Origin of the sequence: Arenimonas sp., from assembly GCF_041913985.1 — a bacterium.
GTDB lineage: Bacteria > Pseudomonadota > Gammaproteobacteria > Xanthomonadales > Xanthomonadaceae > Arenimonas.
The window spans coordinates 1-55,352 of the sequence record NZ_JAYSEG010000013.1 but is presented as its reverse complement, the minus strand read 5'-3'; the positions used below and the strand labels follow the sequence as shown (position 1 = coordinate 55,352).

The following is a 55,352-nucleotide window of genomic DNA, read 5'->3' as shown; positions in this document are numbered from 1 at the left end:
GGTGGTGGGCGCCACGCCGTGGCCGCCGAAGGCCTGGGCCAGCCACAGCCCCTCGTCCACCCGGCCGATCTGCGGCATCTGGTGGCGGGCATAGCTCATCAGGCCCGACCACGCGTGTTCGATGCGCACGTCGGCCAGCTGCGGGAACACCTTGAGCAGGTCGCGCCGCAGCAGCCGCTGCACGGCGGCCGGCGAGCGGTCGAGCACCGAGATGCGGCCGCCCCAGAGGACGCGGGTATCGGGCAGCGGCCGGTAATAATCGAAGGCGAAGCGGGTGTCGTAGATGGCGGCGCGCGTGCGCAGTACCTCGTCCAGCCGCGGTCCCAGCGGCTCGGTCACCATGACGTAGGTGGCAATGGGCATCACGCCGGCATCCACCTCGCGGCGCAGGCCGGCCAGGTAACCGCCGCAGCCCAGCACCACGTGCCGCGCATGCACTTCGCCCTCGGGCGTGCGCACGCGCCAGCCGTGGCCCTCGCGGTCGAGCGCCAGCGCCGGCGTGGCTTCGTGCAGCGCCACGCCCTGCCCCGCCGCCACCCGCGCCAGGCCGCGCGCATAGGCCAGCGGGTCGAAATGCAGGGCATTGGCCTCGAACAGGCCCTCGGTGTAGCGCTCGCTGTGGACCAGCCCGGCCATGCGGGCACGGTCGAGCCATTCCCATTCCACGCCGTAATGGCGAGCCAGCAGCGCCTGCCGCGCCTTGAGCACCGACGGGTCGCGGAACCAGTTCGCCCAGATGACGCCGGCGTCGGTGGCCTGGCAGTCGATGCCGTGGCGGGCGATGCGCTGGCGGATCAGCCCGACGGCGTCCTGGGTGCCCGAGTAGAGCGCCTGCGCGCGCTGCTCGCCCAGGTCGGCCAGCAGCGCGTCCTCGCCGCGGGAAAAACCACCGAACACGAAGCCGCCGTTGCGGCCCGAGGCGCCGTGGCCCAGCGTCTTCGCCTCCAGCAGCACCACGTCGCGCATGCCGCGCTCGGCCAGGGCCAGCGCGGTATTCAGCCCGGCGAAACCACCGCCGACGATGCACACTTCGGCCTCGCGGCGACCGGACAGCGCCGGGCGCGGCGCCGGCGCGGGCGACGAGGCGCGGTAATAGGTCGCGGCCTCCATGCGGCGGGCCCCGGGTTCAGCGCGCCAGCGCGGCGCGCATGTATTCGCGGGCTGGCTCGGCCAGGTCCTCGTGGTCGAGCGCGAATTCGATGGTGGCCTCGACCAGGCCGATGCGGCTGCCGCAGTCGAAGCGCCGGCCCTGGAAGCGATAGGCCAGAACGCGCTGCTCCGCCATCAGCGCGGCGATGCCGTCGGTGAGCTGGATCTCGCCGCCCGCACCTGGCTTCGTGCGCTTGAGCAGCTCGAAGATGCGGCCGCTGAGCACGTAGCGGCCGACCACGGCCAGGTTGCTGGGCGCGACTTCCGGCCGGGGCTTCTCGACGATGGCGGTGATCTCGCCGTGGCGACCGGAGAAGTCGCGGGTGGCGACGATGCCGTAGCTGCCGGTCTGCTCGCGCGGCACGTCCTGCACCGCCACCACGCTGGCCGACTCCTGCTCGGCCAGGTCGGCCATCTGGCGCAGCGCGCCGGGGCCCTTGTTCCAGATCAGGTCGTCGGGCAGCAGCACGGCGAAGGGTTCGTCGCCGACCACCGGCTGCGCGCACAGCACGGCGTGGCCCAGGCCCAGCGCCTCGGCCTGGGTGACGAACACGGCGCGCACGTGCCGCGGCAGCACGTCGCGGATGAGCGACAGCAGCTCGGACTTGCCCGCCTTCTCCAGCTTCTGCTCGAGCTCGTAGGCCTTGTCGAAGTAGTCGGCCACCGAGTGCTTGTAGCGGTTGGTGACGAACACCAGGGTGTCGCAGCCGGCCTCGATGGCCTCGTCCACCGCGTACTGGATCAGCGGCTTGTCCACCACCGGCAGCATTTCCTTGGGCACGGTCTTGGTGGCCGGCAGGAAGCGCGTACCCAGGCCGGCGACGGGAAAGACGGCTTTGCGGATGCGTTGGCTCATGGGGCTCTCGTCGGGGTCTTTCGTCAGACAGGATTGAGGTCTTCGGGGTACGGGTCGTCGCCCTGCGCGGCGCCGGGCCGGTATTCCGGCACCGCCTCGCGCAGCAGGGCCGCCAGCGCCGCCTCCGCGCCCGGGTCGCGCAGCAGCGCGTCCATCCGTTCGAGCAGGCTGCGCAACGCGGCCGCGTCGGCCTCGCGCGGCTGCGCCTGCAGGATGCGCGGGTGGCGCGTGCGCTGGTAGCGCTCGTCGGGGTGGAACAGGATCTCGTGCAGCTTCTCGCCGGGGCGCAGGCCAGTGTAGCTGACGCTGATGTCGATCCCGGGACGCTTGCCGCTGAGCCGGATCATCTGCTCGGCCAGTTCGCGGATGGCCACCGGGCGGCCCATGTCCAGCGCATACACCGCGCCGCTTTCATGGCCCAGGCTCACCGAGTGCAGGATCAGCTGGCAGGCCTCGGGGATGGTCATGAAGTAGCGCGTCACCTCCGGGTGCGTCACCGTCACCGGGCCGCCGGCGGCGATCTGCTTGCGGAACAGGGGCACCACGCTGCCGGCCGAGTCGAGCACGTTGCCGAAGCGCACGATCGACAGCCGCACCGGGCTGCCGCCCAGTTCCACCTGGCAGGCGAGCTCGGCGAAACGCTTGCTGGCGCCCAGCACGTTGGCCGGGTGGATGGCCTTGTCGGTGGAGATCAGCACGAAGTGGCCCACGCCGGCCTCGCGGCAGGCGCGCGCCACCACGGCGGTGCCGCCGACGTTGTTGCGCAGGGCTTCGCGCACCTGCCCTTCCAGCATCGGCACCTGCTTGCAGGCGGCGGCGTGGAAGACGTAGTCGATGCCGCCGGCCAGGGCGATGCGGCAGGCGGTGGCGTCGCCGCAGTCGGCCAGCATGGGCCGGACATCCACCTGCGGGAATTCACGCTGCAGCTCGGTGGTGATCTCGTCGAGCGGCAGTTCGGCGCGCTCGAACAGCAGCACCGAGGCGGCGCCCGCGGCCGCGCACTGGCGCGCCAGCTCGGAGCCGATGGAGCCGCCCGCGCCGGTCACCATCACCCGGCGCCCGGCCACCGTGCCGGCGCCCAGGCGCGCGTCGAACTGCACCGGCTGGCGGCCCAGCAGGTCCTCGATGCGCACCTCGCTCAGCTCCAGGCGCTGTGGCTTGCCGGCCAGCATGTCGGACAGGCGCGGCACGGTTCGGAACGGCAGCCCGGTTTCGTCGCACAGCGCCACCACGCGCTGCATCTCGGCGGCGCTGGCCGAGGGCATGGCGATGACGATCAGGTTCGGCGCGGTTTCCTGCGCCAGGTAGGGCAGCTCGTCGAGCGTGCCCAGCACCGGCACGCTCTGCACCTTGGCGCCTTTGAGCGCCACGTTGTCGTCGAGCAGGCCCACCGGCTGGTAGCGGCCGTCGCTGCGCAGGTCGCGCAGCAGGGTCTCGGCGGTGCGGCCGGCGCCCAGCACCAGCACGCGCTTGGCGTCGGCGCGGTGCGAGGCCTGGCGGTAGTCCTTCCACAGCCGGTACAGCAGGCGCGGCAGGCCGAGCATGAAGACCAGCGCGATCGGGTACGGGAACAGCACGCGGCGCGGCACGTCGGGCAGCACGCCCAGCAGGAACAGCAGCGCCACGATCAGCAGCACGCCGGCCAGGGCGCCGCGGACCAGGTTGGCCAGGTCGGGCAGGCTCGCGAAGCGCCACAGGCCCTGGTACAGGCCCACCGCGCGCAGCACCAGGCCCTGGGTGCCCACGGCCACCAGCAGTTCGATGCCCAGCGACGGCGCCGGCGGCGCGCCGGCCACGCCGGCCAGCCAGCGCAGGCCCAGCCAAACCAGCGCGACCATCACCAGGTCGTGCAGCACGATCAACAGGCGCGGCACCCGGCTCGACAGGGCACCCAGGTTCAACTTCATCCAGCGGACTCCAGGGGTTCACCCGGGCGCGGCCAGCGGCGGCCCAGGGCGGCATGCAGAATCATTCCCGCGACGTAGGCCAGCGCGCACGCGGCCAGCGGCCACGGCGGCGTTTGGCCCGCGACTGCCAGCGCGAGGGCGCAGGCGGCCACCGTCCAGGCGGCGTAGAGCGCACAGACGCCGGCGTGGCTCCAGCCACGGGCGACGGCGCGCTGGTAGAGGTGTTCGCGGTGCGCCTGCCACAGCACCTGCCGGCGGCGCGCACGCGCCAGCAGGGTGAGGCCGGCGTCGATCAGCATCACCGAGGGCGGCAGCAGCAGCAGCCAGGCCTGCGCGGGTTCGAGCTTCGATGCGGCCACCAGGCCCAGCGCGGCCACGCCGTAACCCAGGGCATGGCTGCCCACGTCGCCCAGGAACAGGCGCGCCCGCGGGAAATTCAGCGGCAGGAAGCCAAGGCTAGCCGCGGCCAGCGCCACCGCCAGCCAGGCGAGCCCAGGCGCCGCCGGTGCCAGCAGCGCCAGCCCCAGCGCCGAGAGCAGCGCCTGGGTGGCGGCCATGCCGTTGCTGCCGTCGAGGAAATTCCAGACGTTCACCAGGCCAACCACGAAAAACGCGGCGGCGGCCACGCCCAGCGGCTCGCCCAGCAGCGCGGGCAGCAGCGGAAAGGCCCAGGCCAGGCAGAGCGCGCCGGCCACCTGCAGCGCCAGCTTCAGCGCCGGCGGCAGCGGCCGCAGGTCGTCGACCAGGCCGGCGCCGGCGCACAGCGCCAGTCCCATCGCGAAGGCCGCCCTGCCCTCGCCCAGCCAGGCCGAGGCCAGCAGCAGCACCAGCGCGATGCCGATACCGCCGCCGCGCGGCGTGGCCACCTGGTGCAGGCGGCGCTCACCCGGATGGTCGACGTGGCCGCGGCGCAGCGCGAAGGCGCGCCAAGCCAGCGAAAGCAGGAAGGACGCCGCCAGCGAGGCGATCGCCAGCATCCACAGGGGCGGCATCGAATTCACTCGCTGACCGCGCCGTGCACCGGCTTGATGCTGCCCCAGGACTTGCAGCCCGGGCACTGCCAGTGGTGCGCCCGCGCGCCGAAGCCGCAGCGCTGGCAGCGGTAGCCCGGCGTGCGCACGACCAGTTGCTCGGTGATCTGCTTGAGCGTCTTGAGCGCGACGGCCGGGTCGGTGTCGGCATCGCGCAGGCTCAGCTCGATGAAGGCCGCCTCGCCGCGCACCGACGGCCGCTCCTTGAGCTGGCGCGAGAGGAAGGCCAGCGCCGCGGTCTTGCCCTCCTCGCGCTCGATCATGCGGGCGATTGCCAGCACCGGCGACACGCCCGGGTAGTGCTCGATCATCTCCATCAGGAAACCGCGGGCGCGGGCGCCCTCGCCGCGCCGCTCGTAGCAGCCGAGCAGCGGTTCGAGGATTTCCGGCAGGAATTCGATGTCATGCCGCGCCACGCGCTCGAAGGCGCGGATGGCGGCGGCGTCGTTGCCGGCGGCCAGCTCCAGCCGGCCTTCCACCAGGCCGGCGCGCACCGAATGGCTGTCGGCGGCGTAGGCATCAGCCACGTGCTGGCGCGCCTGGTCGATGTCGCCGGCCAGCCGCGCCTTTTCGGCCAGTTCGCAGTGGAACTGGGCCACCAGCTTGCCCATCGGCTCGCCGCCGGCGTTCTCGAGCTGGCGCGCGTGGGCGATGGCCTTGCCCCAGTCGCGTTCGGCCTGGTAGATCGAGATCAGGTGGCGCAGCGCCTGCGGCGCCAGCACGCCCATGCGCACCAGGTCGGTGAACAGGGTTTCGGCGCGGTCGAGCAGGCCGGCGCGCATGTAGTCCTCGCCCAGCGCCAGCACGGCGCGGGTCTTCTGTTCGTCGCTGAGGCCCGGCCGGGCCACCAGGCTCTGGTGCAGGCGGATGGCGCGGTCCACTTCGCCGCGGCGGCGGAACAGGTGGCCGAGCGCGAACTGCGTCTCCACCGTGTCCTTGTCCACGGCGGCGATCTGCAGGAAGACTTCGATGGCCTTGTCCTGCTGCTCGTTGAGCAGGTAGTTCAGGCCGCGGAAATAGGTGTTCGACAGGCGCGAGACACGCGCGCCGCCGCGGCGCTCGCCGCCACGGCGGCCGGCCAGCCAGCCGCCACCCGCCGCGACGGGCAGCAGGAGCAGCAGCCAGGCCAGTTCAGTCATGGCCTTCCGTGCCGGTGGCCGGCGCCGCGGGCGCGGGCTGGCCGCGCCGCAGGCGGTGGCGCAGCGGCCAGATGACGGTGGCGGTGAGCACGAAGCCAGCCAGCAGGGCGCCGGCCAGCAGGGCCAGCAGCAGGCTGGTCCCGAGCGAAAGGGTGTCGACGCTGAGGAAACCCAGGTCGATGCGGACGGGGTCGCGGTTGAGCGCGCCGAACAGCACGCCGAAGGCAACGAAGAGCAGCGCGAGAATGGCCTTGATCAGTCGCATCCGCGAGGAGTCCGGTTCCGGGCACCGGCAAGCTTAGCCCATTGCGGGCCGCAAGCTCAGCCTTCGGAGGCCACCGGAGCGCCGTTGACCCGGTCGCGCAGTTCCTTGCCGGGCTTGAAATGCGGGACGTACTTTCCGGGCAGGGCCACGGAATCGCCGGTCTTGGGGTTGCGGCCCAGGCGCGGCGGACGGAAATGCAGGGAGAAGCTGCCGAAGCCGCGGATCTCGATGCGCTCCCCCTGGGTCAGGGCACCGCTCATCATCTCGAGCAGGGTCTTGACGGCCAGGTCCACGTCGTCGGCCTTGAGATGGGCCTGGCGACGCGACAGCACCTCGATCAGTTCGGACTTGGTCATCTCCGGGCGGTCCCTCGGTCGGTTCTGGGGTGGCGGGGGGGGGGGGGGGGGGGGCCGGGGGCCCCCCCCCCCCCCGCGCCGGTACAGCGGGCTTACTCGCCCTTGTTCAGCTGCTCGCGCAGCAGGGCGCCCAGCTTGGTGGTGCCGGAGGACGCGTCGAAGGACTTGTTGACCTCCGCCATCGTCTCCTGCAGCTCGGCCTCGTCCTTGGCGCGGATCGAGAGCTGCATGGTGCGGCCCTTGCGGTCCATGCCCATGTACTTGGCTTCGACCTTGTCGCCGACCTTCAGGTACTGGGTGGCGTCCTCGACGCGCTCCTTGGCGATGTCGTTGGCGCGGATGTAGCCCTCGACGCCGCCCTCGAGCTCGATGGTGGCGCCACGGGCGTCGACTTCCTTGACCACGCCGTTGACGATCGCGCCCTTCTGGGTGCCGGCCATGTACTGGCCCACCGGATCCTGCTCGAGCTGCTTGACGCCCAGCGAGATGCGCTCGCGCTCGGGGTCCACGGCCAGCACGACGGCTTCCAGGTTGTCGCCCTTCTTGAAGTTGCGGACGACGTCCTCGCCGGTGGTGTTCCAGGAGATGTCGGACAGGTGCACCAGGCCGTCGATGCCGCCGTCCAGGCCGATGAAGATGCCGAAGTCGGTGATCGACTTGATCTGGCCTTCGACCTTGTCGCCCTTCTTGTGGATGGCGGCGAAGGTTTCCCACGGGTTGCTGGTGACCTGCTTGATGCCCAGCGAGATGCGGCGACGCTCTTCGTCCACGTCCAGCACCATGACCTCGACCTCGTCGCCGACCTGCACGACCTTGGCCGGGTTGACGTTCTTGTTGGTCCAGTCCATTTCGGAGACGTGCACCAGGCCTTCCACGCCCGGCTCGATCTCGACGAACGCGCCGTAATCGGTGACGTTGGAGACCTTGCCGAACAGGCGGGCGCCGGTCGGGTAACGACGGGCGATGTTGTCCCACGGATCGTCGCCCAGCTGCTTCAGGCCCAGCGAGACGCGGTTGCGCTCGCGGTCGAACTTCAGCACGCGCACGTCGAGCTCGTCGCCCACGTTGACCACCTCGGACGGGTGGCGCACGCGCTTCCAGGCCATGTCGGTGATGTGCAGCAGGCCGTCGATGCCGCCCAGGTCCACGAACGCGCCGTAGTCGGTGAGGTTCTTGACCACGCCCTTGATGACGGCGCCTTCCTGCAGGCGCTCCATCAGCTGCTCGCGCTCGACGCTCGACTCGGACTCGACCACCGCGCGGCGGGAGACGACGACGTTGTTGCGCTTGCGGTCGAGCTTGATGATCTTGAACTCGAGTTCCTTGCCCTCGAGGTAGCCCGGGTCGCGGACCGGGCGCACGTCGACCAGCGAACCCGGCAGGAACGCGCGGACGTCGCGGATGTCGACGGTGAAGCCGCCCTTGACCTTGCCGGAGATGCGGCCGGTGACGATCTCGCCGGCTTCCATGGAAGCCTCGAGCTCGTCCCACACCATGGCGCGCTTGGCCTTCTCGCGCGACAGCACGGTCTCGCCGAAGCCGTTCTCGAGGTACTCGAGGGCGACCTTGACGGTCTCGCCGACGGCGACTTCGAGCTCGCCGGCTTCGTTACGGAACTGCTCGATGGGGATGATGCCCTCGGACTTCAGGCCGGCATTGATGACGACCACGTCCGAACGCACCTCGACCACGGTGCCGGAGACGATGGCGCCCGGCTTGAGCTTGGAGAGGGCGTTCTGGCTCTGCTCGAACAGTTCAGCGAAAGATTCAGTCATTGTTGGATACTCGGTTGGACACACGGGCCGGCGGCTCCGCCGCGACCCACCTGTTGGCGCCAAATGCGCGTGGGAATACCCCGCGCCATCGGGCGCGGGACCGTTTTCTGCCTGGGAAGTCGCCCCCGTGGGGACGGGATGCGCCGGGGGATCAGTCCTGGCGGGGCTGGCGGAGTTTTTCCGGCAGCACCGACAGCACGCGCTCGATCACCTCGGTGATGGGCGTGCCGGTGGAGTCCACGACCACCGCGTCGTCCGCGGGTTTCAGGGGCGCCACCGCACGACCGGCATCGCGCTCGTCGCGAGCGGCGATTTCGTGCAGCAGACTGTCAAGATTAACCGAAACCCCTTTTTCCTTCAACTGCTTATGACGCCTTTTGGCCCTTTCCTCGGCGCTGGCCGTCAGGAAGACCTTGTAGGGGGCGTCCGGGAAGATCACGGTGCCCATGTCCCGGCCGTCGGCCACCAGGCCAGGGGCGCGCCGGAACTTGTGCTGCAGGTCCACCAGGGCGGCCCGGACCGGGGGGTGGGCGGCAATGGCCGAGGCGGCCGCGCCGGCGGTTTCCATGCGCAGCTGGCGGGTGGCGTCCTTGCCGTTGACGATCACGTGGGGCTCGCCCGCCCCTTCGGTTTCGAAGCGGATCTCGGTGCGGGCGGCGCACTGGGCCACCGCCTCGGCGTCGCTCAGGTCCACGCCCTCCCAGGCCGCGGCCAGGCCCACGGCCCGGTACAGGGCCCCGGAGTCGAGGTAATGCCAGCCGAGGCGTTCGGCCACGGCGCGACTGATGGTGCCCTTGCCGGAACCGGAGGGGCCATCGATGGTGAGCACGGGGATGCGGGGCATGGCCGGGATTCTAGAGGATGGGCGGGGCCGCCCGCAGGCCGAAGCCGGCCGAGCGGGCCAATTCGAGGAAACCGGGGAAGGACGTGGCCACGTTGGCGCAGTCGCCGATGCGCACTTCGCCCGAAGCCAGCTGGGCGGCGATGGCCAGGCTCATGGCGATGCGGTGGTCGCCATGGCTGTCGGCCTGCCCGCCGGCCAGGCGGCCGCCGCGGATATGGGCCCCGTCCGGGGTTTCGGTGATGTCGGCGCCCAGGGCGCGCAGGGCCGTGGCCATGACGGCGATGCGGTCGGACTCCTTCACGCGCAGCTCGGCGGCACCGCTGACCCGGGTCTCGCCCTCGGCCAGGGCGGCGGCCACGAACAGGGCCGGGAACTCGTCGATCATGTCCGGCACCAGGGCTTCGGGCACGGCGATGCCGCGCAGGCGGGCGTGGCGCACCCGCAGGTCGGCCACCGGTTCGCCGCCCTGCTCGCCCGCGCTGGTTTCGGTGATGTCGGCGCCCATCAGTCGCAGCGCGGCCAGCAGGCCGGTGCGGCGCGGGTTCATGCCGACGCGGCGCAGCAGCAGGTCGGAGCCGGGCACCAGCGAGGCGGCGACCAGGAAAAAAGCCGCCGAGGAGAAATCGGCCGGCACGCGCACGTCGGTGGCGCGCAGGCGGTGGCCGCCCTCGAGGCGCGCCAGCCCGGGCGAAAAGCGCACCGGCCAGCCGAAGGCCGCGAGCATGCGCTCGGTGTAGTCGCGGGTCGGATGTGGTTCGTGCACCACCGTTTCGCCGCGGGCATACAGGCCCGCCAGCAGGACCGCGGATTTCACCTGCGCACTGGCTACGGGAAGTTCATAATCAATGGCTTGCAAGCCATAGCTTGCGTGGATTCTAAGTGGCGGCAGCCCGCCCTCGCGGGCCTCGATGCGGGCGCCCATCCGGCGCAACGGGTCGATCACGCGGCCCATGGGCCGGCGCGAGAGCGAGGCGTCGCCCACCAGTTCGCTGTCGAAGGCCTGGCCCGCGAGCAGGCCGGCGAGCAGGCGCATGCCGGTGCCGGCATTGCCGCAGTCGAGCGGGCCGGCGGCGGCGCGCAGGCCGTGCAGGCCGACGCCGGCCACTTGGCGCCGGCTCGGGCTGGGAGCTTCGATGCGCACCCCCAGCTGGCCGAAGATGGCGGCGGTGGCGCGGGTGTCCTCGCCCTCGAGGAAGCCCTCGATGCTCGACTCACCCTCGGCCAGGGCCGCCAGCATGACGGCGCGGTGCGACACCGACTTGTCGCCCGGCACGGTGAGTTCGCCGGTGAGCGGGCCGCCCTGCCCGGCCAGCCAGTCGAGGCGCGGGACGCTCATGCCAGCACCTCGTCGAGCGCCTGCAGCAGGCGGCGGTTCTCTTCGCGCGTGCCCACGGTGAGGCGCAGGCAGGTGGGCAGGCCGTAGCCCGCCATGGGCCGCGGCACCACGCCGCGCGCCACCAGCCCGGCTTCGATGGGCGCGGCCTCGCGGCCGAAGTCCACGAGCAGGAAGTTCGTCTGCGACGGCGACACGGCCAGTTCGCGCGCCAGCAGCGCGTCGGCCAGGGCCTCGCGCTCGGCGGCGTTGGCGCGGCGCACGTGTTCGACGTGGGCGCGGTCGGCCAGCGCGGCCTCGCAGGCGGCCAGCGCCGGGCCGTTGACGTTGAAGGATTCGCGCAGCCGCTCCATCACCGCCACCAGGCCCGGGGCGGCCAGCAGGTAGCCGGCGCGCAGCCCGGCCAGGCCGTGCGCCTTCGAGAAGGTGCGCGTGACCACCAGGTTCGGGAAGCGCGCCAGCAGGCGCACGGCCGAGGGCAGCGCGGGGTCGGTGACGTATTCGAGGTAGGCCTCGTCCACCACCACCAGGGTCGTGCGCGGCACGCGGGCCAGGAAGGCCTCGAAGGCCGCGCCGCTGAACCAGGTGCCGGTGGGATTGTTCGGGTTGGCGAGGTAGACCAGCCGGGCTTGCGGGGTGAGCGCGGCGGCAAGCGCATCAAGGTCGTGGCCGCGGGCCATGGCGTGGCCGGCCGGCAGCGCCTCGGCCAGCACCAGGCGCGCGCCCGCGGCCTGGGCGGCCAGCGCATACACGGCGAAGCCGTAGCGCGAGGCCACCACGTCCAGGCCGGGGCCGGCGAAGGCCTGGGCCAGCATCATCAGCAGTTCGTGCGAACCGTTGCCCAGCAGCACGCGCGCGGGCTCGAGCCCGTGGTGCGTGGCGATGGCGCGCCGGAGGTCGCCACCCAGCGGATCCGGGTAGCGGTGCACCTCGGCCAGCGCGGCGGCGGCCGCGGCGCGGGCCGCGGGGCTGGGGCCCAGGCTGTTTTCGTTCGAACCCAGTTCGACCAGGCCGGCGTGGGCGCGGCGCAGGGCCACGAGGTCCAGGCCCGGGTCGTAGGCCCGCAGGCGCTGGATGCCCGGCTGGGCCAGGGCGGCGAAAGCGGCCTCGTCCATGCTCAGAGCAGCGCCACCGGGTAGGACCCGAGGACCTTGATGTCGGTGGCGTACTCGCCCAGTTCGGCCAGCGCGTCGGCTACCGGGCCATCCTGCACGTGGCCACCGACGTCGATGAAGAAGGCGTACTGCCAGCGCCCGGTGTGCGCCGGGCGCGATTCGATGCGGTTCATGCTCACGCCGTGGCGCGCGAACGGGCTGAGCACGTTGTAGAGCGCGCCGGGCTGGTCACGCACGTAGACCAGCAGCGAGCTGCGGTCGTGGCCGCTGGGCGGGAACAGTTCGCGGCCCAGCACCAGGAAGCGCGTGGTGTTGTCCGGCCGGTCCTCGATGGGCCCGGCGATGGTCCTGAGGCCATACACGTGGCCGGCGTTCTCGCCGGCGATGGCAGCCGAGTCGTCGGCGCTGCGGGCGCGGCGCGCCGCCTCGGCGTTGCTTGAAACCGCGATCTTCTCGGCCTTCGGCAGGTGCTGGCGCAGCCAGGCCTTGGCCTGGGCCAGGGACATCGGGTGCGAATACACCCGCTCGATGTCCTCGAGCCGGCCGGTGCGCGACATCAGGTACTGGTGCACGGCCAGCTCGACTTCGCCGCAGATCTTCAGCGATGAGGTCAGGAACATGTCCAGCGTGGACTGGATGGTGCCCTGCCCCGAGTTCTCCACCGGCACCACGCCGAAATCGGCGTGCCCGGCCTCGACCTCCTGGAACACCTCCTCGATGCTGCCCAGCGGCAGGCCCTTGGCCGAATGGCCGAAGTGCTTGTGCAGGGCCTGCTGCGAGAAGGTGCCCTCGGGCCCGAGGTAGCCGACCTTCAGGGGCTCCTGCTGGGCCAGGCAGGCCGACATGATTTCCCGGAACAGCCGCAGCAGCACTTCGTCGCTGAGCGGGCCGTCGTTGCGGTCGAGCACCTGGCGCAGCACCTGCGCCTCGCGCTCGGGACGGTAGTAATCGACCGCGGCCTTGAGCGAGCCCTTGGCCTTGCCCACCTGGTGCGCCCAGCGGGCGCGCTCGGCGATCAGGGCCTGGATCTGGCGGTCGATGCCGTCGATGCGCTCGCGCACCTCCGACAGCACCGGCGGCGCCTTCGGGGCGGCCAGCTTGCGAGGTTTCCCCGGCGGCCTGGCGGGCGGCGGCTTGCGGCTGGGCATGGCTCAGCCGTGGCGCCGGGCGAAATCGGCCATGAAGTCCACCAGCGCCTGCACGCCCGCCTCGGGCATGGCGTTGTAGATCGAGGCGCGGATGCCGCCGACCGCGCGGTGGCCCTTCAGGCCCAGCAGGCCGGCCGCCTCGGCTTCCTTCAGGAAGGCCTTCTCGCGGGTTTCGTCGGGCAGGAAGAAGGGCACGTTCATCCACGAGCGCGCGGAGGGCTGCACGGTGTTGCGGTAGAAGCCGCCGGACCCGTCGATGGCCGAATACAGCAGCGCCGCCTTGCGGCCGTTGCGCTCGCCCATCGCGGTCGCGCCGCCCTGGGCCTTCACCCACTGCAGCACCAGGCCCAGCACGTACCAGGCGAAGGTGGGCGGGGTGTTGAACATCGAGTCGTTCCTGGCCTGGTTGAGCAGCTCGAAGATCGGCGGCAGCTCGCGGCCGTGCTTGCCCAGCAGGTCCTTGCGCACGATGGCGATGGCCAGGCCCGAGGGCCCCAGGTTCTTCTGGGCGCCGCCGTAGAGCACGCCGAAGCGCGACACGTCCATGGGCCGCGACAGGAAGTTCGAGGAGACGTCGGCCACCAGCGGCACGCCGCCGGCGTCGGGGATGTCGTGGAATTCGACGCCGTGGATGGTTTCGTTCGGGGTGTAGTGCAGGAAGGCGGCGTTTGGGTCCAGCTGCCAGCTTTCACGGGCCGGGATGCCGGTGTAGCCGCCGTCCTTGGCGCTGGCGGCCACCCGGGCCTTGAGCGAGGGCTTCATGTTCTCCAGCGCCTTCTCGCCCCAGTGGCCGGTGAGCACGAAGTCGGCGCCCTGCCCCGGGCCGGCCAGGTTCAGCGCCAGCAGCGCCGACAACGTGGTGGCGCCGCCCTGCAGGAACAGCACGTAGTAGTCGTCCGGGATGGCCATCAGCTCGCGCAGGTCGCGCTCGGCGGCGGCGGCGCAGTCGATGAAGGCCTTGCCGCGGTGGCTGACCTCCATGACCGAGGCGCGCTCGCCCTGCCATTCCAGCAGTTCGGCCTGGACCTGGCGGAGCACGGGTTCGGGCAGCGCGGCCGGGCCGGCGCTGAAATTGAAGGCGCGTGACATGGGGAACACCTCGGGCAAGTCGTTGGGAAATTAGCACGGCGTCGCCGCGCCCCGGAAGACGATCACCCGACGATGCGCGCGGTCCCGGAGAGCAATTGCTCGAACTCTTCCGCCGGCAGCGCCGGCGAGAACAGGTAGCCCTGCCCGTACTGGCAGCCGATGGCCTGCAGGCGTTCGCGCTGGGCCGGGGTTTCGATGCCTTCCGCGGTCAGGGCCAGCCCCAGTTCCTCGGCGAAGCTGGTGATGGTGCGCACGATGGCGCGGTGGCGCGGGTTGGTCTCGATGTCGCGGATGAACACCTGGTCCATCTTCAGCGCATCGAAGGGCGAGGCCGCGAACGACTCCAGCGACGAATAGCCGGTGCCGAAGTCGTCCACCACCAGGCCCACGCCCAGGGCCTTGAGCGACAGCAGCCGCTGCTCGGCCTGGCCGCGGCCGGCGCGGAAGGCGGTTTCGGTCACCTCCAGGCGCAGCCGGTCGGGCGGGATGCGGTGCGCCTGCAGCAGGCCAAACACCTCCTCGACGATCTCGGGGGAGACCATCTGGCCCTCGTCGACGTTGACGTTCATGGCCAGGCCGGCGAAATCGGGCACGCGCCCGCGCCACTCGCCGAGCTGCCGGCAGGCCTCGCGCAGCACCCAGGCGTCGAGGTCGACGATCAGGCCGGTTTCCTCGGCCAGCGGCAGGAAGTCGGCGGGCGTGAGCAGGCCGCGGCGCGGGTGCCACCAGCGCACCAGGGCCTCGGCGCCCACCAGTCGCCCGGTCGCGAGCTCGACGATGGGCTGGTAGTGCAGCCGGAACTCGGCGCGCTCGAAGGCCAGGCGGAAGTCGGTTTCCAGCTGCAGCCGGCTCAGCGCCTCCTGGTGCATGCCCTCGTCGAACACCACGAAGCCCGACTTGCCGCCGGCCTTGGCCCGGTACATGGCGGTGTCGGCGTCGCGCAGCACCTGGTCGGGCGATTCGTACTCGCGCCGCCCCACCACGATGCCCACGCTGGCCGAGGAGAACACCTGCTGCCCGCCCACGTCGAAGGGCTGCTCGAACAGGCTGATCACGGCCCGGGCGATGCCGATGGCGCGGTCGCGGTCGCAGTATCCGTCCGGCAGCAGGGTGAACTCGTCGCCGCCGTAGCGCGCGATCAGCACGTCCTTGAGCAGCGAGTCCTCGAGCCGGCGGGCGATCTGCACCAGCAGGCGGTCGCCGGCGCCGTGGCCGAGGCTGTCGTTGACCCACTTGAAGCCGTCCAGGTCGAGGAACAGCACGGCATAGGACGGGTCGCCGGCCCGGCTGGCCTCGAGCATGGCCCCCGCCAGCCGCTGGTTGAACAGCATGCGGTTGGGCAGGCCGGTGAGCGGGTCGTGGGTGGCGTGGTAGCGCAGGCGCTCCTCGGCCTCGCGCTGGCGGGTGATGTCGAGCACGGTGCCGGTAAGGTGCTCCACCCCGTCCAGCTCCACCGGGCCGATGCTCACCTTCACGTGCACGCGCCGGCCTTCCCGGTGCAGCAGCACCGAGTCGAAGTCGGGGGCCACGGGGCGGCCGGCTCGGCGGTCCTGGTCGCGCCGCTCGGACTGGCCCACGGCGTCGGGCGCCATGATCTCGCGGTAGTCGCGCCCCACCAGTTCCGCCTCGTGGTAACCCAGCATCTGGGCGAAGGCCTGGTTGGCGTAGGTGTACCGGTCGCCGGCCATGATGAACACGCCCACCTGGCTGTGTTCGACCAGGGTGCGGTACTTGCTCTCCGAGCGCAGCAGCGCCTGCTGCATGGCGTGGCGCTGGTCCACGTCGAGCACCGAGCCGGTGAAATGCAGCGGCCGTCCGGCCTCGTCGCGCACCACCAGCACGCTGGCGCTGACCCATTTCTCGCGCCCGTCCCGGCAGCGCACCTTGGTTTCGTGGTTGCTGAAGGCGCCCTCGCGCAGCGCCGTGGCCACCAGGTGCTGGCGCTCCGTTGGGTCGACGTACACCTCGAGCATGTCGCCCACGGCGGCCTTCATCTGCTCCACGCTGTCGTAGCCCAAGATGGCCGCCAGCACCGGGTTGACCTCCATGATCCGGCCGTCGAGCCCGGTGCGGAACAGGCCGGCCGGCGAGTGTTCGAACAGCTCGCGGTAGCGCTGCTCGGCCTCGGCGACGGCGCGCTGGCGGGCGCGGTCCTCGGTGACGTCGCGCAGCGTGCCGGTGGAGGCGATGTCGCCCTGGTATTCCACCGCGTCGGCGCGCACCTCGCACAGGATCACCTCGCCGCCCTTGCGCCGCAGCCGGATCTCGTACACCTGCGGTTCGCGCGAGCCGGCCTCGCGCTCGGCGCGCCGGGCGGCCTGCGCGGGCAGGTCGGTCGGGTCCACCAGGGCCATGTACTCCATGCCGGTGAGCTCGCCCACCGGGTAGCCCAGGATGCGGCCCATGGCCTCGTTGGCGAACAGCACGCGCCCGTGCTGGATCAGGAACACGCCCTCGCGGCTGGTTTCCACCAGTACCTGGTAGAGCGCCTGCGACTGCCGCAGCGCCTGCTCGGCCCCGACCTGGGCGGTGATGTCCACCAGCGAACCTTCGAAGAACAGCACCTGGCCGGACTCGCCGAGGATGGCGCGGCTGTTCTCGCTGACCCAGATCACCGTGCCGTCGCGGCGCCGCACCTGGGCGCGCTCGCGCTCCAGGCGCTCGCCCGCCAGCAGGCGCGCATGCACGCGGGCGCCGTGCGCGGGGTCGACGTAGATCGCGGCCGCGTCCCGGCCGCGTTCCGACAGCAGTTCGGCCGGCGAGGCGAAACCCAGGATGCGCGCCATCGCCGGGTTCACGTCCAGGAAGCCGCCGCCCGGCAGGCTGCGGTAGATGCCCTCGGAAGCGGCCAGGTAGAGCGAGCGGTAGAAGCCGTCCGGCACCACGGCCTCGGGCCGGGGCGCCGCCGCTTCGTCGGGGTCGAGGTGGACCAGGCAGAACACCACGGTCTCGTCGCCGTCGCGCGCGAATTCCACGCTCAGGTGGCCCGGGCGCAGGCGGCCGTCGGCGCAGGCCAGGGTCATGGGCAGGGCCACGGCACGCTGCTCGGCGCGCAGCACGCTCCAGATGCGGGCTCGGAAAGCCGGGTCGGGCCACAGGCCGATCTCGATCGGCAGCCGGCCTGTCACCTGTTCGCGACGGTAGCCGGTGCTACGCTCGAACGCCGCGTTGACGCCGAGGAACACGCCGTCGCTGGCACGCATCACCGCCACCACGCTGGTGGATGATTCGAACGCCTCGGCCAGGCGCATCCTTTTTCCCCCAGGACCCCTCTGTCCGGAGTATAGCCACCCCCACTGCCCCGACCACGGGGCCCCGGAGCCCGCCATGCGCCGATTCGACTACCCCGCCCCGCCGCCGTCCGAGATCACGCCCGAGCCCGTGTACCGGGCCCGCCGCCAGTTGCTCGGCCTGGGCCTGGCCAGCCCGCTGCTGGCGCTGGCCGGCTGCGCCGGGGCCGAGGACGCCGCGCCCGCCGCGGCCCCCGCCGCCGCCACCGACAGCCCCGACGGTTTCCGCACCGCCGAAGCCCTGACGCGCTGGGAAGACGTGACCAGCTACAACAACTTCTACGAATTCGGCACCGGCAAGGCCGACCCGGGCCGCAACGCCCACACGCTCAAGCCCGCGCCCTGGGCGGTGGTGGTGGGCGGCGAGGCCGAGGTCACCGGCACCTTCGGGCTGGAGGACTTCCTGCGCCCGCACGCCGTGCAGGAGCGCATCTACCGGCTGCGCTGCGTCGAGGGCTGGTCGATGGTGGTGCCCTGGCAGGGCGTGCCGCTGGGCGAGCTGCTCAGGCGCTTCAAGCCCACCTCGCGGGCCAAGTACGTGGCCTTCACCACGCTGGCCGACCCGGTGCAGATGCCGGGCATCCGCTTCCCGGCGCTGGACTGGCCCTACCGCGAGGGCCTGCGCATGGACGAGGCCATGAACCCGCTCACGCTGCTGGCCACCGGCCTGTACGGCAAGCCGCTGCCGAACCAGAACGGCGCGCCGCTGCGGCTGGTGGTGCCGTGGAAATACGGCTTCAAGAGCATCAAGTCGATCGTGCGCATCGACTTCACCGAACAGATGCCCGACACCAGCTGGAACCTGGCCCAGCCCTCCGAGTACGGCTTCTATTCGAACGTGAACCCGGACGTGGACCACCCGCGCTGGAGCCAGCGCAGCGAACGCCGCATCGCCGGCGAGGGCAACCGCGTGTTCGCCGAGCGCATCGCCACCCTGCCCTTCAACGGCTACGCCGAACAGGTGGCCGCGATGTATTCGGGCATGGACCTGCGCAAGTGGTTTTAGCCGCCCGCCGCACCGACTGGCGCTGGGTCGGGCTCAAGGCGCTGGCGCATGCGCTGGCGCTGTGGCCCCTGGCCTGGCTGGTGAAGGCGGTGGCGGAAGACGGCCTGGGCGCCGACCCGGTGGCCGCCATCACCCACTTCACCGGCGACTGGGCCCTGCGCCTGCTGCTGCTGGGCCTGGCGCTGACGCCGCTGCGGCGCCTGCTCGGCCAGCCCTGGCCGCTGCGGTTCCGGCGGCTGGTGGGACTGTATGCCTTCTTCTACGCCTGCCTGCACCTGGCCACCTACCTGGTGCTCGACCTGGGCGGGTTCTGGGCGCAGGTCTTCGACGACATCGTGAAGCGGCCCTACATCACCGTGGGTTTCACCGCCTGGCTGCTGCTGGTGCCGCTGGCGCTCACTTCGACCCGCGGCTGGATGCGCCGCCTGGGCCGGCGCTGGGGCCAACTGCACAAGGCCGTGTATGCCGCCGGCGTGCTGGCGGTGCTGCATTTCCTGTGGCTGGTGAAGTCGGACCTGCGCGAACCGGCGATCTACGCCGCCGTCCTGGTCGTCCTGCTCGGGCTTCGCCTTTGGTGGCGGCTGCGCCGCCCGGTGCCTCAGGGCGCGTAGACCAGCAGCGCCGTCATGGCCGCCGCCAGCACGGTGGCGGCGGCAATCAGCCACCACAGCGCGCCCGGGTCGCGCGCCGGCGCTTCCGGCGCCGCCGGCTCGGGGCCGGGCGCCGGGTCGCGGGCGACGGGCACGTTCACCGCCGCCAGGGTTTGCGTGTGGGTGGACGCCGCGGGTTTGCCGGCGCCGCCCTGGCCGCGCAGCGGCAGGCCCGGGGCTTCGAGCACGAAGCGGTGCTGCTCCACCACCAGCTGGTCGCCCGGCGACAGCACCGCGTCGCGCACCGGCACGCCGTTCACCAACGTGGATTCGCCGCCATTGCCGACGGCGCGCAGCACCACCCGGTCGCCGTGCAGTTCCACCACGGCGTGGCGGTCGGCGATGGCCGGGTCGTCCAGGCGGATGTCGGCCGAGGGCGCGCGGCCCAGCGTGCGCGGCTCGGTGAGGGTGTAGCTGCGGCCGAAGTGCTGGCCGCTCAGGCCGCGCAGCACCACGCGGGCGGCGGCCACGCGCTGGGCTTCGTTCATGGCGGCCGGTGCCGAGGCCGGGATGCGTCGGTCGATGGCCGGCTCGTCGTCGGCCCGCACCACCACCCGCAGCTTGTCCAGGCAGACCAGGTCGCCGGGGCGCAGCTGCGCCAGGCGCTGCACCGGCCGCGCATTGAGGTGCACGCCGGGTGCGCCGCCCGGCACGCGCAGCCACAGGCCGCGGCGGTCGCTGGTGAAACTGGCGTGGTGGGCGGCCAGGCCGCTGCCCGGCAGGCTCACCCGCAGGCCGGCGCGGCTGCCCACGGCGACTTCGCCCTGCAGGGGCACGTTCGGGTGTTCGCCGTTGGGAAACGTCAGTTGCATCCGGGGTCCTCCGGCCGCGAATCTAGCATGGCTGCCATCGCACGCACCCTTGGTGGATACGGCAAAGCCAAGCAGAATAGGCCGTCCAGGAGGACCCCATGTCCCACATCGACATCCGCCGCAAGCACACCCGCACGCTCAAGGACGCCCGCGCCGCCATCGAACGCGTCGCCGAGCACCTCGCCGAGAAGTTCGACGTCGAATACGGCTGGGACGGCAACACCATGGAATTCTCGCGCGGCGGCGTCGACGGCCACATCGCCGTGTCGGCCAAGGAAGTGCACGTGACGGCGCAGCTGGGCTTCCTGCTGGGCGCGATCAAGGGCCCGATCGAGCGCGAGATCCACCTGTCCCTCGCCCGCGTGTTGGGCTCGGCCCCGCGCCGCTGGGATGGGGTTCGCCGGCGAACAGCCGGCGCGACACCTCGCGCTCGCGGTGGCCGATCGCTTCCAGGAACTCCCCCGCCCCGCCCAGCGCGTCGAAGGCGGAAAAACCGCGCTCCAGGAAACCCTGCAGCTCCGACAGCCCGGCCGCCTTCGCGGGCAGGCGCGAAGCGCGGAGGAGCTTGTAGACGCCATGCTTCTTCACCACCGCGTCCAGCGTCCAACCCACGCCCAGGATCAGTTCGATCTGGTGCCGGCGCAGCCGAGGGCAGCCCGCCGCGCGGTAGGCCGCGGCGTAGTCCTCCACCGTGATCGCCGCGGCAGGACGGGGCCGGGCCGCCAGCGCCCCGGCCATGCGCAGGTCGAAGGCGTGGCTGAGCACCGCCAGTTCGATCGCGTCGGTCGCCGCCACCAGCAGCGTGTCGGGCAGCAGGCGGGCCATGAGCGGCAGCACGCGCGCCACGTCGCGATCGCGGCCGGAGAAGTCGCGCTCGCCGTAGAGGTCGGTCAGGAAGAACTCCGCGGCCGGGCGCATGCGCGGGTTGGCCAGGAAGTCGCGGAAGCTGTCGGCCAGCCGCCGCGCCTGCCAGGCACGAAGCAGCGGCAGCGTGGCCAGGCGGTTGCGCGGCTCGCGCACCGGGTCGTTCACCGCCTGCTGCCAGGCCAGCCGCAGGCCCAGACGGTGGCGCTGCAGTGCGTGGCTCATGGCCGCGGCACCGGGGAAAGCAGGGCGTGGAAAGCGCTGGAAAGGTTCACACTTGGGGAAGGGCCGGAGCGGCTACAATCGCCGCAGTTTCGCAGGAGTTCCCCCTAGCATGCTCGTTCTGCAGCCCGCCCGGAAGCGCCAACCGCCCAGCCAGGGCCGCATCGGCCTGGCCATCGCCGGCGGCGGGCCCATCGGCGGCATGTACGAGCTGGGCGCCCTGCGCGCGCTGGACGTGGCGCTCGAAGGCCTCGACCTGACCCGGCTCGAGGTCTACGTCGGCGTGAGCTCGGGCGCCTTCCTGGCGGCGGGCCTGGCCAACCGGCTCGACACCGCCGAGATGTGCCGCATCTTCATCACCGGCGACAGCGACCAGGTGAAGTTCCAGCCGCAGATGTTCCTGCGCCCGGCCTTCATGGAATACGTGCGCCGCGCCGCCGCCGTGCCGCGCCTGGCCTTCGACTGGTGGAAGGACCTGCTCACCGACCCCACCGGTTCGCACCTGAGCGAGCTGGTGGGCCGCTTCGGCGGCGTCATCCCGACGGGCCTGTTCGACAACCGCGGCATCGAACGCTTCCTGCGCCAGGTGTTCACCATCCGCGGCCGCAGCAACGACTTCCGAGAGCTGGCCGCCAAGCTCTACGTGGTGGCGGTGGACCTCGACAGCGGCGAGGCCGTGCGCTTCGGCAGCGAGGGCTGGGACGACGTACCCATCTCGCGCGCCGTGCAGGCCAGCTCGGCCCTGCCCGGCCTGTACCCGCCGGTGGACATCCGCGGCCACCATTTCGTCGACGGCGCCCTGCGCCGGACCATGCACGCCTCGGTGGTGCTCGACCATGGCATCGACCTGATGCTGGGCGTGAACCCGTTCGTGCCCTTCAACGCCAAGACCGCCGGGCGCCCGCCCGAGGGCATGGCCAAGCTGTCCGAGGGCGGCCTGCCGGTGGTGCTGTCGCAGACCTTCCGCACCTTGCTGCAGTCGCGCATGCGCGTGGGCCTGGAGAAGTACGCGGAACGCTACCCCGACGTCGACCAGGTCGTGTTCGAACCCAACGAGGACGACGGCGAGATGTTCTTCACCAACGTCTTCAGTTACTCCTCGCGCCAGCGCGTCTGCGAGCATGCCTTCCGCTCCACGCTCAACGACCTGCGCCGGCGCCGCGCCGAGCTGGCGCCGGTGCTGGCCAGGCACGGGCTGCGCCTGCGCGACGAAGTGCTCGACAACCCCGCCGCCTCGATCATGGACGGCCTGGGCCTGGCCCCGGCGCCCACCGAAACCACCGCCCGCCTGCGCCGTGCGCTCGACGACGTGGAGGTGCTGGTGCGCACCCGCCGGCCCAACCGCCGCCGCGCCGCCACGCCGCGCCCGCGCTGAACCAGGAACCGCCGCGCAATGGTGTGAAAACTCTAGACACGCCGCGCAGATTGGCGCCACCTGGGCGCCTTCGCCCACCCCAGACACCCCGGAGTCGAGACACCATGGCCAAGCTGAAGAAGACCGCCCGCGCCAAGGCCGCCAGCGCCAAGCGCCCGAAGTCCGCCAAGCCCGCCGACCTGCAGGCCAAGGCCGAGCAGATGTCGCGTTCGATCGTCGGCTCCGCGCAGCAGATCTGGATGGCCGGCATGGGCGCCTTCCACCGCGCCCAGGGCGAGGGTTCGAAGATGTTCGAGGCCCTGGTCAAGGAAGGCATGAGCATCGAGCAGACCACCCGCAAGCTGGCCACCGGCAAGGTCGACGCCGTGCGCGACGCCGTCGAGGACCGCGTGGGCGTGGTGCGCGAGCGCGCCGTGGACACCTGGGACCGCCTCGAGAACGTGTTCGAGAGCCGCGTGCAGCGCGCCCTCAACCGCCTCGGCGTGCCGGGCCGCGAGGACCTGGCCGAGCTCACCAAGCGCGTGAACGAACTCAACGCCGAACTGCGCAAGCTGTCCAAGCCCGCGGCGGCGCGCCCCGCCAAGGCCGCGGCCAAGCCGGCCCGCAAGCCGGCGGCCAAGAAGCCCGCCGCGAAGAAGCCGGCCGCCCGCAAGCCGGCCAAGTCGCCGCGCAAGGCCGCGCTGCCCAAGGCCCCCAAGCCGGTGGCGCCGCAGGGCGAGTGATCCCCCTCTTGTCCGCCAGCCGCTGACGGAACCCGTTCGCTCCCTCCCCTTGCGGTTTCCTGCTGGCGGACATCTTCTCCAGGCAAAGGCCCGGCTCACGCCGGGCCTTTTGCTTTCCGGGCCTTGGCGGGCGGGTTTCCGCGTTATCCTCTGCACCCCCTTGTCCCCCAGCAGAGTGTCCGGATGTTCGGTTCCAGCCCCCTGATCGCCGCCGTCGTCGCCACCGCGGCCGCCCTGCTCGCCAGCAGCTGGTGGTTCGGCGTCCATCGCCGCCGCCTGGCGGAAACGCGGGCCGGCGTGCAGGCCCTGGCCGGCATGAAGTGGCGCGAATGCGCCGGCCTGGTGCTGCAGGCCATGGCCGAGAAGGGTTACGCCGAACTGCCCTCCAGCCGCCAGCCGGGTGACGGCGGCGCCGAGTTCCTGCTGGTCAAGGACGACGAGCGCTGCCTGCTTGGCTACAAGCATGGCACCGCCTACCGCCTGGGCGAGGCGAACGTGCGCGATTTCGCCAACGCGGTGCAGCTGCAGGGCGCCGGCAGCGGCATCCTGGTGACGCTCGGCAGCGCCGAGGGTTTCGCCCGCGACCTGGCCCGCCGCTACGGCGTGGACCTGATGGACGGCCGCAGCCTGTGGCCGCAGGTCGAACCCTTCGCGCCGCCGGGCATGGTGGCGGCCATCCGCGACCAGGCCGCGCGCGAGATCCGCAAGGGCCAGCGCCTCGGCATGGCCGGCAGCGTGGTGCTGGGCCTGCTGGTGTTCGCGGGCGGTTACCTGGCCTCCCGGCCCGCGGCCGTCGAGCCGGCGCCATCCGCCGTGGCCGCGCCTGCCGCCAGCCCCCCCGACGCCGAAGCCGGCGTGGAAGCTCCGGCGGATGCCGAAGCCGCCGCCGACGCCGCGCCGCGTTTCGCCGACGAAGCCTCGCAGCAGGCCGACGCGGCCCTGCGCGAACTCGAGGAAGTGGCCAAGCTGACCGAACAGGAGCGCATGCAGCGACGCCTTGCCGCCGCCACCGAAGTCTCGGAGCTCGAGCAGGCCGAGAACGCGATCTGGTCGACCCAGTCGACCCTGGTGATCCGCATGGTCGACGCCGACGGCATCGACACCGGCCTGGTGAACGAGGCCTGCGCCATCCTCGTCAAGTACGAGGAACTGCGCTACACCCGCCTGCAGCTCGAGCCGCCCAGCGACTCCACCGCACCGGTGCGGTGGAGGCAGTGCCAGTAAGCCTTACCAGTGCACGCCGCGCATCAGCGCGGCGAACGCCACCTGCTCGTTGGTCGGCTTTTCGTCCTTGAGCGCCTTGCGGTCGCCCTTGGCGGCGGCCGAATCCGGGAACATCTCGAACGCGGTGTTCATGATCACCTCGTAGGCCTTCGGCACCAGCGCGTTGAGCGTGGCGGCGAAGATGCCCATGCGGGTGGCCACGCGGCTCGGGCGCTCGATGATGGCCTTCACCACCAGGTCGGCGGCCTCCTCGGGCGTGAGCGTGGGCACCGAGTCGTACATCTTGGTGGGCGCGATCATCGGCGTCTTCACCAGCGGCATGTTGATGGTGGTGAAGGCGATGTTCTTGCCGCTGAACTCGGCCTGGGCGCAGCGGCTGAAGGCGTCGAGCGCGGCCTTGGAGGCCACGTAGGCCGAGAAGCGCGGCGAGCTGGCCAGCACGCCGATCGAGCTGATGTTGATGACGTGGCCGCGGCGGCGGTGGGTCATGGCCGGCAGGAAGCCCATGATCAGGCGCAGGCAGCCGAAGTAGTTCAGCTGCATCGTGCGCTCGAAGTCGTGGAAGCGGTCGTAGCTGAGCTCGATGGAGCGGCGGATCGAGCGGCCGGCGTTGTTGACCAGGATGTCCACCGCCTTGTGCTCGGCCAGCACCGTGGCCACCAGCTGGTCGCAGCTGGCCATGTCGGTGAGGTCGCAGGTGTAGGCCCAGCACTTGCCACCGGCGGCGATGATCTCGTCGCGGGTCTTGAACAGCTCCTCCTCGCCGCGGGCGACGATGATGACCTTGGCGCCGGCTTCGGCCACCTTGAGCGCGCTGGCCTTGCCGATGCCCGAGGAGCCGCCGGTGATCAGCACCACCTTGTTGGCCACGTGGCCGCGCAGGGTGCGGTCGACGAACAGGTCCGGGTCGAGGTGGCGCTCCCAGTAGTCCCAGATGCGCCAGGCGTAGCTGTCGAGCGCCGGCACCGAGATCTTGCTGCCCTTGAGGGCGCGCTCGACCACGCGGGTGTCGAAGCGCGTCGGGTAGGTGATGAAGGCCAGCGTGGCCGGCGGCAGCTTCAGGTCGCGCAGCATCATGTTGGTGAAGCGCTTGACCGGCGGCAGGTTGGTGACCGCGCTGCGCACCGCGCCCGGCACCACGGCCAGCATGCGGGCGTCCAGGCGCATGGTCATCTCGGGCGCATGGGCGGCGCGGCAGAAGGTGTTCATCAGCTCGCCGAAGCGCATCGGCTCCGGGTCCACCAGGTGGAAGCACTGGCCATCCAGGCCCTTCTTGTGGGCGATGTGGTCCATGGCGTCGGCCACGAAATCCACCGGCACCACGTTGATGCGGCCACCCTCGATGCCCAGCGTGGGCACCCACTGCGGCAGCGCCTGGCGCATCTTCTTGATGAGCGTGAACAGGTAGTAGGGGCCGTCGATCTTGTCCATCTCGCCGGTCTTCGAGTGACCGATGACCATGGACGGGCGGTAGATGCGGAACGGCACCTTGCACTCCTTGCGCACGATGCCCTCGGACTCGTGCTTGGTGCGCAGGTAGGGGTCCTTGAGCCCCTCGGCCTCCTCGAACATGTCCTCGCGGAACACGCCCGGATACAGGCCGGCGGCGGCGATGGAACTGGTGTGGTGGAAGCAGCCGGCCTTGAGCGCCGCGGCGAGTTCGACGGCGTTGCGGGTGCCGTCGATGTTGGCCACCTGCTGCGAGGCCGCGTCGGCCGACAGGTCGTAGATGGCGGCCAGGTGGAAGAAGTGCTGGATCTTGCCGTGCAGCGCCTTGATCTTCGCCGGCGCCAGGCCGAGCTTCGGCTTGGACAGGTCGCCGGTGACCACCACGATGCGCTTGCGGTCCCAGCCCATGGAGGTGGCGATGGCGTCGAGCTTCTTCTCCGAGCCCTTGCGCACCAGCACGTGCACGGTGCCCCTGCGCTTGAGCAGGTTGCTGACCAGGAAACGCCCGATGAAACCCGTGGCGCCGGTGACGAAATATGCCATGACAACTCCCCTGCCCTTGGATGAGCGCCGGCCTGGGCGGCCGGGCGAATGCGACTAACTTGCCAGAGCGCCGTTGCGCCGGCAAACACCGCGTTGACCGCCCCCGGGGGCCGTGCTATCACCTCGGCTTCAACTTCGGGGAAACACCAGATGGCCGACCTGAAAGCCCAGTTCCAGAAAGCCGCCCAGGACGTGATGAGCCTGCCGGACCGGCCCGACAACGACACCATGCTGCGCCTGTATGCCCTCTACAAGCAGGGCTCCGAGGGCGACGTCAGCGGCCCCAAGCCGGGCTTCTTCGACTTCGTCGGCACCGCCAAGTACGAGGCCTGGGAAAAGCTGGCCGGCACCAAGCCCGAGGACGCGATGAAGAAGTACGTCGACCTCGTGAAGAAACTGCGCGGCTGACGCCGCCGATGGCCAGGCAGACCCGCCAGCGCATCCTCGACGCCTCCCTCGCCATGTTCAACGAACAGGGCGAGCCGAACGTCACGACCAACCACATCGCCGACGAGCTGGAGATCAGCCCGGGCAACCTGTACTACCACTTCCGCAACAAGGACGACATCATCGAGCAGCTGTTCGCGCGCTACGAGGAGCGCATGGACACGGCCCTGGTGGCGCCCGAGGGCCGGCTGCGGGACCTGGAGGACATCTGGCTGCAGCTGCACCTGGTGTTCGAGGCCATCTGGGACTACCGGTTCCTGTACCGCGACCTGGTGGACATCCTCAGCCGCAACCGGCGCCTGCGCCTGCGCTTCGCCCGCATCCTCAAGCGGGCCGCCGACAACGCCACCTCCGGCATGCGCGGCCTGGTCCAGGCCGGGGTCATGCGCGCCTCGGCCGCCGAGGTCGAGGCCACGGCCACCAACATCCTGGTGCTGGCCACCTTCTGGCTCAACTACGCCAGCGTGCGCGGCGACCGGGACGAGCACGAGGCCATCCGCCGGGGCATCGTGCAGGTGATGATGCTGCTCTCGCCCCTGCTGCGGGACGCCGAGCGGCTGCACCTCAATAACCTCACCCAGGCCTACCTGGACTGAGGCCCGGGGCCCCGGCCCGACCCAAACGCTTGTATTGCAAGCCGTTTTGGACTCGGCTATACTTCCGCTTCTTTATCGCCCCAACCCCTTTAAGGAATTGCCATGAAAGTGCTTTCGTCCCTGAAGTCGGCGAAGACCCGCCATCGCGACTGCAAGGTCGTGCGCCGCCGCGGCAAGGTCTTCGTGATCTGCAAGTCCAACCCGCGTTTCAAGGCCCGCCAGCGCTGAGCGCAGGCCGCCACCGGGTTACCGCGAAGACGCCGGCGAAAGCCGGCGTTTTCCGTTCCAGGCCCCGGAAAACCGCCATGGCGCGCCCCCGCCGGTTTTGCGATGATTCCGGGCCCGGCCGTCATCCCGACGGCCTTCGCGGAGGTGCACCATGAAGGCCCTGACCCTTTCCCTGGCGCTCGCTGCCGGCCTGCTGCTGCAGGCGCCGGCATCCGCCGACACCCTGCTCGTGGACCGCGTGAAGGCCGAAACCCAGGCCATGCCGGCCCGCGGCCAGTCCATGGCCCAGGTGGAAGCCAGCTTCGGCGCCCCCGAGCGCAAGCACGCCGCCGTCGCCGGCCCCGGCGACAGCAAGCACAACCCGCCGATCACCCGCTGGGACTACGCCGGTTTCTCGGTGTATTTCGAGCACAGCCACGTCGTCGACGCGGTGGCCGCCAAGGCCAGCCCGAACGAGATCGGCCCCAAGCCCGTCCAGTAAACAAGAATGTCCGAACTCCAGCGCTTCCCGGCGGAATGGGAACCCCAGTCCGCCGTCCTGATCGCGTGGCCGCACGAAGGCACCGATTGGGCCGACCGGCTCGCCCAGGTCGAACAGACCTACGTCGCCCTCGTGGCCGCCATCACCCGCTTCCAGGCCGCGCTGGTCTGCGTGGCCGGCCCCGCCCTGCGCGAGCGCGCCACCGCCCTGCTCGGCTCGGCCGGGGTGGACCTGGCCAGGGTGCGTTTCTTCGAGGTCGAGTACGACGACACCTGGCTGCGTGACTCCGGCCCCATCACCCTGCGCGAGGGCGCGGGCTTCCGCCTGCTCGACTTCCACTTCACCGCCTGGGGCGGCAAGTTCGAAGCCGGGCTGGACGACCAGCTGGTGGGCAAGCTGCACGCCGCCGGCGTGTTCGGCGCCGCCGCGCACCAGCGCATCGACTTCGCGCTCGAAGGCGGCGGCATCGAAACCGACGGCCAGGGCACCCTGCTCAGCACCTGGCGCTGCCTGCACGAGCGGCACCCGGGCAAGTCGCGCGAAGAGATCACCCGCATCCTCGAACAAGCGCTGGTGCAGTCGCGCACGCTCTGGCTCGAGCACGGCTACCTCGAGGGCGACGACACCGACGCCCACATCGACACCCTGGCGCGCTTCGCCGCGCCCGACGCCATCGTCTTCCAGGCCTGCGACGACCCGGCCGACGGCCACTACCACGAGCTCACTGCCATGGCCGGCGAACTCGCCGCCCTGCGCACGCGCGACGACCAGCCCTACCGCCTGTTCCCGCTGCCCTGGGCCCAGCCCATCGTCGACGACGGGCGCCGCCTGGCGGCCTCGTACGCCAATTTCCTCATCATCAACGGCGCGGTGCTGATGCCGGCCTATGGCGACCCGGCCGACGGCCCCGCCGCCGCCGTGCTCGCCGCCGCCTTCCCCGGCCGCGAAATCGTGCCCGTGAACTGCCGCCCGCTGATCTGGCAGAACGGCAGCCTGCACTGCGTCACCATGCAACTTCCGGAAGGCCTGCTGGCATGAACAAGAAGACCCTGAGCGTCGCCCTGGTGCAGGACCGCGACCACGGCAGCGTCGAGGCCAACCTGGCCAACATCGAGGCCCGCGTGGCCGAGGCCGCCGCCCGTGGCGCCAAGCTGGTGCTGCTGCAGGAACTGCACAACGGCGCCTACTTCTGCCAGCACGAGGCCACCACGGAATTCGACCGCGCCGAACCCATCCCCGGCCCGAGCACCGAGCGCCTGGGCGCGCTGGCGCGCAAACACGGCGTGGTGCTGGTGTCCTCGCTGTTCGAGCGCCGCGCCGCCGGCCTGTACCACAACACCGCGGTGGTGTTCGAAGCCGACGGCTCCATCGCCGGCAAGTACCGCAAGATGCACATCCCCGACGACCCGGGCTTCTACGAGAAGTTCTACTTCACCCCGGGCGACCTGGGCTTCGAGCCCATCGATACCTCGGTCGGCCGCCTCGGCGTGCTGGTGTGCTGGGACCAGTGGTACCCGGAGGCCGCGCGCCTGATGGCGCTGGCCGGCGCCGACCTGCTGCTCTACCCCACCGCCATCGGCTGGGACCCGGACGACGCGCAGGACGAGAAGGACCGCCAGCGCGGCGCCTGGATGCTCAGCCACCGCGGCCACGCCGTGGCCAACGGCCTGCCGGTGCTCAGCTGCAACCGCGTCGGCCACGAGCCCTCGCCGCTCGGCGCCTCCGGCATCCGCTTCTGGGGCAGCAGCCACGTGCTGGGCCCGCAGGGCGAATTCCTGGCCGAGGCCGGCACCGACGAGGCCACGATCCTGATGGCCGAAGTGGACCTGGGCCGCAGCGAACAGGTGCGCCGCATCTGGCCCTTCCTGCGCGACCGGCGCATCGACGCCTACGGCGACCTGCTCAGGCGGTACCGCGATTGAATACTTCCGATAGCGCCGTGCCCCACGGCCTGCACGACCAGCCCCACGCCATCGTCGAACGCGACGGCGTGCGCTACACCCTGCTCGGCACCGCGCACGTGTCGCAGGCCAGCGTGGACGCGGTGAACGCCGCGCTCGCCAGCGGCCACTTCGACACCATCGCCGTCGAGCTCGACGAGCAGCGCCACCGCGCCCTGACCGACCCCGACGCGCTCTCGAAGCTGGACCTGTTCCAGATCCTGCGCGAGGGCAAGACCGGCCTCGTCGCCGCGAACCTCGCGCTGGCGGCCTACCAGCGCCGCCTGGCCGAGCAGCTCAAGGTCGAACCCGGCGCCGAACTCAAGGCCGCCGCCACCGGCGCCGCCGAACGCGGCCTGCGCCTGGCGCTGATCGACCGCGACGTCGGCATCACCCTGCGCCGCGCCTTCGGCGGCCTGGGCTTCTGGGGCCGCACCAAGCTCATCGCCGGCCTCGGCGCCAGCCTGCTGGCCGACGAAACGGTGGAAGCCGACGAGATCGAGCGGCTCAAGAAAGGCGACTTCCTCGAGGCCAGCTTCGGCGAATTCGCCGCCGGCAGCCCGCCGCTGTACCAGGCGGTCATCGCCGAGCGCGACCGCTTCATGGCGCAGCGCCTTCGCCAGGTGGGCGCCGAAGGTGGCAGGAAGGTGCTGGCGGTGGTCGGCGCCGGCCACCTCAAGGGCCTGGCCGAACACCTGCGCGGCGACCACGAGCCGCCGCAGCCGGCCCTGGATGCGCTCAACGCGCTGCCCAAGTCCAGCGACATCCCCTGGTTCACGATCTTCCTGGCGGTGTTCCTGCTGGGCGGTTTCGCCTGGGGCTACTGGCAGGGCGGCGCCGAACTGGGCGGCGAACTGGTGCTGCAGTGGGCGCTGATCACCGCCGTCGGCGGTGCGCTGGGCTGCCTGGCGGCCGGCGGCCACCCGCTGAGCATCCTGGCGGCGGCGGTGTCCTCGCCGCTGACGCCGCTGCACCCGGCCCTGGCCTCGGGCACGGTCAGCGCGGCGGTCGAGGCCTGGGTGCGCAAGCCCACCTACGCCGACTTCCTGCGCCTGCGCGACGACACCGGCCACCTTTCCGGCTGGTGGAAGAACCGCGTCGCGCGCGTGCTGGTGAACTTCTTCCTCACCAGCCTGGGCACCGCCGTCGCCGTGTGGATCGGCGGCGCCAACCTCATCAGCAAGCTTTCCTGAGTCCCGGGCCTCACTCGGCCCGGGCCACCACGCCGGCCAGCGGCGCCTTCTCGCGGGCCTTGCGCATCCGCGCGGCCACCGCCTCGCGCATGTCGTCCAGGATGGCGTAGATGGTGGGCAGGAACAGCAGGCTCACCAGGGTCGAGAACGCCAGGCCGCCGGCGATGGCGCGGGCCATCGGGTAGTACGGCGGGCCGCTGCCGGCCATCTGCGTGGTGCTCAGGGCGATCGGCACCATGCCCAGGATGGCCGTGCCCATCGTCATCAGGATCGGGCGCAGGCGGTCGCGGCTGCCCTGCACCAGCGCGGTTGTCCGGTCCAGGCCCTGGCGCCTGAGCGTGTTGATGTGCTCCACCATCACGATGCCGTTGTTCACCACCACGCCCATCAGCACCAGGATGCCGATCGAGGCCATGATCGTGAACACCGTGCCGGTGATCCAGAACAGCCAGAACACGCCGAAGATCGAGAACACGATCGAGCTCATGATCGCCGCCGGGAACAGCAGCGACTCGAACACCGCCGCCATCACCACGTAGATCATCACCAGCGCGATCAGGGTGTTGAAGGCCATCTGGGCGCCGGCCTCGTCGTTCTGCCGGAACATGCCGTCGAAGCTCCACTGGTAGCCCGCCGGCATGGTCATGCCCGACAGCACTTCCTCCATGGCCTTGCGGGCCTCGGGCGCGGTCACCTTGTCGGCCAGGTTGGCCTGGATGTTGAGCGTGGTGCGGCGGTTCTGGCGGAAGACCTGGGTGGACGAGGCCTGCATGTCCACGTTCACCACCGACAGCAGCGGGATGGCCGTGCCGTCGGGGGCGCGCAGGCTCAGGCCCGAGAGGTCCTCGATGCCGAACTGCTCGGCGCCGTCGAAGCGCACCCACACCGGCACTTCGGTTTCGCCGCGGCGGAACTCGCGCAGCGGCGTGCCGCGCAGGGCGATGCCCACGTACTGCGCCACTTCCTGGGCGCTGAAGCCGTAGGACAGGGCGCGCTCGCGGTCGACGCTGATCGCCAGCTCGGAGTTCTGGTCGCCGGTGTCCACGCGCACGTCGCGCAGCTCCTTGCGGGTGGCCAGCTGCGGGATGATGGCCTCGGCCAACAGCTTGAGCTGCTCGGACGAGTCGCCGATCAGGCCCACCTGGATGGTGTCGTTGCCGCCCTGCCCGCCCTGCTGGCCGCCGCCCTGCTCGAAGCCGACGGTGCCGCGGGCCGACTTGGGCATGTCCTTGCGGATCTGCTCCATGATCTCCAGCGGGTCGCGCAGGCCGCGGCCCTCGCTGCGCAGGGTGATCTTGGTGCCGGCCCAGCCCTGTTCGCTGTACCAGGAGTAGATCTGCTCGATCTGCAGCTCCTCGCGGTTCTCGTCCAGGTAGCGCTCGACCTTGGCCACTTCCTCGGAGATTTGCGGCAGCGAGTAGGCGCCCTTCCACTGGTAGAACATGTCCAGCTCGCGGCTCGGCTCCTGGTAGAAGAAGTCGGTCTTGGTCTGGGTCATCGGGATGAAGCTCACCACCACGATCAGCAGGATGCCGGCCACGCTGGCGCCGCGGTGGCGCAGGGTCCACTCCAGGAAGGCGGCGTAGCGGTCCTGCATGCGGGCGATCAGGCCCGTGCGGGCGGTGGCCGCCGGCGGGGTCTTCATGCGCGCCGACAGCATCGGGATCAGGCTGATGGCCACCAGCCACGAGGCCAGCAGCGACACCGTGATGGTGACCGCGATCTGCACCATGAAGATGGAGATCTGGTTGGTCTCGCCGAACAGGTTGGGCACGAACACGATGCAGTGGCAGAGCGTGCCCGCCGACAGCGCGATGGCCACCTGCCTGGTGCCGATTATCGAGGCGCGCGCCGGGTTCGCGGGGTTCTTCTCGCGCTCCTGGTAGATGCTCTCCACCACCACCACGGCATTGTCCACCAGCATGCCCACCGCCAGCAGCAGGCCCATCATGGTCAGCACGTTGAGCGTGACGTCCAGGAAGTACATGAAGCCCAGGGTCATCACGAAGCAGATGGGGATGGCCAGGCTCACCATCAGCGTGGACGGCCAGTGGCGCAGGAAGAAGAACAGCACCGCCACCGACAGCACCAGGCCGATGATGCCGGCCTCGGTGAGCTCGAGCAGCGAACTGGTGACGTTCTCGCCCTGGTTGTCGATCAGGGTCCAGCGGATGCCCTTCAGGTCGGGGTCCTGGCCGATGCGGTCGATTTCAAGCAGCGCGTTGCGCGCCACGTCCACCAGGTTGGCGTTGCGCTCCTTGAACACGTCGATGCCCACCGCCGGGCGGCCCTCCAGGCGGCGGCCGTAGTCCATGCGCGAGGGCTTCAGGCGCACGTCGGCGATCTGCTCCAGGCGCAGGCCGTTCGGGCCCACCACCAGTTCGCGCAGCTCGGAGATGTCGCGCAGCTCGCCCACCGGCTGCACCCGCAGGCGGCGCTCGCCGTCCTCGATGGTGCCGGCCGAGACCGAGAAGTTCACGCCCTGCAGGGTCTGGGCGACGGTGTTCAGGCTCAGGCCGTGGGCGGACAGGCGGTCGGGGTCGATGGCCACCTCGATCTCGTTCGGGGTGGCGCCCGAGATCTCCACGCGCGCCACGCCTGGCATGCGCTCGAGCTGGCGCTTGAGCTTGGTGTCGATCAGGTCGTATTCGCCGGTCAGGTCGCGTTCGCTGGCCAGGCGGATGCGCAGGATCGGCTCGTCGCTGGTCGAGAACTTGATCACCTGGTAGCGCTGGAAGTCGTCCGGCAGGTCGTCGCGGATCGCGTCGATGCGCTCGCGGGCCTCGGAGGCCAGCACCTCGACGTCGCGGTCCCAGTCGGAGAACTCGATCCAGACGCTGCCGCCGTCGGCGCGGCTCAGGGAGTTGAGGTTCTTGATGCCCTGCAGGGTGGACAGCGCCTCCTCCACCGGCCGCACCAGGCTGCGCTCGACTTCCTGCGGGGTCGAGCCCGGGTACGGCAGCTCGACCGCGAGGAAGGGGGCGTTGAGCTCCGGGAACTGCTCCAGCGGCAGGCGGAAGGCGGCGATCAGGCCGATGACCAGCATCGACACGAAGAACATGATCGCCGTCACCGGACGGCGCAGGCTGAGTTCGGCGATGGTCATGCGTGGGCTCCCTCGGCCTCGCCGGCGTCGCCCAGGTCGATCGGGCGGGCGCGGGCCACGTAGCTCTCGTCGCTGCGGCGGTCCATCAGGTTGTAGACCACCGGGATGACCAGCAGGGTCAGCAGGGTGGACACCGCCAGGCCGCCGATCACGGTGATGGCCATCGGGGCGCGCACCTCGGCGCCCTCGCCGCTCGCCAGCGCCAGCGGCAGGAAGCCCAGCAGCGCGGTGAGCGTGGTCATCACGATCGGGCGCAGGCGCGACCTGGCGCCCTGCAGGATCGCCTCGTGCTTGGGCACGCCGGCGACGCGCAGCTGGTTCACCTTGTCGATCAGGATGATGGCGTTCTTCACCACGATGCCCACCAGCAGGATCAGGCCGATGAAGACCACCACCGACAGGCTCGAACGGCTGAGCACCAGCGCCAGCACCGCGCCGACGATGGCCAGCGGGATGGTGAACATGATCACGAACGGGTGCAGCAGCGATTCGAACTGCGAGGCCATCACCAGGTAGACCAGGAAGATCGCCAGCGCGAAGGCGAACAGCAGCGAGGCCAGCGAGGCCGCGAGCTCCTCGCCCTGGCCGCCGATGTGCATGCTCACGCCGGTGCCCAGCGGGTTCTTCGCCACCAGCGCCTCGACCTCGGCCACGGCGCTGCCGAGGTCGCCGTAGGCCAGGCTGGAGGAGACGATGGCCACGCGGGTCTGGTTGGCGTGGTGGATCTCGCTCGGGCCGGTGGTGGCGACGACGTCGGCCACCGCGTCCAGGGTCACCGGCACGGCGGCCTCGGGGTTGACGATCAGCTTGCGGATGTCAGCCACGGAGGCGCGGTCGGCGGCCTGCGAGCGCACCAGCACGTCGATCTTGCGGTCGCGGAAGCTGTAGCGCGTGGCCACTTCGCCGCGCACCTTGCGCACCACCTGGTCGGCCACCTGGCGGGTGGTCAGGCCCAGCGACGCGGCGCGCTCCTGGTCGAAGCGGATCTGGATTTCCGGATAGCCCTGGGCCACGGTGGACTTGATGTCCACGAAGCGGTCGGAGCCTTCCATCAGCTCCACCAGGCGGCCGCCGGCGGCCTCCAGCTCGGCCAGGTCGCTGCCCTGCAGCTCGATTTCCAGCGGCGTGGAGAAGCTGAAGATCTCCGGCCGGCCGAACTTCACCTCCGCGCCCGGATAGCGCTGCTCCATGGTGCGGCGCAGGTTGGCGGTCTGCACGGCTTCGGTGTCGGCGCCGTGGCCCGGGGCCAGCACCACCGTGAGCTTGCCGATGTTCTCGCCCGACTCGGTCGGGTTGGCGTCCAGGCGCGTGCCGCTGCCGCTGACGCCGTAGAGCGCGTGCACGCCCTCGGCGCCGGCGTGCTGCTCCTGCACGCCGCGCATCAGCGCGTCGGTGTCGCGCAGCTGGGTGCCGGCGGGCAGCTTCACGGTCATTTCGAAGCGGTCCTGGGCCAGCTGCGGGATCAGGTCCAGGCCCAGCGTGGGCACCAGGGCCAGCGCCACCGCGAAGGCCGCGGCGGCCGCGCCCAGCACCAGCGACGGGCGCGCCAGCGCGGTCGGCAGCAGGCGCTCGTAGCCGCGCGCCGCCCAGTCGTAGGGGCGCATCACCCAGCCGCCGGCCCAGCTCAGCCCGCGGCCGATCGTGGCGGCGCCGAGGCGGAACAGCGTGGTCACGAGCCAGGAGATCGCGAACACCAGGCCACCCACCAGCCAGCCCAGGCCGCGACGGGCACCGGCGACCGGCTTGAGCAGCTTGTGCTGCGGACGCCAGTCCGGGTGCGGCGCCTCGGCCGGGAACGCCATCGGCGCCTTGGCCTTGAGCGAGGACAGCATGGGGATCAGCGTGAGCGAGACGATGAGCGACATCAGGATGGCGATCGAGATCGTCATCGCCTGGTCCTTGAACAGCTGGCCGGCCACGCCCTCGACGAACACCAGCGGCAGGAACACCGCCACCGTGGTCAGGGTCGAGGCCACCACCGCCATGCTCACTTCCTGCGTGCCCCTGATGGCCGCCTCGACGATGCCCAGGCCGCGTTCGCGCGCCTTGGCGATCGACTCGAGCACCACGATGGAATCGTCCACCACCAGGCCGGTGGCCAGCGCCAGGCCGCCCAGGGACATCACGTTCAGGCTCAGCCCGAACTGGTCCATGAAGAAGAAGGTGGCGATCAGCGAGATCGGCAGCGACAGCGAGATGACGAACGTGCTCCAGCCGTCGCGCAGGAAGAAGAAGATGATCAGGATGGCCAGCACGCCGCCGAGCAGCGCGTCGAAGCGCACGTCGGCCAGCGCGCTGCGGATGAAGATGGACTGGTCGTCCACGGTGGTGAGCTCGGCGTCGGCCGGCAGCTCGCGGCGCAGGCGCTCGAGCGTCACCTGCACGGCGTCGGCCACCGACACGGTGTTGGCGTCGCCTTCCTTGTAGATGGCCAGCTCCACGGCCTCGCGGCCGTCGATGCGGATGATCGCCTCGCGCTCCTTGTAGCCCTGGGTCACGCTGGCGATGTCGCGCAGGCGGATGGCCTGGCCGCCGCCCGGCGCGTTGCCGCCGCCGGACGCGGCGTTCTGCGCCGAGGCCGAGGCCGCCAGCGCTTCCGCCGAGCCCGTCAGCGCGGCCACGCGCGCGGCCGCCGCGGCGGCTTCCTGCGCGGCGCTGTTGCCACCGCCGCCGGTGCGGGCGGTGACCAGCAGGTTGCGCATCTGCTCCACGTCGGTGAACTGGTTGATCGTGCGCACCAGGTAGCGCTGGGTGCCGTCTTCGATGCGGCCGCCGGAGATGTTGATGTTCTCGGCGTTGAGGCGGTCGATGACGGTGCCGATGCCCAGGTTGAGCTGGGCCAGCTTCTGCTGGTCGATCTCGACCTGGATCTCGTCCTCGAGGCCGCCGCCGACCTTCACCGCGGCCACGCCTTCCACCGGCTCGAGCTGCTTCTTGAGCTCGTCGTCGGCGAAGCGGCGCAGGCGCACCAGCGCGGCCTCGCTGTCCTGGGCCTCGTCCTTGCTGGCCAGCACCAGGCGCATCACCGGCTCGGTGGACGGGTTGAAGCGCAGCAGCACGGGCTGCTTGGCTTCCAGCGGCAGGCGCAGGGTTTCGAGCTTGTCGCGCACCTCGAGGCTGGCGCGGTCCATGTCGGTGCCCCAGGCGAACTCGAGCACCACGTCGCTCTGGCCGGTGCGCGACACCGACTTGAGCTTGCGCAGGCCCTTGACCACGCCCACGGCCTCTTCCACCGGCTCGCTGATCAGGGTTTCGATTTCCGAGGGCGCGGCGCCGGTGTATTCGGTGCGCACCGTCAGCGTGGGATAGCTCAGGTCCGGCAGCAGGTTGACCGGCAGTGCGCCCAGGCCGATCAGGCCGAACAGCACGAAGGTCAGCGTCACCATCAATACGGTGACGCGCCTGCGGACCGAGAAGTCGACGAGGCTCATCAGCGACCCGCCTCCGCCGCGGCGACGTGGGCGACGTCGGCGTCGGCGCCGGCCGCGTCGGCCGTGGGCGGGTTGAGCACGTCCACCGCTGCGCCGTCGCGCAGCGTGACCTTGCCGGCGGTGACGACCTGGTCGCCTTCGCTCAGGCCCTTGCGGATCTCGGCCAGCTCGCCGCTCAGGTGGCCGGTTTCGACCGGCGTGCGCACGGCCTTGCCTTCGCGCACCACGTACACGGCGGTTTCGCCCTCGCCCTCGAGCAGGGCCACGCGCGGCACGGTCAGCGCGTCGGCGCGCTGGTCGTACACCACTTCGATGCGGCCGAACATGCCGGGGCGCAGGCCTTCGCCGCCCGGGAAGGCGGTAACCACGCGGAAGGTGCCGCTGCCGCCGTCCACCACCGGGCTGACGCGGTCGATCACGCCCTCGAACACCTTGCCGGGCATGGCGTCGGCGGTCATGCGCACGGCCAGGCCTTCCTGCATGGTGGCCAGGTCGCGCTCGGGCACGTTGAGCACGGCCTCCAGGCGCGAGTCGTCGACGATGCGGAACAGCGAGGAGTTGAGCTGGATCAGGTTGCCCGGCTTGACCGAGCGGCTGGCGATGACGCCGTCGATCGGCGCGACGATGTTGGTGTAGGAAAGCTCGAGCTGGGCCATCTCGTAGGCGGCGCGCGCGGCTTCGAGGTCGTAGCGGATCTGGTCGCTGGCTTCGGCGCTCACCAGCTTGGAGGCCAGCAGCTCCTGGGAGCGGCGGTAGTTGTTCTCGAGCTTGCGCATGGTGGCGCGGGCGCGCTCCATCTCCAGGCGCGGGCGGTCGGGGTCGATGCGGGCCAGCACCTGGCCGGCCTTCACCTGGTCGCCCTCTTCCGCCAGCAGCTGCAGCAGCACGCCGGAGGTCTTGGCCACCACCTGGGCCTCGGACGGCGCCTCGAGGTTGGCGGTGCCGGAGTAGCTGGCCGAAATGGCGCGCTTGGCCACCGCCGCCACTTCCACCGGCACGGCCTCGGCCTTCTTCTCGGCCGGCTTGCCGTCCTTGCCCTCGGCCTGGGCGGTTTCCCCGGCCTTGGCGGCGTCGGCGTCGCCTTCGGCGGCGGGTTCGCCGCCGCCGCAGCCCGCCAGGGCCAGGGAAATCGCCAGCGCCAGGGCGGCGGTGGTGCGGAGCATCGGGGAGGTGCGGGAGGTCTTCATGGCGAGGCCTTCTGGCGGGGGTGTTGTAGTTGCATAGGACAGTACAGGAGCGCAGCGGGGAACCGTATGTGCCGGAAGTCTCTATGACCCCCGGTGACGGTGGCGGCAGCTCTCTCCCCGTCCGCCCCCTCGTCTCGGGTCGGATGCTCCGGCTATACTTTCGGTTTAACGCCGCCCGCCCGACCCCTTCGAGCCGGAAAACATAATGATCAAGCGAATCCTGTTGCCCGCCGCCAGCCTGGCGCTCGCCCTCGCCGCCCTTCCCGCCGCCGCCAAGGGCGACCCGGAGAACGGCAAGGCGCTCTTCTATACCTGCACCGGCTGCCACGGCATCGTCGACTACAAGAACGCCTACCCGACCTACCGCGTGCCCAAGATCGGCGGCCAGAACGAGGGCTACCTCATCGCCGCGCTCACCGCCTACAAGAAGGGCGAGCGCAAGCACCCGACCATGCGGGCCCAGGCCGAGTCCTTCTCCGACCAGGAGATCGCCGACATCGCCGCCTACCTGTCCAGCCTGAAGACGGCCAAGTGAGGCCCGGGACCATGACCATGATCCGCACCATCGCCGCCCTCTCCCTGCTCGCCCTGGCCACCCCGGCCCTGGCCGCCGCCCCCAAGGGCAACGTCGCCGCCGGCCAGGAGAAGTCCAAGACCTGCGCCGCCTGCCACGGCCCGACCGGCAACGAGTCGCTCGACCCCACCTACCCGAAGCTGGCCGGCCAGTACCCGGAATACCTCGCCAAGGCCCTGCGCGACTACAAGTCGGGCGAGCGCCAGAACGCGGTGATGGCCGGTTTCGCCGGCGCGCTGAGCGAAGAGGACATCGACGACCTGTCGGCCTACTTCGCCGCCCAGGAAGGCGACATCCACGACCTGAGCAAGGTCGACGAGCGCTGATCCCGGCGCCGCTCCCCGGTTGAAGAAGAAGGCCCCGCGATGCGGGGCCTTCTTCGTTTCATGGTTTCGCCGGCGGCATGTCGCTGGGCTTGGCCAGCGGCTTGCGGCAGTGGAATTCGTAAAGCGCGCGCGTCTGCCGCCAGCTGTCCTGGCTGGTGGCGGAGACGATGCGGTCCCACCAGGCCTGGCACTGGCGGTCTTCCTCGGGGCTGAGCGTGGCCGGGTCGTCGCCGGCGTTCACAACCACGCCGTCGTTGTTGTTGACGATGCCGCAGCCGCCGCCGGCGGCCAGCACCACCACCTGGCAGCGCAGCTTCGAGCCAGGGCTGCCCGGGATGGGAATGTCGATCGACAGCGTCGAGCGCTCCACCGCCTCCTCGAGCAGCGCCGTCAGCACGTCCTGCTCGGGACGCCAGTTCTTGTCGAAGCGCGTGGGCTCGTAGTCGAGCACGCGGCGGCGCTGCATGAACTTGCCGGCTTCCTCGATACCCGGCTGGCGGAAGCCGAAGTTGCGGTCGTCGCCGGCCGACTGCGCCAGGTCTTCCGACACCTGTTCGGGCAGGTCGATCGAACCGTCGGGGTTGTAGAGGCTCAGGCCCGCCAGGCCGCCGCCGGTGGGCGCGACCTCGACCGCCAGCAGGGCGCCCGAGCCCGGCGACACTTCCGCGGCCTGGCGCGCGGCCGTCGTTTCCGCCGCGGACGGCGGGGGCGGCGGGCCCTCGGTGAGCGCCTCGTCGATCTCGATCGGTTCGAGCGTGACCGGGTCGATGACGATCTTGGTTTTCTTCGGCTTCTCGCGGTCCGGGCGCGGCAGGTCCACCGCCACGCTGGGCGCGGCACGCGCCACCGTCGGCGCCTCGAGCACCGGGGTGAGCGCCACGTCGGCGACGCGCTGCGGTTCGAGCGCCGTGCGCGGCGTCGGCGCCAGCTCGGGCGCGGCGGCGGGCACCGGCGGCGCCACGCGGTCGAGCACCGGCGCCGGCAGCGGCGCTTCCATCGCCACCTCGGGCAGCGGCAGGGGCACCGGCACGGGCGACGGCGTCGGTTCCGGGTCGGGCACCGGCACCGGCACGTCGATGGCCTCGACCACGGGCGCGGGCGCCGGCGGCAGCTCGACCACGGGCTCCTCGACCGGGGTTTCGACCGCTTCGGGCTGCGGTTGTGGCTCCGGCTCCGGTTCGGGCTCAGGCTCAGGCTGCGGCGCTGGTTCCGGTTCCGGCTCAGGCTCAGGCTGAGGTTCGGGCTCGGGCTGCGGCACCGGCACCGGCACCGGCACCGGCACCGGTTCCGGTTCGGGCGGCGGCGGCTCCGGCTCGGGTTCCGGCTCGGGGAACAACAGCACCAGCGTCGTCTGCTCCGGCGGCGGCGGCCGGGTGACGAAGCTGCTCTGCTCGAACACCCAGAACACCAGCAGATGCCCGCCGGTGATGATCAGCAGCAGCGCGATGCGCAGGTGCAGCGGCAGCGGGTCGTGCGCCGGGATCGGACGCCAGCGGTGGCCGGCGTCGATCAGTGCCTGGGCGGGATCGTGGGGTTCGATGGCGTCGCTCACGGGCACTGCGCGGGGAGAGGTGGCGCAGAGCCTACCCGGAGGGGGCGGCAAAAAACGGTTAAGGCGAATCCGGCCCCGCCGGCCGCGTTCAGCCGCGGGCTATGTAGGGCGCGCTGCCGGTGCTGTGGTCGGTGGCGTCGCGCACCGCGGTCACTTCCGGGATGCGACCCATCATCGTCTTCTCGATGCCCTGCTTGAGCGTCACGTCGGCCATGCCGCAGCCGTGGCAGCCGCCGCCGAAGCGCAGGTAGACCACGCCGTCGGCGTCGATCGAATCGAGCTCGACGCGGCCCTTGTGCGAAGCCAGCTGCGGGTTTATCTCGGAATCGATCAGCCAGCGCACGCGTTCCACCAGGCCGGCTCCCTCGGCGGGCGCCTCGCCCTTGATGCGCGGCGCGCGGATGCTGAGCTGGCCGCCGGTGGCGTTAGCGGTGAAGTCGATCTCGGCGCCTTCGAGCCACGGCGCGCTGGGCGCATCCACGTAGAGCGTGAAGCCCTGGCAGTCGATCGCCCATTCGTCGCCGAGCAGGTCGCCGTGGTCGCAGAATTCCAGGCGCGCATCGGCGCGCGGCGTGCCGGGGCTCACGGCGGAAAGGCGGATGCCGACGGCGTCGCCGCCCTGCGACTGCAGCAGGCGCAGGAAATACGCCTGCGCGCCTTCGGAGAGATTGATCATGACGCGCATTCTAACCCCGGGCCCTATACTTCGCCCCCACCTCGCCGGAACGCTGTCATGACCCCGATCAGTGAACTCGCCGCCCGCCGCTGCCAGCCGCTCAAGGGCCCGCAGCACAAGCTCGACGCCGCCACCGTGGCCACCCGCCTGGCCGCCCTGCCCGGCTGGGCCCTGGTGGAAGACGGCGCCGCCATCGCGAAGACCTTCCGCTTCCCCGACTACTACCGGACGATGGCCTTCGTGAACGCGCTGGCCTTCATCGCCCACGCCGAAGACCACCACCCCGACCTGGGCGTGCACTACGACCGCGCCGTGGTGCGCTATTCCACCCACGACGTGGGCGGCCTGAGCGAAAACGACTTCACCTGCGCCGCCAAGGCCGAGCTCCTCCTGTAGGAGCGCCTTCAGGCGCGACGCTTTTCAGGCCGGCGTCCGGTATGCCGGGATCGTTCCCGGCGGTGGGCCGCCACGCGCACTTGCGCACGACGTCCCGCGGCGTATCAGGGCCGGAGCGATTTCCGGTGTGGGGCGTGGAGCGTAGGCACGGTCGATCTGCCGGCCGATGACCCTCGCCGGGTCGTCGCATGAGAAGTCCCCAGGCCGGACCGTCGGAGACATGGATGTCGACGACGAGCCCCCATGGATGGGTTCACGGCGTGTCCGGACTGGGGACTTCTCGTGCGGCGGCCCGCTGCCGAGAACGATCCCGGTAACCATAAGCCGGTCGGGCCTGAAGGCCCTCCTGCAAGGGGGTCAGCCCAGGCGGTCGAGCACGGCCTTGAGTTCGTCCGAGAGCGGCGCGTTGATCAGGTAGGGCGTCTTGCCCTGGTCGAGCGCGAACTCAATGGACGCCGCGTGCAGGAACAGGCGCTTCAGGCCCACCTGCTGCGCCAGGCGCTTGTTGATTTCCTCGTCGCCGTACTTGTCGTCGCCGGCCACCGGGTGGCCCAGGTGCGCGGCGTGCACGCGGATCTGGTGCGTGCGGCCGGTTTCGATGCGCACCTCGCAGAAGCTGTGGCCGCCGCGGCGCTCGAGCACCTTGAAGTGGCTGACCGAGGGCTTGCCCGAGGGGTCGACCCGCACCGAACGCTCGCCGCCCTGGAGCACCGACTTCTGCAGCGGCGCGTCCACCGTGAGCGTGCCGTTGGGCACCCGGCCCACCAGCAGCGCCAGGTACATCTTGCCCGGGCCCTCGTCGTCCTCGCCGCCGCGCATCAGCGCCTGCAGCTCGAGCAGGGCCGAACGCTTCTTGGCGATGATGATCACCCCCGAGGTGTCGCGGTCGAGCCGGTGCACCAGTTCCAGCGGCTCGCCAGGGCGCAGCGCGCGCAGGGACTCGATCAGGCCGTGGCTGATGCCGCTGCCGCCGTGGGTGGCCAGGCCGCTGGGCTTGTTCACGGCCAGGATGGCCTTGTCCTCGAACAGGATGCTGGCCGCCAGGCGGTCGAGCAGGCCCTTCGGCGGCGGCCGCTGTTCGCCCGGCTCGTTCAGCTTCACCGGCGGGATGCGCACCTCGTCGCCCCCGGACAGGCGGCTGTCGGCCTTGGCCCGCTTGCCGTTGATGCGCACCTGGCCGCTGCGCACCAGCTTGTAGACCAGGCTGCGGGGCGCGCCCTTGAGCTGCAGGAGCAGGAAGTTGTCCAGCCGCTGGCCGTCCCGGTCCTCCGGGACCCGGACCAGTCTCACGCCAGTCGAGACATCGTTTGCCGCCATGGGGGTTGCCCCTATACAATCACTGCGCGAGATAACGTCCTGATTTCGCAGGGGGTCACCGGCCGAAAGCCGACCCCTGCGAATCCCGAGGAACCGCTACCACACCCCACGGGGGTGACCATGTTAGCCGGTGCCGAAGGCGGACGGATATTGCCGCCGGCCCCTGGGCCTGCGAACACCGGGCGCCGCCAGGCGGGGTCCGGGCCCCTAGACCGAACAAACACAACAAGCGCTCCCGCGGGTACGCCCAAGGTTTCGTAGCGCTGGAAGTTCCTGCCAGGCCCGGGTGCGCCATGCGCCCCGGGCCAGAAACATCGGGCGCGGACCCCGGCGTTCCTCGCGGTACGAGCGCGTGAGGAATCCACCATGAAACGTATGCTGATCAATGCCACGCAGGCCGAAGAACTGCGCGTGGCGATCGTCGATGGCCAGAACCTTTACGACATCGACATCGAGCAGCCCTCGAAGGAACAGAAGAAGTCCAACATCTACAAGGGCCGCATCGTCCGGCTCGAGCCGTCCCTCGAGGCGGCGTTCGTGGAATACGGCGGCGAGCGCCACGGCTTCCTGCCGCTGAAGGAAATCTCCCGCGACTACTTCGTCCCCGGCGTCGACCCGAACAAGGCCGGCCTGAAGGAATTCCTGCGCGAAGGCCAGGAAGTGGTGGTCCAGGTGGACAAGGAGGAACGCGGCAACAAGGGCGCCGCCCTGACCACGTTCATCTCCCTGGCCGGCCGCTACATGGTGCTGATGCCGAACTCGCCCACCGCCGGCGGCGTCTCGCGCCGGGTCGAGGGCGACGACCGGGCCGCCCTCAAGGAGGCCATGGACGCGCTGACCATCCCCGACGAGATGGGCGTGATCATCCGCACGGCCGGCGTCGGCCGGGCCGCCGACGAGCTGCAGTGGGACCTCGACTACCTGCTCCAGGTCTGGAAGTCGATCACCGACGCCGCCCTGTCCAAGCCCGCCCCCTTCCTGATCTACCAGGAATCGCGCCTGATCATCCGCGCCCTGCGTGACTACCTGCGCGCCGACGTCGGCGAGATCCTGGTCGACACCCGGGAGATGTACGACGAAGCGCGCGACTTCATGCAGTCGGTGATGCCGCAGAACCTGCGCAAGCTCAAGTTCTACGAAGACCCGACGCCGCTGTTCAACCGCTACCAGATCGAATCCCAGATCGAGGGCGCCTACGAGCGCCAGGTGCGCCTGCCCTCCGGCGGCTCGATCGTGGTGGACCAGACCGAGGCGCTGACCGCCATCGACGTGAACTCCTCGCGCGCCACCAAGGGCAGCGACATCGAGGAGACCGCGTTCAACACCAACCTCGAGGCCGCCGACGAAGTGGCCCGCCAGATGCGCCTGCGCGACCTGGGCGGCCTGGTGGTGATCGACTTCATCGACATGACCTCCGGCAAGCACCAGCGCCAGGTGGAGGAGCGCCTGCAGCAGGCCCTGAAGCAGGACCGCGCCCGCGTGCAGATCGGCCGCATCTCGCGCTTCGGCCTGCTCGAGATGAGCCGCCAGCGCCTGCGCCCGAGCCTGGGCGAATCGAGCCAGATCGTCTGTCCGCGCTGCGAGGGCCATGGCCGCATGCGCAGCGTCGAGTCGCTGTCGCTGTCGATCCTGCGCCTGGTCGAAGAGCACGCGATGAAGGAGAACACCGGGCAGGTGCTGGTGCAGGCCCCGCCGGAAATCGCCAACTACCTGCTCAACGAAAAGCGCCGCGCCCTGATCGAGATCGAGCAGCGCCACGACGCGCCGGTGGTCATCGTCGCCGACGACCAGCTTGAGACCCCGCACTTCAACATCAGCCGCCTGCGCGAGAACGAGCTGGGCGAGGAAGCCGGCAAGCCGAGCTACCACCGCACCACCCCGCGCAAGCTGGCCGTGCACTCGCTCACCAAGGCGCACATCAACGTGCCCGACCTGCCGGCCGTCACCGCCGTGCGCCCGCCGAACCCGGCGCCGGTGCGCGAGGAAGCGCCGGCCCCCGAGCCGACGCCGGCCCCGGTGTTCGTGCACGCCCCGGCGCCCAAGCGCGGTTTCCTGGCGCGCCTGATGGCCGTGTTCACCGGCGACGAGGCCCCGGCCAGCGCCGCCCCGGCGCAGGCCCCGCGCGGCGAGCGTGGCGAGCGCAACGACCGCGGTGAGCGCGGCGAGCGTGGTGGTCGCCGCGACCGCAACGAGCGCGGTGGTCGTCGCGAACGCATCGAGCGCGACCGCGGCGGCAAGCCGTCGCAGCCGGGCCAGGGTGGCCAGGCCGCGCAGCCGCAGCAGGGCAAGCAGCCGCGTCCGCCCAAGCCCGAGCGCACCGAGGAACAGAAGCGCCAGGACGAGCAGAAGCGTCTCGAGGCGCAGCAGCGCCGCGAAGAGAACCAGAAGAAGGAAGCCGAGCGCCGCGAACAGCAGCGCCTCGAGAACCAGAAGCGCGAGCAGGAGCGCCGCGAAGCCCGCGCTGCCCGCCAGGCAGCGCAGGGTGGCGTCGAAGGCGCGGCCGCGGCCGTGGCCGTGGAGGGCGTCGAAGGCCTGGTGTCGCCGGCCGCGTCGTCTTCCGATGAGGGTGTGGTGGCCGAGGGCCTCGAGAACCCGGTCACCGCCGGCGGTGATGCCGCCGCAGCCGAGGGTACCGGGCGCCGCCGTCGCGGCCGTCGCGGTGGCCGTCGCCGCCGTCGCACCGAAGGTGCCGCGGGTGAAGCCGGCCAGGCCGGCAACGAGGGCCAGGGTGGCGACGCTGAGGGTGATTTCGACGACGAGGACATGGGCCAGGACGAGGCCGCGCCGCGTTCCTCGGCCGCCGTGCCGACCGTGACCGCCAGCGAGTCCGATTTCGACGACCTGGAGCCGACCCCGGCCCCGGTGGCCGCGGCGCCGAAGCCGGAAGCGCCGCGTGCGCCCGCGCCCAGCCCCTCGCCCTCGGTGGTGCCGGTGGCGGTGATGGCCGCCGTGGCGGCTACGCCGGGCGTCGAGGAAGTCGAAGCGGAGCCGGAGGCGGACATCACCCCGCGCGCCGAACCGGTGACCGTGGCTGAAACCGTGGTGGCGCCGGCCGTGGTCGAAGCACCGGTGGCGGAGCCCGTCGCGGTGGCCGAGCCGGTCGTTCGCGCCGAGGCGCCGGTCGTGGCGGCCCCTGCCCCGGTGGCGCCGCCCGTAGTGGCGGCCCCGACGCCGGCGCCCAGCGCGCCGGTGCAGCAGAGCCTGATCCCGGCCGAACCGGAGCCGCCGGTGCAGGCCGCGCCGGTGAACCCGTTCATCCGCACCCAGCCGGCCGTGTTCGACGCCCCGCCATCGGAAGCCGAGGTGCGCGCCGCGCAGGCCGCCGAGCCGACGCCGGCCGCCCCGGACTGGACGCTGGCCGAGCCCGGCCAGCCGCCGCAGCCCGGCAAGCAGGGCTGAACCGAAGGAAAGGCGCCGCAAGGCGCCTTTCTTTTTGCCTGCGCTCAGGCGCCCAGCGCGGACGCCGGGTCGGAGATGCCGTGCTGCCCGGCCAGGCGCGCCAGCGAAATGGCGTCGCGGATGCCCAGCTTCTCGAACAGGCGGTACTTGTGCGTGGCCACCGTCTTGCCGCTCAGGCTCAGGCGCCGGCCGATCTCCTCCATGCGCAGGCCCTGGCACAGCAGCCGCGCCACCTGCATCTCGCGCGGCGACAGCGCGTCGAAGGGCGAGCCCTTGCCGCCGAAACCTTCCAGCGCCATGCGCTGCGCCACCTGCGTGGCCAGGTAGCGGCGGCCGCGGAACACGTCGCGCACCGCGCGCACCAGTTCCTGCGGATCGCAGCCCTTGCCGAGGTAGGCGAAGGCGCCGGCTTCGATCAGCCGCCGCGGCATCGGCCCGTCTTCCTGGATGGAAACGATGATGACCTTGGTGTCGGGCTCGGAGCGCACCAGTCGTTCGGTGACATCGAGGCCGCTGATGCCGGGCAGGTGCAGGTCGCACAGCACCACGTCGGGGCGCAGCTTGCGGATGAGCGGCAGGCCTTCCTCGCCGGTGGCGGCTTCGCCGATGATTTCGACCTCGCCGCTCTTCTCGAGGATGAGCCGGTAGCCGGTGCGCACGAGCGCGTGGTCGTCCAGGATGAAAACTCTGATCACGTGCGGTCCCTCCCCAGGGTTCCGCCCTAACCTAGGCGAAGGAAACAACGGCATCAATGGCAAGTTGCCCTGCGTGCATTAGGTGATTTCCTACAGCGCGGCAGCATGGCAAACGCCGTTATCCCGGCAGGACAAAACACGGCGGTTCCGCGCCGGACGCGGTGGCGCGCACCGACAATTCCCTACGCCGCGATGCGACGCCCGCCGACGGCCGGTGGGCCACGCCTGCCACCAGACTCCTCGCCAACACACCCGGGAACGCCCGCCATCCGCCTGCACGTACGCCTCGGCCTGATCGCCCTTTCGCTGCTGCTGCCGCTCGTGCTCGCGGTGGTGGTGCTGGCGTGTTTCCACGTGCTCACCGCGCGCGGCGACCACGACCGCGCGTTGCTGTGGGTCCAGGGCACGCCGGCGCAGCTGCAGGCACTGCGTGAACGCGTGCTGCAGCACGAGGTCTTCGTCCACGGTGAGACCCTCGTTGGCGGCCATGCCCGCCACCGCCCGGAAGCCTGCGCGCGCGACAGCACCGCCATCAGCTTCTCGCGCCTGCGCGACTTCGAGCTGGCCGCGGCGCACGACACGCTCGACACGCTCGCCCGCGAGGCCGGCACGCAGGTTTGCCGCGGCCACGCCTTCGTCTTCAACGACCTGCCCAACCCGCTCGATGCCGGGCAATGGGCCGACTCGCTGGTGTCGCTGCTGCTCGTGCTGCTCATCCCCACCGGCAGCGTGCTGGTCCTGTACTGGGCGGCCAGCCAGCAGCACGGCCTGCCCTCGCCCTGGCACAGCCCGGCGCCGGCGGGTCGCGCCTGGGCCGCGGGGCTCGCGGGCGCGGCCATGGCTTTCCTGGCGGTGCAGGCGGTGGCCTTCGCCACGCGCACCTTCGCGCCCTGGCTGGGGCCCGAGGTCACCGGCTGGCAGCCAGCCACGCTGTCGCCGGCGGTGTTCCTGCTGGCCGGGCTCTATGCGCCCTTCCTCACCGAGCTCGCCTTCCGCGGCTGGCTGCTTCCCATCGCCTCGCGCGCCGCCGGCACCTTGCCCGCCGCGCTGCTGTCCGCGCTGGCAGGCGCTGCCCTGCCCTGGCCCGACGGGCCTGGCGATGTGCTGGCCAGCCTGGCCTTCGGCGGCGTGATGGCGGCGGTGTTCCTGCGCACGCGCTCGGTGCCCGCCTGCGTACTCGCGCACGGCGGCTGCGCGGTGCTGTCCCTGCTGGCCGGGACGGGCGCCTGAGCGCACGGCTCAGGTGAACAGCAGCTTCCCGCCGGCGATCACCAGCACCACCGCCAACACGCGTTTGATTGCCCCCTGCGGCAGGCGGTGGCTGCCCAGGTGCGCGCCGATGAAACCACCCACGATCACCGCGCCCACCAGCGGCAGGATGAAACCGGGCAGGTGCTGGGTGGCACTGACGTTGCCGGCCAGTCCCGCCATCGAGTTGACCAGGATGAAAGGCGCCGACACACCGGCCGCCGTGCCCGAGCGTGCCCAGCCCTTGAGGATCAGCAGCGGCGTGAGGAAGATGCCGCCGCCCGTGCCGGTCAGGCCCGAGAGCAGCCCGATGCCCGCGCCGGCGCCCAGCGACACCGGCACCGACGGCGGCGTGGGCTCCGCTTCGGCCAGGGGCCGGCGCACCAGCTGCACGGCCGAGAACAGCAGCACCAGGCCGATCAGCACCTTGAACACGTGCGCCGGCAGGTTCAGGTAGCCGCCGACGAAGGCCATGGGCACCGCCAGCACCGCGAACGGCCAGAACAACGCCCAGGAAAACCGGCCCGCGCGCCAGAACTGCCAGGTGCCCAGGCAGGCGACCAGGATGTTGAGCGTGAGCGCGGTGGGCCGGATTTCCGCCGGCGCCATGCCGGACAGCGTCATCACCGCGATGTAGCCCGACGCCCCCGCATGCCCCACCGAGGCGTAGAGCAGCGCCACCAGCATCACGGCCGCCGCCAGCAGCCACACGGCTTCCGTCGCCATCGGGCTCAGTTCCAGTTGAACGGGCCCACGATGCCGTCGGTCTGGTCGGCGCCATCACGCAGGTAATGGATGACCATGGAGCGGCGCGTGAGCGACGGGTCGCGCACGGCGCTGCCGCCGTGCACCAGCATGCCGTGCCACAGCAGCACGTCGCCCTTGCGGGCCAGGAAGTGTTTCGTGCCGTGCTCGGCGGCCAGCGCGTTCGTGTAGGCGTAGTAACCGGCGTACTCGTCCAGCGGGCAGGTGCGCAGCGTGTCCTGCGGGTGGTTGGCGAACTTGCCGTAGGCCGGCGCGCGGTGCGAGCCGGGCGAAAACACCAGGGGGCCGCTGTCGGCGGAAATGTCCTCGCAGGCCACCCAGGCGCCGATCAGGTAATTGCCCGGGAAGACGTGGAAGACCGTCATGTCCTGGTGCAGTTCCTGCTGGCTGCCGAGGTAGAAATTGATGGTCGAGCGCGGGTAGGCGGGGCAGCCGAAGATCAGCGACGCCGCTTCGGCCAGGCGCGCATTCTGGTAGATCCGGCGGGCGGGTTCGCAGCGGGTCCACAGCTCGTGGATGCGCCAGGGGCTCAGCCTCGCGCGGGCCTGCCGTTCCGCCGGCGACAGCCGCACCAGGTCGGCGTGCGGCACCGCCGCGCCACCGGCGGCCTCGTCGAGCGTGAAGCCGAGGAAAGTGATGCCGGGGTTCGGCACGTCGGTCTGCAGCAGGTCGTCGACGTAGGCGTTGACGCCGTCGACGTCGGCGTGGTCCACCGCGCCTTCCAGCACCACATAGCCGTCCACGATCCACTTGCGCAGCAGCTCCGCCTGTTCCTGGCTGAGCTCCCCGCGGTCGAGGCGGGACTGCACGACCTCCAGCGCGTCCGGGCGGTCGAACCAGGCCTCGTGGCCGCCGAGGGCCGTCCAGTCGATCGCGGCGCCATCGCCGCGCTTTGCGGTAGCGGCCTTGGCGGCGGCGATGCGGGCCTTCGCCCGCGCGAATTCGTCCTCCGCGCCCTGCCCCGGCGCGGGTTCGCGGTTGCGGAGAAGACCCAGCGCGCGTGAAAAGAAACCCATGCAGCCCCCCTAGGCCGTGGTTGGAATTCCGGCGCCACGACGCGCACCGGGATGTGGCGGAAGAGGTGTCACCCGCAGGGCTGCAATCTGCCGTAACGCCCCGCAACGCAAAAACCCCTCCAACCGCCTATTTTTAGGGCTTTTGGCCCCACCTGTTGTAACTGCGAGTATCTAGGCGTATCGTCCAACCATGCCCCGGTTTGTTGGGTACAAGGTTGGGACCGAGGAATGCCGAAGCTCGCCAAGGAACTCAGTGCCGTCCAGGTCCAGCGCCTCACGCGCCCGGGCCTGCACGCCGTTGGTGGCGTGGCCGGCCTGCTACTGCAGGTGACGGCAACCGGTGCACGATCTTGGATCCTTCGTGTCGTGGTCGGCAAGCGCCGGCGCGATCTGGGCCTTGGCGGCTTCCCCACCGTGAGCCTTGCCCAGGCGCGTGAGCGCGCCAGAGAGGCGCGTTCGCTGATCTGGAAGGGCCTGGACCCCGTCGCCGAGAAACAGGCTCAGCGACGCGCGCTGGAGCAGGTGCAGGCAATCCCCACCTTCGATGAATGTGCCCGCAGATGCTTGGCCAGTAAGCGAGCTGGATTCCGCAATGCAAAGCACGCAGCCCAGTGGGAAAACACCCTTCGGACCTACGCGAGCCCGTACATGGGCCAGCTTCCTGTGAACGAGGTGGAGGAGCGCCACATCGTCAATGCACTTACCCCTATCTGGGAGGAGAAGAACGAGACAGCGGTCCGCGTTCGGGGTCGGATCGAAACCGTAATTGGATGGGCCACCGTCGCTGGCTTCCGGACTGGCGACAATCCTGCTCGCTGGCGAAAGCACCTCTCAGAGCTGTTCTCGGCCAAGAAGAAGGTTCAGCACCACGCCGCCCTGCCCTACGCCGCCCTGCCCGGCTTCCTGAAGTCGCTGCGCCAGCAAGCCGGCATGGCCGCGCGCGCGCTGGAGTTCGCCATCCTGACGGCCGCCCGCTCCGGCGAAGTCCGCGGCGCCACCTGGGACGAGTTCGACCTCGAGGCCGGCGTCTGGATCGTCCCCGGTGAGCGAATGAAGGCCGGCAAGGAACACTGGGTGCCGCTGTCCGCGGCTGCCCTCACCGTGCTCCGCTCGCTGCCCAGGACGTCGGATCGCGTGTTCCCCTCGCCCACCGGGCGGGCCCTGTCCGATATGGCGCTGAGCGCCGTCCTGAAGCGGATGGAGGTCGAGGTCACCGTGCACGGCATGCGCAGCACGTTCCGCGACTGGGCCGGCGAGACCACGGCCTTTGACCGCGAGACCATCGAGCATGCCCTGGCGCACCGCCTCAAGGACAAGGCCGAGGCCGCATACGCGCGTGGCTCGCACTTCGACAAGCGCCGCAAGCTGATGGAGGCCTGGGCGACCTACTGCACCACCGAACCCGCGGCAGACGGCGCCAAGGTGACGCCGATCCGCAAGAAATCCGGCACCCGCCGGTGAAAGCGGCCGACCCGGGAGATCTGACCTCCCGGGCGGCCTTCCACAACCGTTCTACTGGAGAACGATCATGGCGAACGCAAGTGTAAACCTGACCCCCCGCGACCTGGAAAAGATCGAAGTGCTGCTGCAGAAGATCCGCGGTGTGACCACGGTGATGTCCACCTCCGACTCCCCACCGGATTACGAGGACATCAAGTGGGTCGCCTTCGACCTGTCCGAGAAGTGCACGGACGCGCTGGAAATCCTCACTGGCCAGGCGAAGGACTGATCATGGCGAAGGAAAGCGTACTCAGAATCAAAGAATCGGCCGACCCGACCTGGCAGCCCAGCCACTCCAGCGAGACTGTGCTCGACCGGGCGCAGCGGAAGCTGCGCCAAGCCGAAGCCCTGGCCCACTGCCTGATAGGTGACCTCGAGGATCCGTTCGAGAACTGCAATGACGTATTGCGCCAGGACGTCCGGCAGCTGCTGGCCGATACCATCACGGAGGCCCGAGAGGCCTACAACCAGGCCCACGCTCGGGGGCTGGCATGAGCGCCATCATCCCCTTCCCGACCCGCATCCGCCGGCCGCTTCCGGCCCGCGGCGACATGGTGCGCAAGGTGCTGCAGCGGGCTCAGACCCGCCGTGACGCACGGGGCCCTGGTGGCGCTGGCTGACATGCCCACGAAGATGACCAGGAGCGAGGGCGCTGCAGACGCGGCGCCCGATTCCGACCCGATAGCGCGGCTCAAAAAGTCAGCTGTCTACCCAGCGATTTGCGGCGAGCTTGAGAAAAGCCCGCGCTGGAACCCGCACTTCCATGCCTGGCAGCTGCCTCAGGCAATTCGGAAAGCGCTGGAGGGACCGAAGCCGTATGAGCTTCTAACTCGCGCAAACAAAGACAAGCTGGCAACAGACATTCAGAAGACGTGCCGGCACCTGAAGGCTCTACTGGAATCACTCCACGGCACAAAGGAAGTGATGCGAGATTGGCCATTCGAGTTCCAAGCTCTTATCGACGACTTCGGATTGCGCGCGGCCGACGAATACCGCGAGAGAATTGAGCCGGATTCCGACTTGGGACAGGAACTAGCAGAAGATGATGGGGCCCCATTCCATGCGGTTCGCGGAGCCATTTACACAACCCTGATGGACGGAACCACTGAGTATCTAGAGTGTCTTGAACAGGGAGCCGAATTCTGGAAGAGCGCCGACGATCAGATCATCGAGCGGCCAGGCCACAGGCATGCACTCAGGCAGTACTTCCTTCGGAAGCTGATCGCCTTCTTTCGGAGCAGCCTCGGGAAACCAATGCACGGACCAACGCTGGCCATTGCCAGTGTCTACTTCGATTGTGAGGGCGTCACGCCGGCCGACCTCTCGAAGCTGTCGCCGCCCAAGAGGCGACCCACGCGGCGATAGATTTGGGGCTAACTCCCCAAAATCCGACGTTTAGCCCCATTTGCCCGGTCAACCGGGAGCTGTTCAATCGCCCTGCACTCAATGCAATGCAGGGAAAATATGAGCAGCAAAGCCAATGACAAATTCGCCCAGGAGCCTCCGCGCTACCTAACCGACCGCGATCTTGCGGCACGGTATCAGGTCAGTCGGAACACTATTTGGGGCTGGTCCCGGTGCGGCAACCTCCCAAAGCCCGTAAAGCTTGGCCATGCGTGCACGCGATGGCTTCGCTCCGAAGTCGAAGCAATGGAGCGGCAGAAGCGGGCCACCAGCCAGGCGGGTGGCGCATGAGCCAGGCCATCCTCAAGAGGGGTCTGTCCCGCATTGCCGCCAACCTCAGTCGGCTGAGCGATGAGCAGATCGCGCGGAACGCCGCGAACCCGGAACTCCGCCCATCGATGGTCGAGACCGTAACCGCCATCGACGCGGTACTTCGGCTTTGTCCCAGCCACGGCTCGGACGAACCGGCCGCAGCACTGAGCAACAAGGTCGTCGCCTCGTTTACCGAGCTTCGGGATCGCCTCAAGCGTGCCCTCGATGCCACGGCCGGGGAGCGTCGCGTATGAGCCCCGCCGAGATCGCCGCGCGGGCGAACACGCAACCCAACTCCCTCATGCTCCTGGCCGCGCTGCCGGACGTGGCCGACCACCTGCAGGCCCAACTCATCGAGCTCTACCGGAGCCCGACGCCGGAGCGGTGCGAGCGCATGGCCACCGAGCTGGAGGGCATCCGCCGCCACGTCCTGAACATCCGGGCGGCGCTGCAGCGTGAAGCCGTCGGAGGTGCGGCTACCGCGTGACGCAGGCCCCGGCCACACCCAGGCTGGTGAACTTCGCCCAGGCCGGCAAGCTCCAGCTCAAGCCGACCGAATGGCTACTCAAGGGCTGGCTGGTGCGCGACACGCTCGCCGCGCTGGTGGCGCCCTCAGGGGCCGGTAAGAGCTTCCTCGCCGTGGACTGGGCCTGTTGTATCGCCACCGGCAAGCCATGGGGCGGCCGGGACGTTGACCAAGGCGCCGTCTTCTACCTCGCGGGCGAGGGCCGGAACGGGCTCAGGAAGCGCGTCGCGGCCTGGGAAGCGCACCACAAGGAACCGCTGGGCAATGCGCCGCTCATGCTGGCCGATAGCCTTCCGCCGCTGGCCGATCTGCTGAACACGGGCGCCGTGATCGAGGCGATTCGCGACACCGCCGAGGCGCTGTTCTACCAGAGCGGCAGCGACCCCAAGCTGGTGGTGATCGACACGCTGGCGCGCGCCATGGCCGGTGCCGACGAGAACAGCAGCAAGGACATGGGCGCCCTCATCGGCGGCATGGACTGGATCAGGCAGGAATGGGGCTGCACGGTCCTGATCCTGCACCACACCGGCCACGCCACCTCCGACCGCGCGCGCGGGTCGAGCGCCTTCTATGCGGCCTTGGACAGCGAATTCATGCTGGCCCCGGGCGACACCTCGCTCACCCTGCGGGCGACGAAGTGCAAGGACTGGAAACCGCCGCTTCCGTTGGCGCTGCAGTGGGCCGAGGTCGAGATCGAGGTGCCCAACGACGACCCCGACGGTCCGCGGCTGGTCCCTGAGACGAGCCGAGCGCTTGCCGATCCTGCCGGCGCCAAGGTCGAAAGGAGCCGACTCGAGACGGTCCTCTATTACGCCGAAGAGCTCGGCATGACCGAGCGGCAGATCGCCCTCGAGACCCGCATCCCGAAGACGA

At 70.6% G+C, this 55,352-nt stretch carries 50 protein-coding genes and 1 pseudogene (1 of these 51 running past the window's edge); 25 read left to right on the top strand and 26 right to left on the bottom strand.

The features are described 5' to 3' along the window. The 14 genes from ACE3Q2_RS06385 to ACE3Q2_RS06320 all read right to left on the bottom strand — a co-directional run. Positions 1-1,110, bottom strand: the 5' portion of a protein-coding gene (locus tag ACE3Q2_RS06385; protein ID WP_374473432.1) for an NAD(P)/FAD-dependent oxidoreductase. The gene continues 183 nt to the left of window position 1, outside the view; the window shows 1,110 of its 1,293 coding nt (coding positions 1-1,110); it begins with the start codon at positions 1,108-1,110; its stop codon lies beyond the left edge, outside the window. A 16-nt stretch (positions 1,111-1,126) separates the two neighbouring features. Further along, on the bottom strand, positions 1,127-2,005 hold the full coding sequence (galU, locus tag ACE3Q2_RS06380) for a UTP--glucose-1-phosphate uridylyltransferase GalU (RefSeq protein WP_374473431.1): 879 nt from the start codon (positions 2,003-2,005) through the stop codon (positions 1,127-1,129). 23 nt (positions 2,006-2,028) lie between these two features. Beyond that, entirely contained in the window at positions 2,029-3,912 is a 1,884-nt protein-coding gene (locus ACE3Q2_RS06375; RefSeq protein ID WP_374473430.1) for an SDR family NAD(P)-dependent oxidoreductase, read from the bottom strand. Beyond that, a complete protein-coding gene (locus ACE3Q2_RS06370; RefSeq protein ID WP_374473429.1) occupies positions 3,909-4,904 on the bottom strand; it encodes a lipopolysaccharide biosynthesis protein in 996 nt (331 codons plus the stop codon). Before ACE3Q2_RS06370 ends, ACE3Q2_RS06375 begins: the two co-directional genes overlap by 4 nt. A 5-nt stretch (positions 4,905-4,909) precedes the next feature. After that, a complete protein-coding gene (gene lapB / locus ACE3Q2_RS06365; protein ID WP_231693890.1) occupies positions 4,910-6,082 on the bottom strand; it encodes a lipopolysaccharide assembly protein LapB in 1,173 nt (390 codons plus the stop codon). After that, entirely contained in the window at positions 6,075-6,347 is a 273-nt protein-coding gene (locus tag ACE3Q2_RS06360) for a lipopolysaccharide assembly protein LapA domain-containing protein (RefSeq protein ID WP_231693891.1), read from the bottom strand. The genes lapB and ACE3Q2_RS06360 overlap by 8 nt, the downstream gene beginning before the upstream one ends. Positions 6,348-6,403: 56 nt before the next feature. Then, positions 6,404-6,703 (bottom strand): integration host factor subunit beta, encoded by a 300-nt coding sequence (locus tag ACE3Q2_RS06355; protein ID WP_043799547.1) that lies wholly within the window; start codon positions 6,701-6,703, stop codon positions 6,404-6,406. A gap of 92 nt (positions 6,704-6,795) precedes the next feature. After that, positions 6,796-8,478 carry a 30S ribosomal protein S1 gene (gene rpsA, locus ACE3Q2_RS06350; RefSeq protein ID WP_374473428.1) on the bottom strand — a complete coding sequence of 561 codons (1,683 nt, stop codon included), beginning with the start codon at positions 8,476-8,478 and terminating at the stop codon, positions 6,796-6,798. Positions 8,479-8,629: 151 nt separating this feature from the next. Next, positions 8,630-9,322 (bottom strand): (d)CMP kinase, encoded by a 693-nt coding sequence (gene cmk / locus ACE3Q2_RS06345; RefSeq protein WP_231693893.1) that lies wholly within the window; start codon positions 9,320-9,322, stop codon positions 8,630-8,632. 10 nt (positions 9,323-9,332) lie between these two features. Then, positions 9,333-10,658: a 3-phosphoshikimate 1-carboxyvinyltransferase gene (aroA, locus tag ACE3Q2_RS06340; RefSeq protein WP_374473427.1), complete on the bottom strand. Its 1,326-nt coding sequence runs from the start codon at positions 10,656-10,658 to the stop codon at positions 9,333-9,335. Next, positions 10,655-11,770 (bottom strand): histidinol-phosphate transaminase, encoded by a 1,116-nt coding sequence (gene hisC / locus ACE3Q2_RS06335; protein WP_374473426.1) that lies wholly within the window; start codon positions 11,768-11,770, stop codon positions 10,655-10,657. Before hisC ends, aroA begins: the two co-directional genes overlap by 4 nt. A gap of 2 nt (positions 11,771-11,772) precedes the next feature. Continuing rightward, the gene (gene pheA / locus ACE3Q2_RS06330) at positions 11,773-12,918 is read right to left on the bottom strand and encodes a prephenate dehydratase (protein ID WP_374473425.1); all 1,146 of its coding nucleotides are present in this window, start codon (positions 12,916-12,918) and stop codon (positions 11,773-11,775) included. Positions 12,919-12,921: 3 nt separating this feature from the next. Beyond that, entirely contained in the window at positions 12,922-14,007 is a 1,086-nt protein-coding gene (serC, locus tag ACE3Q2_RS06325) for a 3-phosphoserine/phosphohydroxythreonine transaminase (RefSeq protein WP_374473424.1), read from the bottom strand. Between the two features lie 62 nt (positions 14,008-14,069). After that, the gene (locus ACE3Q2_RS06320; RefSeq protein WP_374473423.1) at positions 14,070-17,258 is read right to left on the bottom strand and encodes a PAS domain S-box protein; all 3,189 of its coding nucleotides are present in this window, start codon (positions 17,256-17,258) and stop codon (positions 14,070-14,072) included. Positions 17,259-17,334: 76 nt separating this feature from the next. Between ACE3Q2_RS06320 and msrP the strand changes: the two genes are divergently transcribed. Next, positions 17,335-18,303 (top strand): protein-methionine-sulfoxide reductase catalytic subunit MsrP, encoded by a 969-nt coding sequence (msrP, locus tag ACE3Q2_RS06315; RefSeq protein WP_231693899.1) that lies wholly within the window; start codon positions 17,335-17,337, stop codon positions 18,301-18,303. Next, positions 18,294-18,914 carry a protein-methionine-sulfoxide reductase heme-binding subunit MsrQ gene (gene msrQ / locus ACE3Q2_RS06310; RefSeq protein ID WP_374473422.1) on the top strand — a complete coding sequence of 207 codons (621 nt, stop codon included), beginning with the start codon at positions 18,294-18,296 and terminating at the stop codon, positions 18,912-18,914. The genes msrP and msrQ overlap by 10 nt, the downstream gene beginning before the upstream one ends. On the opposite strand, the gene ACE3Q2_RS06305 is transcribed toward msrQ, so the two are convergent. Continuing rightward, complete coding sequence (locus ACE3Q2_RS06305; RefSeq protein ID WP_231693901.1) at positions 18,902-19,765, bottom strand: FHA domain-containing protein; 864 nt, start codon at positions 19,763-19,765, stop codon at positions 18,902-18,904. The genes msrQ and ACE3Q2_RS06305 overlap by 13 nt on opposite strands. Positions 19,766-19,863: 98 nt before the next feature. Between ACE3Q2_RS06305 and ACE3Q2_RS06300 the strand changes: the two are divergent. Beyond that, positions 19,864-20,073 (top strand): annotated as a pseudogene (locus ACE3Q2_RS06300) (polyhydroxyalkanoic acid system family protein); the annotation flags it as partial. 10 nt (positions 20,074-20,083) lie between these two features. Here ACE3Q2_RS06300 and ACE3Q2_RS06295 read toward each other — a convergent pair. Beyond that, on the bottom strand, positions 20,084-20,854 hold the full coding sequence (locus tag ACE3Q2_RS06295; protein ID WP_374473421.1) for a hypothetical protein: 771 nt from the start codon (positions 20,852-20,854) through the stop codon (positions 20,084-20,086). A 109-nt stretch (positions 20,855-20,963) separates the two neighbouring features. On the opposite strand from ACE3Q2_RS06295, the gene ACE3Q2_RS06290 reads away from it, so the two are divergent. The 3 genes from ACE3Q2_RS06290 to ACE3Q2_RS06280 all read left to right on the top strand — a co-directional run bounded on the left by ACE3Q2_RS06290 (position 20,964) and on the right by ACE3Q2_RS06280 (position 24,172). After that, a complete protein-coding gene (locus ACE3Q2_RS06290) occupies positions 20,964-22,226 on the top strand; it encodes a patatin-like phospholipase family protein (protein WP_374473420.1) in 1,263 nt (420 codons plus the stop codon). Positions 22,227-22,330: 104 nt separating this feature from the next. After that, positions 22,331-22,948 (top strand): phasin family protein, encoded by a 618-nt coding sequence (locus ACE3Q2_RS06285; RefSeq protein WP_374473419.1) that lies wholly within the window; start codon positions 22,331-22,333, stop codon positions 22,946-22,948. Positions 22,949-23,131: 183 nt separating this feature from the next. Continuing rightward, positions 23,132-24,172, top strand: a complete 1,041-nt coding sequence (locus ACE3Q2_RS06280; protein WP_374473418.1) for a restriction endonuclease — start codon at positions 23,132-23,134, stop codon at positions 24,170-24,172. A gap of 3 nt (positions 24,173-24,175) precedes the next feature. On the opposite strand, the gene ACE3Q2_RS06275 is transcribed toward ACE3Q2_RS06280, so the two are convergent. Further along, a complete protein-coding gene (locus ACE3Q2_RS06275; RefSeq protein ID WP_231693907.1) occupies positions 24,176-26,164 on the bottom strand; it encodes an SDR family oxidoreductase in 1,989 nt (662 codons plus the stop codon). A 150-nt stretch (positions 26,165-26,314) separates the two neighbouring features. Here ACE3Q2_RS06275 and ACE3Q2_RS06270 point away from each other — a divergent pair, with 150 nt between their 5' ends. The 7 genes from ACE3Q2_RS06270 to ACE3Q2_RS06240 all read left to right on the top strand — a co-directional run bounded on the left by ACE3Q2_RS06270 (position 26,315) and on the right by ACE3Q2_RS06240 (position 31,049). Beyond that, positions 26,315-26,572, top strand: a complete 258-nt coding sequence (locus ACE3Q2_RS06270) for an acyl-CoA-binding protein (protein WP_231693908.1) — start codon at positions 26,315-26,317, stop codon at positions 26,570-26,572. A gap of 8 nt (positions 26,573-26,580) precedes the next feature. Continuing rightward, on the top strand, positions 26,581-27,207 hold the full coding sequence (locus ACE3Q2_RS06265) for a TetR/AcrR family transcriptional regulator (protein WP_043799577.1): 627 nt from the start codon (positions 26,581-26,583) through the stop codon (positions 27,205-27,207). A 102-nt stretch (positions 27,208-27,309) separates the two neighbouring features. Further along, positions 27,310-27,435 carry a type B 50S ribosomal protein L36 gene (gene ykgO / locus ACE3Q2_RS06260; protein WP_005913193.1) on the top strand — a complete coding sequence of 42 codons (126 nt, stop codon included), beginning with the start codon at positions 27,310-27,312 and terminating at the stop codon, positions 27,433-27,435. Between the two features lie 151 nt (positions 27,436-27,586). Beyond that, positions 27,587-27,916: a hypothetical protein gene (locus tag ACE3Q2_RS06255; RefSeq protein ID WP_231693909.1), complete on the top strand. Its 330-nt coding sequence runs from the start codon at positions 27,587-27,589 to the stop codon at positions 27,914-27,916. A 6-nt stretch (positions 27,917-27,922) separates the two neighbouring features. After that, entirely contained in the window at positions 27,923-28,954 is a 1,032-nt protein-coding gene (locus tag ACE3Q2_RS06250) for an agmatine deiminase family protein (RefSeq protein ID WP_231693910.1), read from the top strand. After that, positions 28,951-29,838: a carbon-nitrogen hydrolase gene (locus ACE3Q2_RS06245; protein ID WP_231693911.1), complete on the top strand. Its 888-nt coding sequence runs from the start codon at positions 28,951-28,953 to the stop codon at positions 29,836-29,838. Before ACE3Q2_RS06250 ends, ACE3Q2_RS06245 begins: the two co-directional genes overlap by 4 nt. Before the next feature lie 17 nt (positions 29,839-29,855). Next, positions 29,856-31,049: a TraB/GumN family protein gene (locus tag ACE3Q2_RS06240; protein WP_374473417.1), complete on the top strand. Its 1,194-nt coding sequence runs from the start codon at positions 29,856-29,858 to the stop codon at positions 31,047-31,049. A 10-nt stretch (positions 31,050-31,059) separates the two neighbouring features. Here the strand turns inward: ACE3Q2_RS06240 and ACE3Q2_RS06235 are convergent, their stop codons facing one another. From ACE3Q2_RS06235 to ACE3Q2_RS06225, 3 genes are read right to left on the bottom strand one after another with little or no spacing between them, the layout of a single operon-like run. Next, entirely contained in the window at positions 31,060-34,155 is a 3,096-nt protein-coding gene (locus ACE3Q2_RS06235; RefSeq protein WP_231693913.1) for an efflux RND transporter permease subunit, read from the bottom strand. Further along, positions 34,152-37,586 carry an efflux RND transporter permease subunit gene (locus ACE3Q2_RS06230; RefSeq protein ID WP_374473416.1) on the bottom strand — a complete coding sequence of 1,145 codons (3,435 nt, stop codon included), beginning with the start codon at positions 37,584-37,586 and terminating at the stop codon, positions 34,152-34,154. The genes ACE3Q2_RS06235 and ACE3Q2_RS06230 overlap by 4 nt, the downstream gene beginning before the upstream one ends. Beyond that, positions 37,586-38,773 (bottom strand): efflux RND transporter periplasmic adaptor subunit, encoded by a 1,188-nt coding sequence (locus ACE3Q2_RS06225; RefSeq protein WP_231693915.1) that lies wholly within the window; start codon positions 38,771-38,773, stop codon positions 37,586-37,588. The genes ACE3Q2_RS06230 and ACE3Q2_RS06225 overlap by 1 nt, the downstream gene beginning before the upstream one ends. A gap of 205 nt (positions 38,774-38,978) precedes the next feature. On the opposite strand from ACE3Q2_RS06225, the gene ACE3Q2_RS06220 reads away from it, so the two are divergent. Next, a complete protein-coding gene (locus ACE3Q2_RS06220; RefSeq protein WP_052385560.1) occupies positions 38,979-39,308 on the top strand; it encodes a cytochrome c in 330 nt (109 codons plus the stop codon). Between the two features lie 11 nt (positions 39,309-39,319). Continuing rightward, complete coding sequence (locus ACE3Q2_RS06215) at positions 39,320-39,673, top strand: cytochrome c (protein WP_231693916.1); 354 nt, start codon at positions 39,320-39,322, stop codon at positions 39,671-39,673. A gap of 58 nt (positions 39,674-39,731) precedes the next feature. Here the strand turns inward: ACE3Q2_RS06215 and ACE3Q2_RS06210 are convergent, their stop codons facing one another. Both ACE3Q2_RS06210 and ACE3Q2_RS06205 read right to left on the bottom strand, forming a co-directional pair. After that, positions 39,732-41,225 (bottom strand): hypothetical protein, encoded by a 1,494-nt coding sequence (locus ACE3Q2_RS06210; protein ID WP_374473415.1) that lies wholly within the window; start codon positions 41,223-41,225, stop codon positions 39,732-39,734. Between the two features lie 88 nt (positions 41,226-41,313). Further along, on the bottom strand, positions 41,314-41,901 hold the full coding sequence (locus tag ACE3Q2_RS06205; protein WP_231693918.1) for an NfuA family Fe-S biogenesis protein: 588 nt from the start codon (positions 41,899-41,901) through the stop codon (positions 41,314-41,316). A 57-nt stretch (positions 41,902-41,958) separates the two neighbouring features. On the opposite strand from ACE3Q2_RS06205, the gene ACE3Q2_RS06200 reads away from it, so the two are divergent. Continuing rightward, positions 41,959-42,297, top strand: coding sequence for a 4a-hydroxytetrahydrobiopterin dehydratase (locus ACE3Q2_RS06200; RefSeq protein WP_231693919.1), 339 nt, complete (start codon positions 41,959-41,961; stop codon positions 42,295-42,297). Between the two features lie 357 nt (positions 42,298-42,654). Here ACE3Q2_RS06200 and ACE3Q2_RS06195 read toward each other — a convergent pair whose 3' ends face one another. Then, entirely contained in the window at positions 42,655-43,614 is a 960-nt protein-coding gene (locus tag ACE3Q2_RS06195; RefSeq protein WP_231693920.1) for an RluA family pseudouridine synthase, read from the bottom strand. 366 nt (positions 43,615-43,980) lie between these two features. Here ACE3Q2_RS06195 and ACE3Q2_RS06190 point away from each other — a divergent pair, with 366 nt between their 5' ends. Further along, positions 43,981-47,013, top strand: coding sequence for a ribonuclease E/G (locus ACE3Q2_RS06190; RefSeq protein WP_374473414.1), 3,033 nt, complete (start codon positions 43,981-43,983; stop codon positions 47,011-47,013). A gap of 44 nt (positions 47,014-47,057) precedes the next feature. Here ACE3Q2_RS06190 and ACE3Q2_RS06185 read toward each other — a convergent pair whose 3' ends face one another. Beyond that, positions 47,058-47,708 carry a response regulator gene (locus tag ACE3Q2_RS06185; RefSeq protein WP_374473413.1) on the bottom strand — a complete coding sequence of 217 codons (651 nt, stop codon included), beginning with the start codon at positions 47,706-47,708 and terminating at the stop codon, positions 47,058-47,060. Between the two features lie 192 nt (positions 47,709-47,900). On the opposite strand from ACE3Q2_RS06185, the gene ACE3Q2_RS06180 reads away from it, so the two are divergent. Then, positions 47,901-48,938 carry a CPBP family intramembrane glutamic endopeptidase gene (locus ACE3Q2_RS06180; RefSeq protein ID WP_374473412.1) on the top strand — a complete coding sequence of 346 codons (1,038 nt, stop codon included), beginning with the start codon at positions 47,901-47,903 and terminating at the stop codon, positions 48,936-48,938. Between the two features lie 9 nt (positions 48,939-48,947). Here ACE3Q2_RS06180 and ACE3Q2_RS06175 read toward each other — a convergent pair whose 3' ends face one another. Together ACE3Q2_RS06175 and ACE3Q2_RS06170 are read right to left on the bottom strand one after the other, a co-directional pair. Beyond that, positions 48,948-49,682 (bottom strand): sulfite exporter TauE/SafE family protein, encoded by a 735-nt coding sequence (locus ACE3Q2_RS06175; protein ID WP_231693924.1) that lies wholly within the window; start codon positions 49,680-49,682, stop codon positions 48,948-48,950. A gap of 5 nt (positions 49,683-49,687) precedes the next feature. Beyond that, positions 49,688-50,737, bottom strand: coding sequence for a phytanoyl-CoA dioxygenase family protein (locus tag ACE3Q2_RS06170; protein WP_374473411.1), 1,050 nt, complete (start codon positions 50,735-50,737; stop codon positions 49,688-49,690). A 228-nt stretch (positions 50,738-50,965) separates the two neighbouring features. Here ACE3Q2_RS06170 and ACE3Q2_RS06165 point away from each other — a divergent pair, with 228 nt between their 5' ends. From ACE3Q2_RS06165 to ACE3Q2_RS06135, 7 genes are all read left to right on the top strand, one after another. Continuing rightward, positions 50,966-52,198 carry a tyrosine-type recombinase/integrase gene (locus ACE3Q2_RS06165; protein WP_374473410.1) on the top strand — a complete coding sequence of 411 codons (1,233 nt, stop codon included), beginning with the start codon at positions 50,966-50,968 and terminating at the stop codon, positions 52,196-52,198. A gap of 67 nt (positions 52,199-52,265) precedes the next feature. Continuing rightward, positions 52,266-52,466: a hypothetical protein gene (locus ACE3Q2_RS06160; protein WP_374473409.1), complete on the top strand. Its 201-nt coding sequence runs from the start codon at positions 52,266-52,268 to the stop codon at positions 52,464-52,466. Positions 52,467-52,468: 2 nt separating this feature from the next. Beyond that, a complete protein-coding gene (locus ACE3Q2_RS06155; protein ID WP_374473408.1) occupies positions 52,469-52,732 on the top strand; it encodes a hypothetical protein in 264 nt (87 codons plus the stop codon). A 126-nt stretch (positions 52,733-52,858) separates the two neighbouring features. Then, positions 52,859-53,602 (top strand): hypothetical protein, encoded by a 744-nt coding sequence (locus ACE3Q2_RS06150; protein ID WP_374473407.1) that lies wholly within the window; start codon positions 52,859-52,861, stop codon positions 53,600-53,602. Between the two features lie 326 nt (positions 53,603-53,928). After that, the gene (locus tag ACE3Q2_RS06145; protein WP_374473406.1) at positions 53,929-54,207 is read left to right on the top strand and encodes a hypothetical protein; all 279 of its coding nucleotides are present in this window, start codon (positions 53,929-53,931) and stop codon (positions 54,205-54,207) included. After that, a complete protein-coding gene (locus ACE3Q2_RS06140) occupies positions 54,204-54,440 on the top strand; it encodes a hypothetical protein (RefSeq protein ID WP_374473405.1) in 237 nt (78 codons plus the stop codon). Before ACE3Q2_RS06145 ends, ACE3Q2_RS06140 begins: the two co-directional genes overlap by 4 nt. Positions 54,441-54,466: 26 nt before the next feature. Beyond that, a partial coding sequence (locus ACE3Q2_RS06135; protein ID WP_374473404.1) for a helicase RepA family protein occupies positions 54,467-55,352 on the top strand: 886 nt, incomplete at its 3' end.

Excerpts from the sequence above, each read along its gene's own strand:
- ACE3Q2_RS06180 (WP_374473412.1), top strand. The coding sequence starts at position 47,901 with ATGCGACGCCCGCCGACGGCCGGTGGGCCACGCCTGCCACCAGACTCC.
- ACE3Q2_RS06280 (WP_374473418.1), top strand. The coding sequence starts at position 23,132 with ATGTTCGGTTCCAGCCCCCTGATCGCCGCCGTCGTCGCCACCGCGGCC.
- ACE3Q2_RS06165 (WP_374473410.1), top strand. The coding sequence starts at position 50,966 with ATGCCGAAGCTCGCCAAGGAACTCAGTGCCGTCCAGGTCCAGCGCCTC.
- galU (WP_374473431.1), bottom strand. The coding sequence starts at position 2,005 with ATGAGCCAACGCATCCGCAAAGCCGTCTTTCCCGTCGCCGGCCTGGGT.
- ACE3Q2_RS06370 (WP_374473429.1), bottom strand. The coding sequence starts at position 4,904 with ATGCCGCCCCTGTGGATGCTGGCGATCGCCTCGCTGGCGGCGTCCTTC.
- ACE3Q2_RS06320 (WP_374473423.1), bottom strand. The coding sequence starts at position 17,258 with ATGCGCCTGGCCGAGGCGTTCGAATCATCCACCAGCGTGGTGGCGGTG.
- ACE3Q2_RS06250 (WP_231693910.1), top strand. The coding sequence starts at position 27,923 with ATGTCCGAACTCCAGCGCTTCCCGGCGGAATGGGAACCCCAGTCCGCC.
- rpsA (WP_374473428.1), bottom strand. The coding sequence starts at position 8,478 with ATGACTGAATCTTTCGCTGAACTGTTCGAGCAGAGCCAGAACGCCCTC.
- ACE3Q2_RS06295 (WP_374473421.1), bottom strand. The coding sequence starts at position 20,854 with ATGAGCCACGCACTGCAGCGCCACCGTCTGGGCCTGCGGCTGGCCTGG.
- ACE3Q2_RS06170 (WP_374473411.1), bottom strand. The coding sequence starts at position 50,737 with ATGGGTTTCTTTTCACGCGCGCTGGGTCTTCTCCGCAACCGCGAACCC.
- ACE3Q2_RS06150 (WP_374473407.1), top strand. The coding sequence starts at position 52,859 with ATGCCCACGAAGATGACCAGGAGCGAGGGCGCTGCAGACGCGGCGCCC.
- ACE3Q2_RS06160 (WP_374473409.1), top strand. The coding sequence starts at position 52,266 with ATGGCGAACGCAAGTGTAAACCTGACCCCCCGCGACCTGGAAAAGATC.
- ACE3Q2_RS06190 (WP_374473414.1), top strand. The coding sequence starts at position 43,981 with ATGAAACGTATGCTGATCAATGCCACGCAGGCCGAAGAACTGCGCGTG.
- ACE3Q2_RS06285 (WP_374473419.1), top strand. The coding sequence starts at position 22,331 with ATGGCCAAGCTGAAGAAGACCGCCCGCGCCAAGGCCGCCAGCGCCAAG.
- hisC (WP_374473426.1), bottom strand. The coding sequence starts at position 11,770 with ATGGACGAGGCCGCTTTCGCCGCCCTGGCCCAGCCGGGCATCCAGCGC.
- ACE3Q2_RS06355 (WP_043799547.1), bottom strand. The coding sequence starts at position 6,703 with ATGACCAAGTCCGAACTGATCGAGGTGCTGTCGCGTCGCCAGGCCCAT.
- cmk (WP_231693893.1), bottom strand. The coding sequence starts at position 9,322 with ATGCCCCGCATCCCCGTGCTCACCATCGATGGCCCCTCCGGTTCCGGC.
- ACE3Q2_RS06140 (WP_374473405.1), top strand. The coding sequence starts at position 54,204 with ATGAGCCCCGCCGAGATCGCCGCGCGGGCGAACACGCAACCCAACTCC.
- ACE3Q2_RS06220 (WP_052385560.1), top strand. The coding sequence starts at position 38,979 with ATGATCAAGCGAATCCTGTTGCCCGCCGCCAGCCTGGCGCTCGCCCTC.
- serC (WP_374473424.1), bottom strand. The coding sequence starts at position 14,007 with ATGTCACGCGCCTTCAATTTCAGCGCCGGCCCGGCCGCGCTGCCCGAA.
- ACE3Q2_RS06360 (WP_231693891.1), bottom strand. The coding sequence starts at position 6,347 with ATGCGACTGATCAAGGCCATTCTCGCGCTGCTCTTCGTTGCCTTCGGC.
- ACE3Q2_RS06265 (WP_043799577.1), top strand. The coding sequence starts at position 26,581 with ATGGCCAGGCAGACCCGCCAGCGCATCCTCGACGCCTCCCTCGCCATG.
- pheA (WP_374473425.1), bottom strand. The coding sequence starts at position 12,918 with ATGCCCAGCCGCAAGCCGCCGCCCGCCAGGCCGCCGGGGAAACCTCGC.
- ACE3Q2_RS06305 (WP_231693901.1), bottom strand. The coding sequence starts at position 19,765 with ATGCAACTGACGTTTCCCAACGGCGAACACCCGAACGTGCCCCTGCAG.
- ACE3Q2_RS06175 (WP_231693924.1), bottom strand. The coding sequence starts at position 49,682 with ATGGCGACGGAAGCCGTGTGGCTGCTGGCGGCGGCCGTGATGCTGGTG.
- ACE3Q2_RS06230 (WP_374473416.1), bottom strand. The coding sequence starts at position 37,586 with ATGAGCCTCGTCGACTTCTCGGTCCGCAGGCGCGTCACCGTATTGATG.
- ACE3Q2_RS06195 (WP_231693920.1), bottom strand. The coding sequence starts at position 43,614 with ATGGCGGCAAACGATGTCTCGACTGGCGTGAGACTGGTCCGGGTCCCG.
- ACE3Q2_RS06200 (WP_231693919.1), top strand. The coding sequence starts at position 41,959 with ATGACCCCGATCAGTGAACTCGCCGCCCGCCGCTGCCAGCCGCTCAAG.
- aroA (WP_374473427.1), bottom strand. The coding sequence starts at position 10,658 with ATGAGCGTCCCGCGCCTCGACTGGCTGGCCGGGCAGGGCGGCCCGCTC.
- ACE3Q2_RS06215 (WP_231693916.1), top strand. The coding sequence starts at position 39,320 with ATGACCATGATCCGCACCATCGCCGCCCTCTCCCTGCTCGCCCTGGCC.
- ACE3Q2_RS06245 (WP_231693911.1), top strand. The coding sequence starts at position 28,951 with ATGAACAAGAAGACCCTGAGCGTCGCCCTGGTGCAGGACCGCGACCAC.
- ACE3Q2_RS06205 (WP_231693918.1), bottom strand. The coding sequence starts at position 41,901 with ATGATCAATCTCTCCGAAGGCGCGCAGGCGTATTTCCTGCGCCTGCTG.
- ykgO (WP_005913193.1), top strand. The coding sequence starts at position 27,310 with ATGAAAGTGCTTTCGTCCCTGAAGTCGGCGAAGACCCGCCATCGCGAC.
- ACE3Q2_RS06275 (WP_231693907.1), bottom strand. The coding sequence starts at position 26,164 with ATGGCATATTTCGTCACCGGCGCCACGGGTTTCATCGGGCGTTTCCTG.
- ACE3Q2_RS06290 (WP_374473420.1), top strand. The coding sequence starts at position 20,964 with ATGCTCGTTCTGCAGCCCGCCCGGAAGCGCCAACCGCCCAGCCAGGGC.
- ACE3Q2_RS06225 (WP_231693915.1), bottom strand. The coding sequence starts at position 38,773 with ATGAAGACCTCCCGCACCTCCCCGATGCTCCGCACCACCGCCGCCCTG.
- ACE3Q2_RS06270 (WP_231693908.1), top strand. The coding sequence starts at position 26,315 with ATGGCCGACCTGAAAGCCCAGTTCCAGAAAGCCGCCCAGGACGTGATG.
- lapB (WP_231693890.1), bottom strand. The coding sequence starts at position 6,082 with ATGACTGAACTGGCCTGGCTGCTGCTCCTGCTGCCCGTCGCGGCGGGT.
- ACE3Q2_RS06155 (WP_374473408.1), top strand. The coding sequence starts at position 52,469 with ATGGCGAAGGAAAGCGTACTCAGAATCAAAGAATCGGCCGACCCGACC.
- ACE3Q2_RS06145 (WP_374473406.1), top strand. The coding sequence starts at position 53,929 with ATGAGCCAGGCCATCCTCAAGAGGGGTCTGTCCCGCATTGCCGCCAAC.
- ACE3Q2_RS06255 (WP_231693909.1), top strand. The coding sequence starts at position 27,587 with ATGAAGGCCCTGACCCTTTCCCTGGCGCTCGCTGCCGGCCTGCTGCTG.
- ACE3Q2_RS06375 (WP_374473430.1), bottom strand. The coding sequence starts at position 3,912 with ATGAAGTTGAACCTGGGTGCCCTGTCGAGCCGGGTGCCGCGCCTGTTG.
- msrP (WP_231693899.1), top strand. The coding sequence starts at position 17,335 with ATGCGCCGATTCGACTACCCCGCCCCGCCGCCGTCCGAGATCACGCCC.
- ACE3Q2_RS06235 (WP_231693913.1), bottom strand. The coding sequence starts at position 34,155 with ATGACCATCGCCGAACTCAGCCTGCGCCGTCCGGTGACGGCGATCATG.